The 57,671-nt window shown below is 42.6% G+C and carries 48 protein-coding genes, 1 tRNA gene, 3 pseudogenes and 1 CRISPR repeat array (1 of these 53 running past the window's edge); of the genes and pseudogenes, 35 read left to right on the top strand and 17 right to left on the bottom strand.

The genetic code is table 11. From position 1 onward, the window contains the following. Both C5470_RS11200 and C5470_RS11205 read left to right on the top strand, forming a co-directional pair. Positions 1 to 473 (top strand): transposase (locus C5470_RS11200; RefSeq protein ID WP_166288917.1); only part of this gene is annotated, 473 nt, incomplete at its 5' end. After that, the gene (locus C5470_RS11205) at positions 448 to 1,041 is read left to right on the top strand and encodes an ATPase, T2SS/T4P/T4SS family (RefSeq protein ID WP_207626961.1); all 594 of its coding nucleotides are present in this window, start codon (positions 448 to 450) and stop codon (positions 1,039 to 1,041) included. The genes C5470_RS11200 and C5470_RS11205, both read left to right, overlap by 26 nt. Before the next feature lie 1,723 nt (positions 1,042 to 2,764). Here the strand turns inward: C5470_RS11205 and C5470_RS11210 are convergent. After that, positions 2,765 to 4,078, bottom strand: a complete 1,314-nt coding sequence (locus C5470_RS11210) for an FAD-dependent oxidoreductase (protein ID WP_166288920.1) — start codon at positions 4,076 to 4,078, stop codon at positions 2,765 to 2,767. Positions 4,079 to 4,410: 332 nt separating this feature from the next. On the opposite strand from C5470_RS11210, the gene ldtD reads away from it, so the two are divergent. From ldtD to C5470_RS11225, 3 genes are all read left to right on the top strand, one after another. Continuing rightward, complete coding sequence (gene ldtD / locus C5470_RS11215; RefSeq protein WP_166288923.1) at positions 4,411 to 6,123, top strand: L,D-transpeptidase; 1,713 nt, start codon at positions 4,411 to 4,413, stop codon at positions 6,121 to 6,123. A 76-nt stretch (positions 6,124 to 6,199) separates the two neighbouring features. Next, positions 6,200 to 6,748, top strand: a complete 549-nt coding sequence (mepK, locus tag C5470_RS11220) for a peptidoglycan L,D-endopeptidase MepK (RefSeq protein ID WP_036848813.1) — start codon at positions 6,200 to 6,202, stop codon at positions 6,746 to 6,748. 45 nt (positions 6,749 to 6,793) lie between these two features. After that, positions 6,794 to 7,441 carry an MBL fold metallo-hydrolase gene (locus C5470_RS11225; RefSeq protein WP_166288925.1) on the top strand — a complete coding sequence of 216 codons (648 nt, stop codon included), beginning with the start codon at positions 6,794 to 6,796 and terminating at the stop codon, positions 7,439 to 7,441. A 77-nt stretch (positions 7,442 to 7,518) separates the two neighbouring features. Here the strand turns inward: C5470_RS11225 and C5470_RS11230 are convergent, their stop codons facing one another. The 5 genes from C5470_RS11230 to pncB all read right to left on the bottom strand — a co-directional run bounded on the left by C5470_RS11230 (position 7,519) and on the right by pncB (position 14,903). Beyond that, positions 7,519 to 8,709: an amino acid aminotransferase gene (locus tag C5470_RS11230; RefSeq protein WP_166288928.1), complete on the bottom strand. Its 1,191-nt coding sequence runs from the start codon at positions 8,707 to 8,709 to the stop codon at positions 7,519 to 7,521. 232 nt (positions 8,710 to 8,941) lie between these two features. Then, entirely contained in the window at positions 8,942 to 10,102 is a 1,161-nt protein-coding gene (ompC, locus tag C5470_RS11235; protein WP_036848822.1) for a porin OmpC, read from the bottom strand. A gap of 504 nt (positions 10,103 to 10,606) precedes the next feature. Further along, on the bottom strand, positions 10,607 to 11,752 hold the full coding sequence (locus C5470_RS11240; protein ID WP_166288931.1) for a porin: 1,146 nt from the start codon (positions 11,750 to 11,752) through the stop codon (positions 10,607 to 10,609). A gap of 335 nt (positions 11,753 to 12,087) precedes the next feature. Next, the gene (asnS, locus tag C5470_RS11245) at positions 12,088 to 13,488 is read right to left on the bottom strand and encodes an asparagine--tRNA ligase (RefSeq protein WP_036848827.1); all 1,401 of its coding nucleotides are present in this window, start codon (positions 13,486 to 13,488) and stop codon (positions 12,088 to 12,090) included. Between the two features lie 203 nt (positions 13,489 to 13,691). Next, the gene (pncB, locus tag C5470_RS11250) at positions 13,692 to 14,903 is read right to left on the bottom strand and encodes a nicotinate phosphoribosyltransferase (protein ID WP_036848831.1); all 1,212 of its coding nucleotides are present in this window, start codon (positions 14,901 to 14,903) and stop codon (positions 13,692 to 13,694) included. Between the two features lie 348 nt (positions 14,904 to 15,251). Here pncB and pepN point away from each other — a divergent pair, with 348 nt between their 5' ends. The 3 genes from pepN to C5470_RS11265 all read left to right on the top strand — a co-directional run bounded on the left by pepN (position 15,252) and on the right by C5470_RS11265 (position 19,791). After that, the gene (gene pepN / locus C5470_RS11255; protein WP_166288934.1) at positions 15,252 to 17,864 is read left to right on the top strand and encodes an aminopeptidase N; all 2,613 of its coding nucleotides are present in this window, start codon (positions 15,252 to 15,254) and stop codon (positions 17,862 to 17,864) included. Positions 17,865 to 18,032: 168 nt separating this feature from the next. Then, positions 18,033 to 19,043 (top strand): quinone-dependent dihydroorotate dehydrogenase, encoded by a 1,011-nt coding sequence (gene pyrD / locus C5470_RS11260; protein ID WP_166288937.1) that lies wholly within the window; start codon positions 18,033 to 18,035, stop codon positions 19,041 to 19,043. Between the two features lie 202 nt (positions 19,044 to 19,245). Further along, complete coding sequence (locus tag C5470_RS11265) at positions 19,246 to 19,791, top strand: cell division protein ZapC (RefSeq protein WP_036848840.1); 546 nt, start codon at positions 19,246 to 19,248, stop codon at positions 19,789 to 19,791. A 463-nt stretch (positions 19,792 to 20,254) separates the two neighbouring features. On the opposite strand, the gene C5470_RS11270 is transcribed toward C5470_RS11265, so the two are convergent. From C5470_RS11270 to C5470_RS11280, 3 genes are all read right to left on the bottom strand, one after another. After that, entirely contained in the window at positions 20,255 to 21,541 is a 1,287-nt protein-coding gene (locus C5470_RS11270) for a glycosyltransferase (protein ID WP_166288940.1), read from the bottom strand. A 226-nt stretch (positions 21,542 to 21,767) separates the two neighbouring features. Further along, positions 21,768 to 23,066 (bottom strand): glycosyltransferase, encoded by a 1,299-nt coding sequence (locus C5470_RS11275; protein WP_166288942.1) that lies wholly within the window; start codon positions 23,064 to 23,066, stop codon positions 21,768 to 21,770. A 223-nt stretch (positions 23,067 to 23,289) separates the two neighbouring features. Next, the gene (locus tag C5470_RS11280; RefSeq protein WP_166288945.1) at positions 23,290 to 24,408 is read right to left on the bottom strand and encodes a YcbX family protein; all 1,119 of its coding nucleotides are present in this window, start codon (positions 24,406 to 24,408) and stop codon (positions 23,290 to 23,292) included. A gap of 101 nt (positions 24,409 to 24,509) precedes the next feature. Between C5470_RS11280 and rlmKL the strand changes: the two genes are divergently transcribed. From rlmKL to rmf, 6 genes are all read left to right on the top strand, one after another. Further along, positions 24,510 to 26,627 (top strand): bifunctional 23S rRNA (guanine(2069)-N(7))-methyltransferase RlmK/23S rRNA (guanine(2445)-N(2))-methyltransferase RlmL, encoded by a 2,118-nt coding sequence (rlmKL, locus tag C5470_RS11285; RefSeq protein WP_166288948.1) that lies wholly within the window; start codon positions 24,510 to 24,512, stop codon positions 26,625 to 26,627. 5 nt (positions 26,628 to 26,632) lie between these two features. After that, on the top strand, positions 26,633 to 28,543 hold the full coding sequence (locus C5470_RS11290; protein WP_166288951.1) for an ABC transporter ATP-binding protein: 1,911 nt from the start codon (positions 26,633 to 26,635) through the stop codon (positions 28,541 to 28,543). 88 nt (positions 28,544 to 28,631) lie between these two features. Next, positions 28,632 to 29,879: a membrane integrity-associated transporter subunit PqiA gene (gene pqiA, locus C5470_RS11295; RefSeq protein WP_166288954.1), complete on the top strand. Its 1,248-nt coding sequence runs from the start codon at positions 28,632 to 28,634 to the stop codon at positions 29,877 to 29,879. Between the two features lie 20 nt (positions 29,880 to 29,899). Next, a complete protein-coding gene (gene pqiB / locus C5470_RS11300; RefSeq protein ID WP_166288956.1) occupies positions 29,900 to 31,549 on the top strand; it encodes an intermembrane transport protein PqiB in 1,650 nt (549 codons plus the stop codon). Beyond that, on the top strand, positions 31,546 to 32,109 hold the full coding sequence (pqiC, locus tag C5470_RS11305) for a membrane integrity-associated transporter subunit PqiC (RefSeq protein WP_207626962.1): 564 nt from the start codon (positions 31,546 to 31,548) through the stop codon (positions 32,107 to 32,109). The genes pqiB and pqiC overlap by 4 nt, the downstream gene beginning before the upstream one ends. A gap of 246 nt (positions 32,110 to 32,355) precedes the next feature. Beyond that, entirely contained in the window at positions 32,356 to 32,523 is a 168-nt protein-coding gene (gene rmf, locus C5470_RS11310; protein WP_071992996.1) for a ribosome modulation factor, read from the top strand. A gap of 473 nt (positions 32,524 to 32,996) precedes the next feature. Here rmf and C5470_RS11315 read toward each other — a convergent pair whose 3' ends face one another. The 3 genes from C5470_RS11315 to C5470_RS11325 all read right to left on the bottom strand — a co-directional run bounded on the left by C5470_RS11315 (position 32,997) and on the right by C5470_RS11325 (position 36,096). Continuing rightward, positions 32,997 to 33,338, bottom strand: a complete 342-nt coding sequence (locus C5470_RS11315) for a hypothetical protein (RefSeq protein WP_036848856.1) — start codon at positions 33,336 to 33,338, stop codon at positions 32,997 to 32,999. Between the two features lie 425 nt (positions 33,339 to 33,763). Then, the gene (gene fabA, locus C5470_RS11320) at positions 33,764 to 34,282 is read right to left on the bottom strand and encodes a bifunctional 3-hydroxydecanoyl-ACP dehydratase/trans-2-decenoyl-ACP isomerase (RefSeq protein ID WP_036848858.1); all 519 of its coding nucleotides are present in this window, start codon (positions 34,280 to 34,282) and stop codon (positions 33,764 to 33,766) included. Positions 34,283 to 34,365: 83 nt separating this feature from the next. Further along, positions 34,366 to 36,096 (bottom strand): AAA family ATPase, encoded by a 1,731-nt coding sequence (locus C5470_RS11325; protein ID WP_036848861.1) that lies wholly within the window; start codon positions 36,094 to 36,096, stop codon positions 34,366 to 34,368. 207 nt (positions 36,097 to 36,303) lie between these two features. Here C5470_RS11325 and matP point away from each other — a divergent pair, with 207 nt between their 5' ends. Next, positions 36,304 to 36,759 carry a macrodomain Ter protein MatP gene (matP, locus tag C5470_RS11330; RefSeq protein WP_166288959.1) on the top strand — a complete coding sequence of 152 codons (456 nt, stop codon included), beginning with the start codon at positions 36,304 to 36,306 and terminating at the stop codon, positions 36,757 to 36,759. Positions 36,760 to 36,941: 182 nt separating this feature from the next. Here the strand turns inward: matP and ompA are convergent, their stop codons facing one another. Both ompA and sulA read right to left on the bottom strand, forming a co-directional pair. Beyond that, positions 36,942 to 38,039: a porin OmpA gene (gene ompA / locus C5470_RS11335; protein ID WP_036848864.1), complete on the bottom strand. Its 1,098-nt coding sequence runs from the start codon at positions 38,037 to 38,039 to the stop codon at positions 36,942 to 36,944. 552 nt (positions 38,040 to 38,591) lie between these two features. Continuing rightward, positions 38,592 to 39,116, bottom strand: a complete 525-nt coding sequence (sulA, locus tag C5470_RS11340) for an SOS-induced cell division inhibitor SulA (RefSeq protein WP_036848867.1) — start codon at positions 39,114 to 39,116, stop codon at positions 38,592 to 38,594. 247 nt (positions 39,117 to 39,363) lie between these two features. Between sulA and C5470_RS11345 the strand changes: the two genes are divergently transcribed. After that, positions 39,364 to 39,966, top strand: a complete 603-nt coding sequence (locus C5470_RS11345; protein WP_046976577.1) for a TfoX/Sxy family DNA transformation protein — start codon at positions 39,364 to 39,366, stop codon at positions 39,964 to 39,966. A gap of 60 nt (positions 39,967 to 40,026) precedes the next feature. Here C5470_RS11345 and yccS read toward each other — a convergent pair whose 3' ends face one another. After that, positions 40,027 to 42,162 (bottom strand): YccS family putative transporter, encoded by a 2,136-nt coding sequence (gene yccS, locus C5470_RS11350; RefSeq protein ID WP_166288962.1) that lies wholly within the window; start codon positions 42,160 to 42,162, stop codon positions 40,027 to 40,029. Between the two features lie 119 nt (positions 42,163 to 42,281). On the opposite strand from yccS, the gene helD reads away from it, so the two are divergent. After that, a complete protein-coding gene (gene helD / locus C5470_RS11355) occupies positions 42,282 to 44,336 on the top strand; it encodes a DNA helicase IV (RefSeq protein WP_166288964.1) in 2,055 nt (684 codons plus the stop codon). A 63-nt stretch (positions 44,337 to 44,399) separates the two neighbouring features. Beyond that, positions 44,400 to 44,819 carry a CoA-binding protein gene (locus C5470_RS11360; RefSeq protein ID WP_166288967.1) on the top strand — a complete coding sequence of 140 codons (420 nt, stop codon included), beginning with the start codon at positions 44,400 to 44,402 and terminating at the stop codon, positions 44,817 to 44,819. 285 nt (positions 44,820 to 45,104) lie between these two features. Here C5470_RS11360 and hspQ read toward each other — a convergent pair whose 3' ends face one another. Beyond that, entirely contained in the window at positions 45,105 to 45,425 is a 321-nt protein-coding gene (gene hspQ, locus C5470_RS11365) for a heat shock protein HspQ (RefSeq protein ID WP_021326539.1), read from the bottom strand. Positions 45,426 to 45,650: 225 nt separating this feature from the next. Here hspQ and yccX point away from each other — a divergent pair, with 225 nt between their 5' ends. Continuing rightward, a complete protein-coding gene (yccX, locus tag C5470_RS11370) occupies positions 45,651 to 45,929 on the top strand; it encodes an acylphosphatase (protein WP_166288970.1) in 279 nt (92 codons plus the stop codon). A gap of 3 nt (positions 45,930 to 45,932) precedes the next feature. On the opposite strand, the gene tusE is transcribed toward yccX, so the two are convergent. Continuing rightward, positions 45,933 to 46,262, bottom strand: coding sequence for a sulfurtransferase TusE (tusE, locus tag C5470_RS11375; protein ID WP_166288973.1), 330 nt, complete (start codon positions 46,260 to 46,262; stop codon positions 45,933 to 45,935). Between the two features lie 181 nt (positions 46,263 to 46,443). Here tusE and C5470_RS11380 point away from each other — a divergent pair. The 16 genes and pseudogenes from C5470_RS11380 to cas3f all read left to right on the top strand — a co-directional run. Beyond that, positions 46,444 to 46,531: transfer RNA gene (locus C5470_RS11380), tRNA-Ser, on the top strand. A gap of 140 nt (positions 46,532 to 46,671) precedes the next feature. Further along, positions 46,672 to 47,589: pseudogene (locus tag C5470_RS11385) on the top strand (tyrosine-type recombinase/integrase); the annotation flags it as partial. 426 nt (positions 47,590 to 48,015) lie between these two features. After that, positions 48,016 to 48,651, top strand: a pseudogene (locus tag C5470_RS11390) (IS630 family transposase); the annotation flags it as partial. Positions 48,652 to 48,706: 55 nt separating this feature from the next. Beyond that, entirely contained in the window at positions 48,707 to 49,912 is a 1,206-nt protein-coding gene (locus tag C5470_RS11395; protein ID WP_166288975.1) for a hypothetical protein, read from the top strand. Between the two features lie 243 nt (positions 49,913 to 50,155). After that, on the top strand, positions 50,156 to 50,647 hold the full coding sequence (locus tag C5470_RS11400) for a zinc ribbon domain-containing protein (RefSeq protein WP_166288978.1): 492 nt from the start codon (positions 50,156 to 50,158) through the stop codon (positions 50,645 to 50,647). Between the two features lie 163 nt (positions 50,648 to 50,810). After that, positions 50,811 to 51,122, top strand: a complete 312-nt coding sequence (locus C5470_RS11405) for a type II toxin-antitoxin system RelE/ParE family toxin (RefSeq protein ID WP_166288981.1) — start codon at positions 50,811 to 50,813, stop codon at positions 51,120 to 51,122. Between the two features lie 2 nt (positions 51,123 to 51,124). Then, the gene (nadS, locus tag C5470_RS11410; RefSeq protein ID WP_036777552.1) at positions 51,125 to 51,415 is read left to right on the top strand and encodes a NadS family protein; all 291 of its coding nucleotides are present in this window, start codon (positions 51,125 to 51,127) and stop codon (positions 51,413 to 51,415) included. A gap of 112 nt (positions 51,416 to 51,527) precedes the next feature. Continuing rightward, complete coding sequence (locus C5470_RS22815; RefSeq protein ID WP_242687944.1) at positions 51,528 to 52,334, top strand: DNA circularization N-terminal domain-containing protein; 807 nt, start codon at positions 51,528 to 51,530, stop codon at positions 52,332 to 52,334. Then, entirely contained in the window at positions 52,334 to 52,927 is a 594-nt protein-coding gene (locus C5470_RS22820; RefSeq protein ID WP_242687946.1) for a hypothetical protein, read from the top strand. Before C5470_RS22815 ends, C5470_RS22820 begins: the two co-directional genes overlap by 1 nt. Further along, a complete protein-coding gene (locus C5470_RS11420; RefSeq protein ID WP_166288985.1) occupies positions 52,924 to 53,727 on the top strand; it encodes a phage baseplate assembly protein in 804 nt (267 codons plus the stop codon). Before C5470_RS22820 ends, C5470_RS11420 begins: the two co-directional genes overlap by 4 nt. Then, positions 53,727 to 54,314 carry a phage baseplate assembly protein domain-containing protein gene (locus tag C5470_RS11425; protein ID WP_166289154.1) on the top strand — a complete coding sequence of 196 codons (588 nt, stop codon included), beginning with the start codon at positions 53,727 to 53,729 and terminating at the stop codon, positions 54,312 to 54,314. Before C5470_RS11420 ends, C5470_RS11425 begins: the two co-directional genes overlap by 1 nt. Beyond that, positions 54,311 to 54,811 (top strand): phage GP46 family protein, encoded by a 501-nt coding sequence (locus C5470_RS11430; RefSeq protein ID WP_166288987.1) that lies wholly within the window; start codon positions 54,311 to 54,313, stop codon positions 54,809 to 54,811. The genes C5470_RS11425 and C5470_RS11430 overlap by 4 nt, the downstream gene beginning before the upstream one ends. Before the next feature lie 49 nt (positions 54,812 to 54,860). Then, positions 54,861 to 55,067 (top strand): annotated as a pseudogene (locus C5470_RS11435) (hypothetical protein); the annotation flags it as partial. Positions 55,068 to 55,114: 47 nt separating this feature from the next. Then, positions 55,115 to 55,558, top strand: coding sequence for an IS200/IS605 family transposase (gene tnpA / locus C5470_RS11440; RefSeq protein ID WP_166288993.1), 444 nt, complete (start codon positions 55,115 to 55,117; stop codon positions 55,556 to 55,558). Between the two features lie 373 nt (positions 55,559 to 55,931). Next, a CRISPR array of direct repeats spans positions 55,932 to 56,381; the repeat unit is 30 nt; unit sequence TGTGCACTGCCGTACAGGCAGCTTAGAAAA. A 154-nt stretch (positions 56,382 to 56,535) separates the two neighbouring features. Continuing rightward, positions 56,536 to 57,516: a type I-F CRISPR-associated endonuclease Cas1f gene (gene cas1f, locus C5470_RS11445; RefSeq protein WP_036848903.1), complete on the top strand. Its 981-nt coding sequence runs from the start codon at positions 56,536 to 56,538 to the stop codon at positions 57,514 to 57,516. Continuing rightward, positions 57,513 to 57,671, top strand: partial view of a type I-F CRISPR-associated helicase Cas3f gene (gene cas3f / locus C5470_RS11450; RefSeq protein WP_166288996.1) — the start only. Its footprint extends 3,129 nt past the window's final position; only the first 159 of its 3,288 coding nucleotides appear in the window; the start codon lies at positions 57,513 to 57,515; its stop codon lies beyond the right edge, outside the window. The genes cas1f and cas3f overlap by 4 nt, the downstream gene beginning before the upstream one ends.

The raw sequence follows: 57,671 nt of genomic DNA on the forward strand, positions 1-57,671 counted from the left end.
ACCCAAAATCGCGGTTTATTTATCATGCGGAGAAAGACCTTTATATCTGCCCGGCCAATGACAGGTTGCTGCCTGTCAGTACAGTAAAACCTTCCGAAAAGAGCCGTGGGCATCGAGTTTATACGGGAGCAAACTGTGCCGATTGCCCGAAAAAAGAAAAATGTACGCAGGCGAAAAAGGGCAGAAAAATTAAACGTTACCCGGAAGATAAAGCGCGGGATAAACGGCGTTCACGTATGACCAAACTGGAGTCAAAACGGATATTGAGTCAGAGAAAAGTCATGGTAGAACCGGTATTTTCCGCTTTACGTGGGATCCAGGGACTGGAACGCTTTCGGCGTAGAGGTTTATCGGCAGTCAGAGTGGAATTTACCTTGCATGCCATAGCGTATAACTTATCAAGGGCAGTTGCCCTGATATTATGGGCTATTTTTAGCCTGTCATGGGTTGCCAGTCCCAATAACAGGCAATAAATTTCTGTGGGGTTATTTTCAATGCCGACCTTTTGCGACACCCTCTTTACGGCGGGGAGCAGTCACCCTGCAATGCCCGTGTGACCGTATCGTGGCGATTGAAGATACGATGGAATTGCAGCTTAACAATGCTAACCGTGCACTGTTACGAACCAGTAAAGATGTGGATATGCGCCGCTTACTGCGAACGACGATGCGTTTGCGTCCGGACCGTATCATGGTAGGAGAGATTCGCGGTGGTGAAGCTTATACTTTGCTCAAAAGTTGGAATTCTGGGCACCCTGGTGGGGTAACGACGATGCATGCCAATTCATCTGAGGAGGGGTTGCAAAAACTGGCGCATTATATTTATGAAGATGAGGTCGCGCAGGGTTTTACTCCCGGGACGATCGGCTGGATGATCGCCAGAAGCGTGAATCTGGTGATCGTGATAGAAAAGATTGTGACGGAACCGGGGCGAATGGTGACGGAAATCTGCGAAGTTACTGGGTTTATGAATGATCGTTACAATATGAATGTCTTGTGCTTGCAGGGTAATGGTCATTGTGAATTCAGGCCACGTATTTGAGGTTGGTTTAATGTTACAAGTAGTCCTGGAGATTATTATGTGAAGCACTCACTTGATTGTTTAAAGCACAGTTTTAAATAAAAAGTTTTAATTTTTTAAAAAGAGATTTGTTTTACATTTGGGATATTTGTTTTACGCTTTAATGGTTTAATGGTTTAATGGTTTAATGGTTTAATGGTTTAATGGTTTAATGGTTTAATGGTTTAATGGTTTAATGGTTTAATGGTTTAATGGTTTAATGGTTTAATGGTTTAATGGTTTAATGGTTTTTGTCTTGTCTTTATTAAAATGGCTATTTTAGCGTAATAAATGGCATGTGCATTTAGTTAATGTCATTTTTAAAAGATTGGAGTTGTTAAAGTAAAGGTTTTAATTTTATAAAATAGACCCGCTATATATGATTTTAGATTTTAGCTTAACCCCATTCACCCATATCTATTTAAATGATGTTTAAATGGATTGGTGAACTCATTTAATAACACTTTATTGTATCAATAGTAATGAAAAGTCTGGCGAATTAATTAGCCTGAAAGATTATAATGATTAAATGGGTATTTAAACGTTAATAAATCACGAAAATAGCTTGGAAAAATAACGATATGAATTGATTTTATCTTTAAATTACATTTTAAATATTATTTAAATAAAACCATAAAAATGCCATTGGATGGGATAAAATATTGTAAAATAAGTTTAAGTCAGCATATTTAATGTATTTTATGAAAATTTTTATCTCCAATTGAAAACGTCATTAAAGTTAGTTCCTTTTGGAAAATAGATTTTCTTATTAATCTATTCATATTTTTATTTATCCTTTTTTACGGGGTATATAAAGCATTAATAAAGCCGATTGTTTTTCTCGTTTTTACTGATCGATTTATGATAATCAGGTTTTAAACTGTTATTAAAAGCCATTTTTTTAACCTCTCGGTTTAATCAGTATAATAAGCTTTTAACCGTTGCTTTACTGATTTTAACGCTTTCTTTTTATTAAATTTAATCATCAGCTATATTGATGTTTTATATTTAATCAACATTAATTATATTCATTTTTTATCTTTACTGACACTGTTTTACTGGCAATTTTGAGCAGTTTTTATAAGTTACTATCATTTATTTTTTCTTTAATTCATGTAAATATTGTTTTTTTAAGGTGGTTATGAGCTATTTTTTTAAATGCTTAAATGTCGATAGGTTGGAGGGAATATAATTAGAATAACAACAATTCACATTGGTTATTTGAAGACAAGATAATAGTGAAAATGGATTTACATTTAGTTTATATTTTTATTTAATTAATAGAAATGTGGTTGTTTCAAGGTAACTATAATCTTTTTTAGATAACTAAATATTAACTGTTTTGAGTAATTAATAATTATAAAGATCATTGCTTTCATTATAATTAGATAAAGTCATACGTGTATCTTAAGGCTCTTAATTTTATAAAAATATTTTAGTTGCCAATATAATATAGGGTTCAGATTCTATAAATTTGTAAAAAAACTACTTAATAATCTAAAAATAGATTATTTGTTATATTTTTCAGATAAAGATCTTCCGGTCGATACGATAGAAAGTAATCGCTTCTTCCTTATTAATTCTTTGTTTTTTTAAAAAGAAGATCTCACTTATTTACTACAAACAGATTCTATTCTTGATCTATTACAATAAATTTTTTGCTAATCATTTATTCAAGTTATTTGAAAGTAAAGTGAAAGCATCTTTATTGTGTACCATTAGACGAGTTTGTCGTACCTAATTTTGTTTTTCTCTGGTGTCGGGCATTGGTTGCTAATGGGAATAGCCGTCGTTTTACTGGCGGTAAAGCTTGGGCAACCCGAAGTATTGTTCGGAACAGTATTCGTTTGAATATAGAATCAATAACCGCATTTTGGGCGCTACGTAACGAAATCCCAACAGCTTCATTAGCATATATGCGCATTTGCTGTTCATAATCTGAAATCGCCCTGACTACGCTTTCATGTTCAGCTGCTACGCGAGTAAGAACCTGAGTGAGCAGAAGTGCATCTCGAAGTGCTGTATTCGCTCCCATCCCAACCATTGGCGTCATGTTATGAATAGCATCCCCAAGTAGTGTGACAGCGCTGGATTTCCAAGGCAGAAGATGAGGCATACTGTGTAAAGGTACTAGAGATATGTTTTCCATATCACTCTGTTTAATCAAGGTATGCAGGTTTGGATCCCATGAAGCAATACGGGACTGGATTAAAGTACAGAGCTTTTCAGCAGAAAAATCAGTAATGTCACTCGGATAGCTGTTTGTTGCCGCTACATAGGCCCACATGGCAAAATCATCAATTTCTGCTGAAATGGCCTTTATTTGGGTATTAACCGGAGCACGCCACCTGGAGACAAATAGTCCATCTGGGCTTTTAGGCACGATATTGTTGGGTGACCCATCCAGCAGGTATGGGGGCAATGAGGTCGCAAGTGTCGGGGTAATACGTGCACGACCAATGATGAGAATGACGCCAATATTAATTCTTTCGATAGCAGGAAGGTACTGCTTGCGGACTTTCGAATTGCTACCGTCCGCACCGATAAGAATATCAACGTCTTCATGGCTTCCATCAGTAAAGAAAATCCTGACGTCACCGTTTTTAATCTGTTCATAACGAGCGAATGTTTTGTTCCACTGAATTGTATCTGCAAGCCCCTCGTTGAGTACTTCTATGAGTTCAGCTCTGCTGATCGACAATCGATTTTCGGAAATGAGTTGTCCATCTTTCTGATGAGTATCGCCTTGGGCCGTGAGGAGAAGACGCAGATGTTCATCATAAAATCTTGATTCTCCACCAACAGATTTTGAAATCTTTTTAAAGGTCCTCCAATTGGTCTCCGGAAGGCATTCCTGCATTGCCCATTGGCCGAATGTATTGACATAAATTCCATAACCGGGAAGTACCGATGCTTTAGCAGAACCGCGTTCATAGACCGTTACTTTTATTTTATTTTTGCGCAAGCCATGTGCCAGGCATGCGCCACCAATTCCTGCACCAATTATTCCAACGTTCATTTATTTTTTCTCCGCAAGTAGTACGATGTGATTCTGACAGAATCGTGGTGACTGATGGCTAGGATTATTTGAGTGCTGCTATCAGTCATGCTACTGATATAATTTTAATATAGTAAACCGTGCCGTTCGGTATCAATAAAATTTAGGTTTTTTTCACATGACAAATATGCCTAAGATCCAAACAGGTTGGTTTTCTTGCAGTTGCTGATGATATTCCCTTTGTAGACAAATAAATTACAATGTAATTAATTTATTTTTTCCTTTGATTAAATGCTGGATCTGCCATAGTTAGAATTAATTTATGAGAATGTTCTGATGGTGGGTAGGTTGATATGGTAAAAAAAGCGATAAAGCCGCTGTGCATTTCGGTTATTTGCAGTACATTAATGGTGGCTGGTTATGCTTTAGCCAATCAACAGAGTGGGCTGATGGAAAGTGATATTCAGAATCTGCCAAAAATGCAGACTGAAAAGGTATCTGAGACAGTAATACTTAAACAAGGACAAATTCAAACTCCTGCGGTTGCAAAAGAAGAGGGCCGCAGAGTGCTTCAAAGCTGGTTACCGGAGCAAGTTAAGCCCATTTTCTTTGATCGATTGGTCAATCTGTATTCATCTAACCAGATGCAACCTTTATGGCAGGACAAAACCGCTGTTCAGCGTTTTGAACAACAACTTTTAGAACTGGCATTAGCTGGATTTCAGCCGCAATTTGGTCAATGGCTGATTGAACTTAATGATCCTCAATTGAGCGATATGGGACGTGATCTCATTTTATCTGATGCTATGCTAGGTTATTTGCAATTTGTCTCCGATGTCAGTTATCAGGGCGAAAACTGGCTCTATCGCACGACACCATACAAAATTGTTTTACCTTCATCTGCGATCATAGACCGGTGGCAGCAAGCGATTACAGATCACAATGTGGCCGCTTATGTTGCGGCATGGATGCCGCAGCATCCTCAATATGAAAATATGCATAAGGAGATGATGAAACTATTGGCTGATAGTCAACCGTGGCCACAGGTTTCTGACAAAAGTGCATTAAAGCCAGGGCAGAGTTGCCCGGATATCACGGCCTTAAGAGAAATACTTATCCGTACCGGCATGCTGAATGATGTGACAACTAAATCAGGTAATATCTATGACCCTGAATTGGTTGCTGCGGTAAAAAATTTCCAGCAATGGCAGGGGTTGGCACCCGATGGCGTGATTGGTAAACGCACCAGAGATTGGCTGAATACGTCACCTCAAACCAGAGCTGGATTAATGGCGCTTAATATTCAGCGTTTGCGGATTGTCCCAGGGCATGTTTCCACCGGCATTATGGTCAATATTCCTGATTATTCGTTGCATTATTATCTTAATGATCAGGAGGTGTTGAACTCGAAGGTGATCGTTGGTCGTCCGAGCCGTAAAACGCCAATGATGAGTAATGTGCTGAATAATGTTGTGATTAATCCCCCCTGGAGTGTGCCAACTAGTCTGGCGAGAAAAGATATTGCGCCGCGGGCGGTTAATGATCCCGGATATTTCCAGCGTCGGGGGTATGTTATTTTTTCAAACTGGCGTGCTGATGCCAGTGTGATTGATCCTTACACTATTGATTGGAATGTGATTACGCCGGCGAATTTTCCTTATCGGGTATGGCAGGCTCCAGGGCCGGCTAATTCATTGGGCCGCTATAAATTCAATATGCCAAATTCTGATGCCATCTATTTGCACGATACGCCGAACCATAGTCTGTTTAACAAAGATATCAGGGCGATCAGTTCTGGTTGTGTCAGGGTTAACAAAGCGTCAGAATTGGCAAGTATGTTATTGGGAGATGCTGGTTGGTCACAAAGCAAGGTGGATAATACGCTGAAACAGGGCAATACGGTTTATGTTAATATCCCACAGCGTGTTCCTGTTTATTTGTATTATTTGACTGCCTGGGTAGATGAGCAGGGTGTACCTCAGTATCGCACTGATATTTATGACTATGATAATAGTGCGAGACAAGGTTCCCAGTTTTTGTCAAAGTTGTTGTCTTTACAAAGCTAGATGCAACTAATTTTCATTATTAGCTGTCATAGTGACCAGCGACTTATTTTTTCATAATCTGGGTAGATGTTTCTTCATGGATATAATCGATCATAATCGCCGCAAGTGGCTTGGTGTGGGGGCTGCCGCTTTGGGTTTGAGTTTATTGCCGGGGCACGTTTTTGCGACTCTGGCCACTCCCCGCCCACGAATTTTACGTTTTGACAACTTACATACGGGCGAAACTATCAAAGCCGAATTCTTCGATGGTCATCGTTATAACAAAGATGAACTGGCTCGTCTGAATCATCTGTTTCGGGATTATCGTCAAAATAAAGTTAAAACGATCGATCCTCAATTATTTGATCAGATCTATTTGCTGCAAATGATGATGAGCATTAATAAGCCTGTACAACTCATTTCTGGTTACCGCTCACTGGTGACCAACAATCAGTTGCGCAAGAAAAGTAAAGGCGTGGCTAAACAGAGTTACCATATTCGCGGGCGAGCGATGGATTTCCATATTGAAGGTATTGATCTTAGATATATCTGTAAAGCCGCTCTGAAAATGAAAGCGGGCGGTGTGGGGTACTATCCACACAGTAATTTCGTTCATATTGATACAGGTCCCGTCAGGACGTGGTAATCTGGTGAGTAACTATTTTGTTTTGACTATGGAGTAAATGAAATAATGAAATACCAAATTATTCCTGTGACTGCTTTTATGCAAAATTGTACCCTTATTTGGAATGAAGAGAGTAAGGAAGCGGCAATTGTTGATCCAGGCGGTGAAGCGGCAAAGCTAATTGCTGAGATTGAGGGCCGTGGCCTGAAATTGACCCAGATTTTATTGACTCATGGTCATTTTGACCATGTTGGTGCAACAGCAGAAGTCGCTGAACATTTTAATGTGCCGGTTTACGGGCCGCAGCAGGAAGATGCTTTTTGGATCGAAGGCTTGCAGGCTCAGAGCCGGATGTTTGGCATTGAGGAATGCGCATCATTTGAACCTGACCGCTGGCTGAATGAAGGTGACGAGTTGCATGTTGGCGGGGTCGATTTGTCTGTATTGCACTGTCCGGGCCATACACCAGGGCATGTGGTATTTGTGAATCATGCAGATAAACTGATTTATATGGGGGATGTACTGTTTAAAGGGGGAGTTGGGCGTAGCGACTTTCCGCGTGGTAATCACCAGCAGTTAATTAATTCAATTAAAGATAAACTTCTGCCACTTGGTGATGATTATAAATTTATTCCAGGGCACGGGCCAATGTCTACGCTGGGCGATGAACGGCAGACTAATCCATTTTTACAGGATGAAGTACCAAGTTGGTGATGCTGAATATCGTTTTTATGTCAGACGATAAAAGCCGCTGAAATGGAGCGGCTTTTCAAAGTAAGGTGAATGTTAACTCAGAGTACCGCAACAATGGCTTCACACAGTGGGGCCATATTTTCCAGTGTCAGGCCAGCGACGTTAATACGACCGGAACTGACAGCGTATATACCAAATTCTGTACGCAAGCGCTCAACTTGTTCTTTTGTCAGGCCACTGAATGAAAACATACCATTCTGGTTGATAATGAAGCTGAAATCTTGTTTTGCACCTTTTTCTTGTAAGGTGTTCACAAACAGCTGACGCATACGCTGAATACGTTCGCGCATGGTGGTCAGCTCTTGTTCCCAGGCGGCTTTTAGTTCTTCATTTGATAAAATAGTGGCGACAACAGATGCACCATGAGAAGGTGGGTTGGAATAGTTAGCACGGATAATGGCTTTAGCCTGGCTGAATGCTTTTTCTGCTGTATTGCTGTCACCGGCAACGATAGTACAGGCACCCACACGTTCATTGTACAAGCCAAAGTTTTTGGAATAAGAGCTGGCAACGATCAGTTCATTATGATTTTTTGCAAAAATACGCAGGCCTTCCGCGTCTTCGTTCAGGCCTTTGGCAAATCCTTGGTAAGCGAAATCAAAAATGGGCAGCCAGCCTTTTTCCGCAGACATTTCTGCCAGTTTAGCCCACTGAGCTGGGGTTGGATCGATACCTGTCGGGTTGTGGCAACAGCCATGGAACAGAACAACATCACCTGCCTGAACGTCAGACAGGCTTGCCAGCATGTCTTCGAAATTCAGGGCGTGTTTTTCAGCGTCATAGTATTTATATTCGCGAACTTCCAAGCCAGCGGCAGAAAAAACGTTTTTATGATTTGGCCAGGTTGGATTACTAATCCAGACTTGTTTAGCGTTAGTTTGTTTGGCAATAAAATCCGCAGCAATACGTAAAGCACCTGTACCACCTGGGCTTTGCGCTGTACGGGCGCGTTTGTCTGTTACCACTGGGTGATCTTTACCAAACAGCAATTCTTGCGTCACAATGCCGAATTCAACTAGGCCGCTAATCGGCAGGTAATTCTTTGTTGCTTCGTTTTCCAGCAGATATTGTTCCGCTTTTTTGACACTGGTCAGAACGGGGGTTTTTCCTGTTTCATCTTTATAGACACCGATGCCAAGGTTGATTTTATTTGTACGAGGATCAGAACGGAAAGTATCGGCTAAGCCAAGAATAGGGTCGGCAGGTGCTGCTGTGATTTTCTCAAACATGTTTGTGATTCCAAAGCTCAGGGTTAAGCCTAAAAGGGTAGTCAGGTTAACGCCGCAGAAACAGTTTGCCAACTATTTGTAGTAAAAAGAATATAATCTTGTGAAGCAGTTTGCGGAGTGGGAAAAAGTTTAGCTAACAGCAAGAAAAGATAGAATAAAAAAGCAGCGCCTGAGCGCTGCTTTTGTTTAAATATGATTAACATATTCAGTTAAGCATATTTATTAATGGTAATTAGAACTGGTAAACCATACCTACGCCAACAACGTTGTCAGTGCTGATACCAAATGCTTTGGTGAATTCGTTGTCATCCAGCAGGTTGATTTTGTAATCAATAAAGGTAGTCATGTTTTTGTTGAAGCTGTAGAAAGTACCAACAGAGATATATTTAACTAGATCGTGGCTGCCAGATTCTTTCTCTTCCCCTTTAATGTCACCGAGCAGGCTTTTACCTTTAGACTGTACGTATGCCAGAGATGGACGCAGGCCGAAATCGAACTGATACTGAGCCGTTAATTCGATGTTTTGGGTTTTGTTGGCGATATTTTGCCAGTTTACACCATCAACTTTTCCACCGAAGCGAGTCATGTTACGGGTTTCACCGTACATTGCTGCCAGGTAGATGTTGTTGGCATCGTATTTAGCACCGATGTTCCAAGCTTCAGCGCGGTCACCTAAGGCAGTAGAACCTGTAGGTTTATCCCCTGAATCGTTAAAAGCTGCTTTCTGTGCAGAAGTACGAGCAGAATTAGAGTATGCGCCACCGACACTGATACCATAACCTGCATCATAGGTTGTAGCGAAACCGTAACCATCACCGTTGTCTTTACGGTCTTTTCGGCCATTAGAGGTGTTATTACTGTTCTCACCCTGATATTGCAGGGCGAAGTTCAGACCATCAACCAGGCCGAAGAAATCGCTATTACGGTAAGTTAACAGACCAGTAGAACGGCCAGTCATGAAGTTGTCAGTTTGAGCCATGGAGTCACCACCAAATACTGGCAACACGTCGGTCCAAGAGTTGACATCATAAACAACACCGTAGTTACGACCATAGTTCAGTGAACCGTAGTCGGAAAGTTTCAGGCCAGCGAAAGCCAGACGAGTTTTGGTTTCTTCGTCAACGGCTTCTGCTCGGTTACCTTTGATATTGTATTCCCAACGACCAAAACCGGTCAGTTGGTCATTGACTTGAGTTTCACCTTTGAAACCCAGACGGGCGAAAGTGTCATCACCGTCTTCGCCGCTGTTGTTGTTAGCGAATTGGTGACGTACTTCAACTTTACCGTATAGGTCCAGTTTGTTACCGTCTTTATTATAAATTTCAGCTGCATTTGCTGCGCCAGCAGCCAACAGAGCTGGGATTACCACTGCAAGAATATTGTACTTCGTCATTATTATTACCCTCATTGGTGTTATATTCGGACACCTGCCACTGCCAAAAATAATTCTTTAAAAATCTATGGAACTATTTGTGAGAGTTTAGTGTCGTCTGTTTCTCTGTCAAGTGTTTCATTGGTTGTTATTTTTATCCACTCACAAAATGCTATAAAAAAGAAAATTTAGTAAGAATTTGCAACAAAGTGTTTCAAAGTGTAAATGAGAGATTAATTTTTGAACTCTGGTCAGCCCAGTTGGTCAGGAAAGTGGAAATGAATCGCCGTCAGTGAAGAAGAAAATTATCTGTTGAGCTTAGTAAAAAAGTAAAAAGAGTAAAATACGGTGTTCATTTTGTCATCAGATTTTTTATAGGTAACTTGTTGATGTTCTTGTCTGTATGCCATGTACTATTTTTCAACAGATGACGGATTATTCTTCTTCTTGAAAAAAGAATAGCGCCTACTTTAAGTGAGCGCTATCACATATTTATTAAGTTTTTTGTATTTATTTCAGTTGAGGTTAGAACTGATATACCAGACCTACACCAACCGCGTTATTGGTGTTAACGTCGAAATATCGGGTAAATATGTTGTCCTTTACCAAATTGATTTTGTAATCAACATAGGCAGACAAATTTTTATTGAAGTTATAATAAGAACCAATGGAGATATATTTTACCCAGTCCTGTTTGGTGAAAAAGGTTGTCCCTTTGGATTGAACATATGCCAGAGATGGGCGCAGGCCAGAATCGAACTGATATTGAGCAGTTAATTCGAGATTTCGGGTTTTTGCCGAGACAACATCCTGGTAACCGAAGGACGTCATATTGTGGGTTTCACCGTACATCGCTGCCAGATATACGTTGTTTGCATCGTATTTAGCACCAATATTCCATGCTTCAGCTCTTTCACCGCGAGCGACAGAGGTAACGAGTCTTTCATGAATAATAGGACGGTCAGCGTTGGAGTAGGCACCCCCCACGCTGATACCGTACCCAATATCATAAGTAGCAGAGATGCCGAAACCATCACCATTACTGCCACCATTAGGTTTAATGATGTCGCCTCGCTGACGAAGTGAATTACGACCATTTTTGTTGTCGTCGTCGTTCTTACCTTGGTATTGCAGGGCAAAGTTCAGGCCATCAACCAGGCCGAAGAAATCAGTGTTACGGTAAGTCAGGACTCCCGTGGCACGACCTGTCATGTAGGTGTCAGCCTGAGACATGGAATCAGCACCGAATACTGGTAATACGTCGGTCCAGGCGTTAATGTCATAGAGAACACCGTAGTTACGGCCGTAGTCCAAAGAACCGTACTGAGAAAATTTCAGGCCAGCGAAACCCAGGCGGGTTTTATTGCCTTTAGCGCCGTCTGATTCAGCGTTGTTAGCCTGAATATCGTACTCCCAGCGCCCATAACCCGTCAGTTGGCTATTGATTTGGGTTTCACCTCTGAAACCCAGACGAACGTAGCTTGCATCACCATCTTCACTATAGATAGGGTCTGTATCTGATTGTTGGGTAATCTTTGCGAATTGATGACGTGCATCAACCTTGCCATACAGATCGAGTTTGTTACTGTCTTTGTTATAAATTTCAGCGGCGTTTGTTGCCCCAGCGGCTAATAATGCTGGGATGACCACTGCAAAAATACTACCTTTCATTAATTGTTACCTTACATTGCTTCATTAATTACCATCATTGGTGTTATCCGGACTTTTGTTACTTACAGAAATAATTCCTTTAAGAAAATCTTTGAAACTATTTATGAGAACATCGTGTTGTCCGTGTTGGCGCACAGTTTTTCATTAGGTAGTGAGTTTGATCCACCATTAAATTGATACAAAGTGGCGAATTTTGTAAAAAAGTGAAAATAATATGTGTAAAAATGTAAATACAAGCAGATTTTTGATCCTCAATTGGATTGAGGAAATAAAAAAGCCAGCTTTCGCTGGCTTTATATACATAATGATTTTTTAATATTTACTTTATGGAATTATCAGAAATTGGCGCTTCTTGGAGTGCGAGGGAATGGGATAACATCACGCACATTTGCGACACCGGTCACATAAGCGACCAAACGCTCAAAGCCTAATCCGAATCCGGAGTGAGGAACAGTGCCATAGCGACGCAGATCACGGTACCACCAGTAATCTTCTTTATTAAGCCCCATCTCTTCCAGACGCTTATCCAGCCTATCCAGACGCTCTTCACGTTGTGAACCGCCGATAATTTCACCGATGCCCGGAGCGAGAACATCCATTGCCGCAACGGTTTTACCGTCGTCGTTCATTCGCATATAGAAGGCTTTAATATCTTTTGGATAGTTTTTCACTACCACTGGCGCCTGAAAGTGTTTTTCTGCCAGATAACGCTCATGTTCTGATGAGAGGTCAACACCCCAGAATACCGGGTTTTCAAATTCCTGGCCGCAATTTTGCAGGATTTCAACGGCATCGGTGTAATCAATTTGAGCAAAATCAGAATGGATAAATTTCTCCAGACGGGTGATAACATCTTTATCTACACGTTCAGCAAAGAATTGCAGATCATCAGCGCGCTCTTCCAATGCGGCTTTGAAAACATATTTCAGCATATTTTCAGCCAGTGAGGCGGCATCGTCGAGGTTAGCGAAGGCAATTTCCGGCTCAAGCATCCAGAATTCTGCCAGATGGCGGCTGGTGTTAGAGTTTTCAGCACGGAAAGTCGGGCCGAATGTGTAAACTTTGCTTAATGCACAGGCATAGGCTTCGCCATTTAACTGGCCGGATACGGTCAGGAAAGCTTCACGGCCGAAGAAATCCTGGTTGAAATCCACTTCACCTTTATCGGTTAAAGGCAGATTTTGCAGATCCAGTGTGGAGACACGGAACATTTCACCGGCACCTTCTGTATCAGCCGCAGTGATAAGCGGGGTTGAAACCCAGAAGTAGCCGTTTTCATGGAAGAAACGGTGCAGCGCTTGCGCAAGGGTATGACGCATACGGGCAACCGCGCCAATCAGGTTGGTGCGTGGCCGCAGATGAGCCACTTCGCGCAGGTATTCAATGCTGTGGCGTTTGGCGGCCATCGGATAGGTGTCAGGATCTTCAACCAGACCGATCACCACCACTTTCGTCGCTTGCAGTTCAAAACTCTGTCCCTGGCCTGGTGAAGCAACAACTGTTCCTGTGACTTCGACAGAACAGCCGGTGGTTAAAGACAGAATTTCATTCTGATAATTGGGCAAATTATTATTAACGACGGCCTGTAATGGATTAAAGCAGGAACCGTCATAGACGGCGAGGAAAGAGATACCAGCTTTAGAATCTCTCCTTGTACGGATCCAGCCGCGAACGGTGATTTCACTATCAACCGCAACCCGGCCTTGCAGTACGTCGACTACAGGCGCTACGCTCATAAATTTCTCTCTTTTGTTATCAATTTAAGTTAGTGAAAATGAATACCCCTATGCAAGGGGCTGCTTGTTCTATGTTACTTGCCATATTCCAGGAAACAAGAGGAAATCACTAATTTGAATGGTGAATAAGAGGGAAACCGGTTTTTTCAGATATGCCACTGCTTTATTTACCAGCGGCACAGTTGTGTTTTATAAAAATGGTGTCAACAAGCTTGTTTGACGGATATATCAAAAGCGGCGCGTAGCTTGTTAACAAACTCATTATCTTCACAAATGGTTTTGCCGGGGCTGTCTGACAGTTTTGCTACCGGTTTGCCATTACATTCGACAAGTTTGATAACGATGTTCAGTGGCTTAACGCCTGGAATGTTGCAGGTCAGCCGTGTGCCGATGCCGAAAATCAGGTTTATTCTGTTGTGGAAATGGCGATAAAGCGCTAACGCTTTCTGGAAATCCAGGCTGTCAGAAAACACCAAAGTTTTCGTCATGGGATCGATGCCCAGTTTTTGATAATGGGCGATCGCTTTTTCACCCCATTCAACTGGATCGCCAGAATCATGGCGTAAACCTTGGTATCTGTTGGCAAACTGGGCATCAAAGTCCCGCAGAAAAGCATCCATTGTGATGCAGTCAGTCAGAGCGATACCTAATTGGTTGGGATATTCATTTAACCAACTTTGTAATGCTTCCCGCTGACTGCTTGCCAGTTCCGGGCTGATTTGCTGGTGAGCCTGAAACCACTCATGCGCCTGTGTACCAACAGGGGAGATCCCAAGCTGTTGTGCAAGTTGATAGTTGCTGGTGCCAATCAGGTAAGGAAAATTCTGTTGCAGTTCGCTGACAATGGCATGTTGAACACCGTGTGAGAAACGGCGGCGTGTGCCGAAATCCATCAGTTTGAAACCGGAGAGATCAATTCCTTCATCTTCTGCATCTTGATAGAACAGTTTAATTAATTTGCGAAGCTGCTTGACGGCATTTTCAGCTGCGTTATCCGGCGAGTGGTGATGGTGAACCAACTCACTGAGCAGCGCCAATAATGGCACTTCCCACATAATCACTTCATGCCATAATCCTGAAATACGGATAGCTAACTGACCACTACCGGTTACAGAAATATTGACTTGCTGTGGATTAAAACGAAAGGTTTTGAACCAATCCAGATAATCAGCCTTGAAAAAAGGCAGGCTGGAAAGATAATTAAACTCAGCATCAGTTAATGCCAGATCAGCCATCATATTAACCTGATGGCGTAATTTTTTGGCATATTCACCCAGCAGTTCATCACCGCGGCAGCGAAACTCTGCAACGACAGGCATGTGGCTGTAGTGGTGGTACACTGCTTGTTGCATATGAAGTTTATAAGCGTCAGTATCAAGCAGTGATTTAATAATCGGGGTAGCGTCTAGGGTCATAGCGCGTTATGCATCCTCACGGAGCCTATTCGTGTCAGCTAAATCGATAAAGTTGGAAGAGTATACCGGGATTATTTTGTTATTGAAGTCACATAACATCATATCGTTCACCAGATGATCGAAACTAAAAAGGTCTTTGGTTGAATGTTATCATGTTATTTGATCATTAAGTGATAACAAGCACCAAAGAGCAAACATATTCTTTACATAACATCATACTCGTTCTTAATGCATGTTTAATGCCAGAAGGTGCGTTATTTCACTCTTGAACTTTAACCTCTTTCTGTGGCAGCGTAAGATTTGGTATTGAATTAATTCCATAAGTATGAAACGACAAAAAGGTTTCTTATGACACAACAGCGACAAGCTAAATACCGCCGGGATTATCGCGCTCCGGGCTATACGATTTCTGATATTGAACTTGATTTTAATCTTGATGCTGATAGCACAGAAGTCACCGCAATTAGCCAGATAAAACGTCTGAGTCATGAAATAACGCCATTGGTGCTGAATGGTGAAGACTTGACGCTGAAAAGCCTTCATGTAGATGGTCAACCGTGGGAGCATTACCGTGAACAGGGTGATACTCTGGTCATTGAGCAGTTGCCGGCTCAGTTCACTTTGAAAATTGTTAATGATATCCACCCAGCGAAAAATACCGCTCTTGAAGGCTTGTATGTTTCTGGCGATGCACTTTGTACCCAGTGTGAAGCAGAAGGTTTCCGCCACATTACCTACTATCTTGATCGTCCTGATGTACTGGCTCGTTTTACCACCCGCATGACAGCCGATAAAGCCAAATATCCGTATCTGCTGTCAAATGGTAACCGGGTTGAACAAGGTGAAACCGATGATGGGCGTCATTGGGTGAAATGGCAGGATCCATTCCCAAAACCAAGTTATTTGTTCGCTCTGGTTGCGGGTGATTTTGATGTTTTGCGCGACTCTTTTACCACCCGTAGTGGCCGTAAAGTTGCACTGGAGCTGTTTGTCGACCGTGGCAATCTCGACCGGGCTGATTGGGCAATGGCTTCCCTGAAAAATGCGATGAAGTGGGATGAAACCCGTTTTGGCCTTGAGTATGACCTTGATATCTATATGATTGTCGCGGTGGATTTCTTCAATATGGGCGCAATGGAGAATAAAGGTCTGAACGTCTTTAACTCCAAATATGTGCTGGCAAAATCTGAAACGGCGACGGATAAAGATTACCTTGGTATAGAAGCCGTGATCGGCCATGAATATTTCCATAATTGGACCGGTAACCGTATCACTTGCCGCGATTGGTTTCAGCTTAGTCTGAAAGAGGGATTGACGGTATTCCGCGATCAGGAGTTTAGCTCTGATCTTGGTTCTCGTTCTGTTAATCGTATCAATAACGTGCGTGTTATGCGTGCGGCACAGTTTGCTGAAGATGCCAGCCCAATGGCGCATTCAATTCGTCCTGATAAAGTGATTGAGATGAATAACTTCTATACAGTAACTGTGTATGAGAAGGGCGCGGAAGTTATCCGCATGATTCACACCCTGCTGGGCGAAGAGCAATTCCAGGCAGGGATGCAGCTTTATGTTCATCGTCATGATGGCAGTGCTGCAACATGTGATGATTTTGTTCAGGCAATGGAAGATGCATCAAATGTCGATCTGTCTCTTTTCCGTCGTTGGTATAGCCAGTCTGGTACACCGGTGCTGGCCGTTCGTGATGAATATAATGCGGAAAAGCGGCAGTATAAGTTGCATGTCAGCCAGATGACACCTTCTACCGCCGATCAAAAAGAGAAACAACCTCTGCATATTCCACTGGATATTGAGCTCTATGACAGCAAAGGCCATGTGATCCCATTGCGTTATGATGGTCAGCCGGTTCACCATGTGCTGAATGTAACCAATGCAGAGCAGACGTTTATATTTGATGATGTGCCGTCATTGCCGGTACCTTCTTTACTACGGGAATTCTCGGCGCCTGTGAAACTGGATTACCCATTCAGCGATCAGCAATTGGCATTTTTGATCAAGCATGCCCGTAATGCGTTTTCCCGCTGGGATGCGGCTCAGTCGCTGATGGCAAACCATATCAAACTGAATGTTATCCGTTACCAGCAGAAGCAGCCAATCGAACTGCCAATGCATGTGGTCGATGCTTTCCGTGCGGTGTTGTTGGATAGTGACATTGATCCGGCTCTGGCTGCTCATATTCTGGCTTTGCCGTCAGAAGGTGAGATGGCAGAATTATTTACAATTATCGATCCAAAGGCGATTCATGAAGTTTTGCATACAATCACCCGTACTTTGGCACAGGAAATGGCGGATGAGTTTGCTGTGGTTTATCACTCTATCAATATAGGTGCATACCGCGTCGATCATCAGGATATCGCCAAACGTTCTCTGCGTAATATCTGTTTGTATTATCTGGCCTTTGGCTCTCAAGAGCAGGCCGATAAACTGATATCGAATCAATATCATCAGTCTGACAATATGACTGATGCATTGGCGGCGTTATCTGGCGCGGTGATAGCGGAGCTGCCTTGCTGTGATCAACTGATGACAGAATTTGATGAGCGGTGGCATCAGGATGGCTTGGTTATGGATAAATGGTTTAGCTTACAGGCAAGTAGCCCGGCGGCAGATGTTCTCGCTAATGTGCGTAATCTATTGAGTCATCGTTCATTTAGCATGAGTAACCCAAACAGAGTGCGTGCTCTGGTTGGGGCATTTGTTAACAACCCGGTTGCATTCCATGCTGAAGATGGCAGTGGTTATCAGTTCCTGTTGGAAATTTTGACCGATCTTAACCGCCGTAACCCACAGGTTGCTTCCCGTTTGATTGAACCGTTGATTCGCCTGAAGCGTTATGACGAAAAACGCCAAAGCATGATGTGTAACGCGCTGGAGCAATTGAAAGGATTGGAAAACCTGTCTGGTGATCTGTTTGAGAAAATCACTAAGGCGTTAGAAAGCTGATAGCTGTTTATCGGGCTAATGGTTATTTAGCCCGATATTTTTTTGACCTATTTTCTTAGATAATAAATTTATTCTTGCAATCGTTTACTTTCGGATCAGATCTTATTAAGATGCCCGGCGCTTAATTTACGGCAGTCACTCCCTGTTATCTTGATCTCAGGAGATCGCATGTATTACTCTCTCATCAGGAAGGCGTTGTTCCAGCTTGATCCGGAACGGGCGCACGAGTTAACCTTCCGCCAGCTCAAGCGTATTACCGGTAGTCCTTTCGAATTTCTTATCCGTCAGTCAGTTGCTACAAAACCCGTTACTTGTATGGGATTATCATTTAGAAATCCTCTTGGCTTGGCCGCTGGTCTTGATAAAGATGGCGATTGCATTGATGCATTTAGTGCAATGGGATTTGGGTTTATTGAAATTGGCACTGTAACCCCACGAGCTCAGGCAGGAAATGATAAACCCAGATTATTCCGTATTGTTGAAGCTGAAGGGCTAATTAACCGTATGGGCTTCAATAATCTTGGTGTTGATAACCTGGTGGAAAATGTCAAAAAGGCAAAATATGGCGGAGTTATTGGGATCAATATTGGTAAAAATAAAGATACGCCTGTAGAGCATGGGAAAGATGATTATTTAATCTGCATGGATAAGGTTTATCCTCATGCCAGCTATATTGCGATTAATATCTCTTCACCAAACACGCCAGGCTTAAGAACACTGCAATATGGCGAAGCGCTGGATGATTTATTATCTGCGATTAAAGATAAACAGGGTGAACTTCAGCAAAAATATCAAAAATATGTTCCTGTTGCGGTAAAAATCGCACCAGATCTTTCTGAGGAAGAGTTGATCCAAATTGCAGATAGTTTAATTCGTCATAATATCGATGGTGTTATTGCAACGAATACAACATTAGACAGGAAATTAGTTGAGGGCCTTAACTATTGCCAACAAGCGGGTGGATTAAGTGGCCGACCGGTTCAGTTACGTAGTACAGACGTTATTCGCCGGCTCTCTCAAGAATTAAGAGGTGAAATTCCTATTATCGGTGTTGGAGGAATAGATTCACTGACTGCGGCCAGAGAAAAAATAGCCGCAGGGGCCGCTTTAATACAGATTTTCTCCGGATTTATCTATCATGGTCCAAAATTAGTCAAAGATATCGTCAATCATATCTAAATCTTCTTGTTAATTTATCATTGGGGGTTTATTTTTGCCCCCAACTCGTCTATATTCGCTCTGATCGTCTAAATTTTTGTCAGTCCCTCATATATCTAATATATGGCAGGGCTTATTTCACTGAATAGCGGACAAGTTATTTACAATCTGTTTAGTGCATCTATTTAGCGATGTCAGTTTTTTTGCATAATAAGGATAACCCATGAAACTTAAACCTGATGACCAATGGCGCTGGTATTTTGATACTGACCATGACCGCGTAATGCTCGATCTGTCTAAGGGTATGGTTTTCCGTTCCTGTTTTCCTGCGAAGATGCTGACGCCTTATGCAATGGGAGAGACTTCATTTTCTGTCGAAGATGCAGCGCTTTATTATTGTTTTGAAGAACAGACACGTCGGATTAATATTTCAGATGAGTTCAGAGCTGAATTAATTCTTAATGCGTTAGTTGCTTTTCGCTTTATAAAGCCGCAAATGCCAAGAAGCTGGTATTTTTCCCGGTTTGCCATGATAGAAAAACCTGTGCAAGGTGAATTAATTCAGGTACAGCTTCAGGATTGCGGAACAGAGGCTATATTTCTGGTGGCGGAAGCTGGAGATAGTGCGAGTCTTTGTTTGCTGGCTCAACCTAAATTAACGTTATCTGATCGCGTAATGAGCTTTTGCGATCCAATCAAAATTATGAATGATCGATTGATGCCATTTGTGGAACCTGTTCGTATGCCAATTTATGGCACTGCGGTTTGATTTGGGTTTAAGATCTATTTGCTCTGTGATTCCCGGAAGTAAAACCACTTTTTGTAATTCAATTACAAACCAGAATATATTACCGTAGAAACCTACCCATGATATGTAATAGTTACAGATCGCCCATTTCAATATTTTCCCTTGTTTCAGTACAATGATAATAGAGTGGAGTAGGGGATATGGCCGGCTTGGGAAATATTGTCGCGCAAGGAAACTCTGCAACTACTCGTCCTTTATCTGTCAGTTCCGCGACAAATTAACGGATATCAAGTTGTTCCGCTGTTTCCAGCAGATCAGATTCCATCAACTCCAGTTTGATAAATCGCTTCAAACAAGGAGCCTGTACTTTTTTATTTGACATATTGAACACTCCATAAAAAAGTAAACACGCCTGCCGGAGTGGTAGGCGTGTGATGCGGTCAGAGTTGGAGGATTGGAAAGGAGAGACAAAGCATTAATGGCTTTATTGCTCAAGAATTAATTGTTCTACGTGCTTAGAAATCTCTGCCAGTGCATCGTGGCTTGCATAATCTTTTTGGACGATTTGTGCACGTTGTTTAAATAAGTTTGTGCTAAGAATGTTTTCCACTGTTTGTTTAAGCTGAGATTCAGTCGGTTGTGCTGTATCCAGATTAATACCACATCCAGCCCATACGACGCGAAACGCTGTTTCCTGCTTGCCTTCTCCTGTATCGGCAATGAGCACCGGTGTACCGTGGTTGAGGGCGTAATTAATGGTTCCGTAACCCCCGTTAGATATTAGCAATGAAGCTTTTGCTAGCCAGTGCTCAAATGAGATAAATTCTTCGATACGTGCGTTTTCAGGTATGTTCTCTTGCCGTATTTCTACCGATCTGCCCCCGGTGGTTGCCAATACACGTACTGGTAATGTAGCCAGTGCACGCAATGTGGGGAAAATTAACTGGTTTAGATCGGTATTAGACATGGTACCTTGAGTGACTATAACCAATGGCCGTGGATCATCTTCTTCCCATAATCGAGGTGGTACTGTTGTCGGTGCGGGGTTGGGGAGTGGGCCAATAAAATGGACTGTATCAGGCAATCCTTCTCGTGGGTATTCAAATGCCAGGGTTGAAAGTTGCAAAAAGCGATCAGAACCCAAAATGACTTCATCGTTGAAAAATCGGGTTAACGTAGCGCACCCTGACTGAGCTAATGCGTCATTGAAGCTATCCTGTACTTCGGTTATTAGTTGTCGGGTTTCCTCATCCACGAGTTGTTCATGTGTCAATTCTGATGGTAATAATGCGGGTGGGATACGTGGCCCCCAGAAAATTGAATCTTTTGAAGAGTAAGCCAGAGGCGTTATGCCAATTATGATCACTGGAAGGCGATGAGCTTTTTCTTTTTGCAGCAGTGGCAATATGCCATAGAAGCAGTTCTCGGCTATAAGTAATTCTGCTTGCTGTTCATGGATGATTTGTTGTAGTTGGCGGTCGAGGAATGGGATTGGACTACAGAAGAAATCTTTAAACGCGAGTGCCATTTGCAGATTTCCTGGAGGAAGGTGCGCTCGGTCAGGAAAACGTTGCTTTAAGTGGCGGTAATCAAAGTCTATATGATCATCAAAAGGGATAAATTTTGCGTTTAAATCTTCTACCTGTTGGCGAAATAACGCGCCAGTGAATACAGCTACCTGATGTCCTTGTGTTATCAGTGATTGAGCTACCTTTAACATCGGATAGACATGCCCGGGTGTTGCAACCGCTGCAATGACAATACGTGCCATACTTGCTCCTTCATACTGTGTTGATTTAATTACGCTAACTAACTCCTGACTCAGGGTGTGATCATTTTATGACTACTGTCATAAATTGATTTTAGTAACAATAATTAGTTATGACAATAATCACTGTTGTTTATTTTTTCATAAGGTTATGAAACATGCCGATCTCCTCCCCCTTTTAGTCTGTGTTAGCACCAAAATGGAGAGGGAAGATGAAGGTATCTAAGGCTTAGTTAATGCGGCTTTGTTCAAGAATTAATTGGTCTACGTGACGGGATATTGCTGCTAATGCATCATGTTTTGCGTAATCTTTTTGGACAATTTGCGCACGTTGTTTAAACAAGTCTGTACTCAGCATATTCTCCACTGTTTGCTTAAGTTGAGATTCAGTGGGGTGCGCTGTATCCAGATTAGTACCGCATCCAGCCCATACAACACGAAAAGCAGCTTCTTGTTTGCCTTCTCCTGCATCGGCAATGAGCAACGGCGTACCGTGGCTGAGGGCGTAGTTAATTGTTCCGTAACCCCCGTTGGATATTAGCAGTGAGGCTTTCGGCAGCCAGTGCTCAAATGAGATAAATTCTTCGATGCGGGCGTTTTCAGGTATGTTTTCACGCAATGTTTCTACCGATCTGCCCCCGGTGGTTGCCAATACACGTACAGGTAATTTAGCCAGCGCATGCAAGGTGGGGAAAATCAACTGATTTAGATCTGTATTGGAAATGGTGCCCTGAGTGACTATAACCAATGGACGTGGATCATCTTCTTCCCATAATTGAGGTGATTCTATTGTCTGTGCAGGGTTGGGGAGAGGACCAATAAAGTGGACTGTATCAGGTAATCCTTCGCGCGCGTATTCAAAAGCCGGGGTTGAAAGTTGCAAAAAGCGATCAGAGCCGAAAATGATTTCATCGTTGAAAGATCGAGTTAACGCGGGGCAGCCGGACTGAACTAATGCGGCATTGAAGCTATCCTGCACTTCGGTTATCAGTTGTCGGTTTTCTTCATCCACTAATTGTTCATGTGTCAATTCTGGAGGTAATACTGCGGGTGGGATACGTGGTCCCCAGAAAATTGAATCTTTCGAAGAGTAAGCCAAAGGCGTTATGCCAATGGTGATGACTGGAATACGATGGGCTTTTTCTTCTTGCAGCAGTGGCAATATGCCATAAAAGCAGTTCTCGGCTATAAGCAGATCCGCCTGTTGTTCACGGATAATCTGGCGTAATTGACGGTCGAGAAGTGGGATTGGAGCGGAGAAGAAATTCTTAAATGCCAGCGCCATTTGTACATTTCCCGGCGGAAGCTGTGCCCGGTCGGGGAAATGTTGTTCTAAATGACGGTAGTCAAAGTCTATCTGTTCATCAAAAGGGACCAATTGTGCGCTTAAAACTTCTACCTGTTGGCGAAATAATGCACCAGTGAGTACGGTTACCTGATGTCCTTGTGCTATCAGTGATTGAGCGATCTTTAACATCGGATAGACATGTCCGGGTGTTGCGACCGCTGCAATGACAATACGTGCCATGGCTTGCTCCTTCATGCTGTTTTGATTGAGTTGCGTTAGCTCCTGTTAGAGTGTAATCATTTTATGACAGTAGTTATAAATTCATTATGGTAATAATTAATTCAATATAGTAATAATCATCATGCTCGATTTTTTCATGGAATTATGTATGTCGTTCAGGACGTTTTATAGAGCCAGCTCGCGTGTCGGCTTATGACACGGCGGTCTGATTTGGGATTAAGATCTATTTTCCGCCACTGCTTTCAAGAATGAGATCATTCTTTGGAATACAACAGCAAGCCAGGATGTAGCCATCATTTTTAATTGCTGTGGCTTTTAGTGGGGAAACATCTCCTTCTATTAAAGAAATTTTACAGCATCCACACAGGCCCGCCCGGCATGAATAGGGGACTCTTATTCCTTGTTGTTCCAGTTGCTCTAAAATGATTTGTTGATTGTTACCTGTAAAAGTTTGTCCGTTATATTCAATAGTGACAGATTGTTCATTTGTCTTTGGCGCATCAATGTCTTCAGATTTTTCTCCGCTGCCATATTTACGGGGATCTTTTTTAGCTAATATTGTGACACTATCCCCAATCCGAATAATACCGCTGGAACGGGCAATTAAATTCTGACCAAAATCGACATCACCATTTTCTGCTGTACGGAATGATTGTAATGTCACTAATGGTTCTCCGTTTGGATTTTTAATTCCTTTGTCAATGCTGACGGTTGTCAGAATACAGCGGCTGCATGGTTTGGGTAAATCAAAGATAACATCCCCAATTTGGATTGATTGCCAACTGTCTTCGGCAAATGCTTCTACACCCGTAATAACGATATTTGGGCGAAATTGTTCTAATCTAATACTGGCTGGGCAACGTTGTTGTAATAAATGAAATGAATCTTCATTAATAAGTAAAAATGGATAACCATCCGCAAATGATAATGGAATATCAGGATGTTTTTTTACCCTTCGGGTTAATTCATGGCTTAACCAACGCAGTTGTACCGGAATGTCAAAAAAACCGCTTAACCACTGATTAACTGTTTCTGGCGCAATTAGAGCGGTGAAATGATTACCCCATACTTCAGTGGGTTGCTGTTCAGGCAGGAAATCACTGTAAAGTACAGAAGCGTTCTCTCCGTTAGGCGCACGCAGATAAATGCCATTATTTAACATAGCAGGAGTGAACAACAGCATTTGAGGATACTTACGTGCGGTAATAAAAGTCCCGTCTGTCATGGTGATCATAAAATTGCGGTCAAATATAAGGCCGCTTTCACTGACTAATGCATGGGAAAGTTGCAAACCACGCATAGACTTTACCGGGTGAGTGTACAGGCGAGACAGAGTTATCATCCATTAATCTCCATGAAACATTTTTTACACGCGCAACTTTATGACATGTCACCCGGATTAGCTATAATGCGTAACAATTTTCTTTTTTGGTGATATGCAATATGAATTCTCTGTTTGCCAGCACGGCGCGCGGATTAGAAGAACTTTTAAAGAACGAATTGGAAATGCTGGGTGCGCAATCGTGCAAAATTGTGCAGGGCGGAGTTCATTTTCAAGGTGATGACAGAGTGATGTATAAAAGTCTGATGTGGAGCAGGCTAGCGTCACGTATTTTATTACCGCTAAACGAATTTAATGTTTACAGCGACTTAGATCTTTATCTTGGGGTTCAGTCTATTGATTGGAGCCAGGTTTTCTCTGTAGACAGCACTTTCTCTGTGCATTTCAGTGGCACAAATGAAGAGATACGGAATACCCAATATGGCGCGCTCAGAGTTAAAGACGCCATTGTTGATAGCTTTATCCGTAAGCTGGATCAGCGCCCAAATGTGGCAAAGCAGCAGCCGGATATCCGCATTAATGTTTTCCTGAGTAAAGAAAAAGCCAGTGTTGCGCTGGATTTGAGTGGTGAAGGTTTGCATATCCGCGGTTACCGCGATCTTGCTGGTCAGGCCCCACTGAAAGAAAATCTGGCAGCCGCGATTATTCTGCGTTCAGGTTGGCAGGTTGGTACTCCGATGGTCGATCCCATGTGTGGTTCAGGCACATTATTGATTGAAGCGGCAATGATGGCGACTGATCGGGCGCCGGGGTTGCATCGTGATCATTGGGGTTTTACCGCTTGGTTGAAACATGATGAAGAAATTTGGCGTGAAGTCACTGCGGAAGCACAGATCCGTTTCCGTAAAGGTCTTCAGGAGACAAATGCCCGTTTTGTTGGTTCTGATATTGATCGCAGAGTGCTGGATATGGCGCGGTCAAATGCCCGCAGAGCAGGTGTTGCACAGTTGATAACTTTCCAGCAAGGTGATACAAGCCGCTTGGAAAACCCGTTACCGGAAGGACCGGTGGGAACAGTGTTAAGTAATCCACCCTATGGTGAGCGCCTGGAAAGTGAGCCAGCATTGGTTGCATTGCACAGTTTATTTGGCCGGGTGATGAAAAGCCGCTTTCCTGGTTGGCGCCTCTCTCTATTCAGTGCGTCGCCTGAATTGTTGAGCTGCCTGCAATTGCGGGCTGAACGTGAATTTAAAGCCAAAAATGGCCCACTGGATTGCGTACAGAAAAACTATCAGCTATCAGATAAACCTCACTCATTAGAGATGGATATGGCGGAAGATTATGCCAACCGTCTTCGCAAAAATGAAAAGAAATTCACTAAATGGGCGAAACAGCAAGGCATTGATTGTTATCGTCTGTATGATGCCGATTTACCGGAATATAACGTTGCTGTCGACCGTTACGCGGATAAAGTGGTGATCCAGGAGTATGCTCCCCCGAAAAGTGTTGATGCCAATAAAGCACGTCAACGTTTATTCGATGTTATCAGTGCAACAATGCAGGTTCTTGGGCTTTCATCAAATCAGTTAGTGCTTAAAACCCGTCAGCGCCAGAAGGGCAAAAGCCAGTACGAGAAAATAGCAGAGAAACAAGAATTCTTTCTGGTAAATGAATATGGCGCAAAATTTTGGGTCAATCTGGCTGATTATCTGGACACGGGCCTGTTCCTTGATCATCGCATTGCCCGGAAAATGCTGGGTGAAATGAGTGAAGGAAAAGATTTTCTGAATCTGTTTGCCTATACCGGATCAGCGACGGTACATACAGGGCTGGGAGGTGCTCGTTCAACGACGACAGTAGATATGTCCCGTACTTATCTTGAGTGGGCTGAACGGAACTTACAGGCTAATGGGTTGACCGGACGCCAACATCGTTTGATTCAGGCTGACTGTCTTGCTTGGTTGGCACAGACCCGTGAACAATTTGATTTGATTTTTATCGATCCGCCAACTTTCTCCAATTCTAAACGGATGGAAGACACATTTGATGTACAACGCGACCATATCATGTTGATGAAACAGCTTAAGCACCTGTTGCGTCGTGGTGGAACTCTGATGTTCTCCAATAATAAACGCGGTTTTAAAATGGATTTTTCTGAGCTGGAAAAAATTGGCCTGATGGCGGAAGAGATCACCAGTAAAACCCAGTCGCAGGATTTTGCCCGTAACCGTCAGATTCATAACTGCTGGCTATTACGTCATGCTGGTGAGGAAGAATAATTACTATGTCATTAATCAATTTATCCGGTGCATGGTTGTCATTCAGTGATGCGCCGTTACTTGATAATGCAGAATTGCATATAGAAGAGAATGAAAGGGTTTGTCTGGTTGGCCGTAACGGCGCCGGAAAATCTACTTTGCTGCGGGTATTAGCAAAAGAACAGCCGTTGGATGATGGTCAGGTTATTTATGAACAGGATCTGATCGTTTCCCGGTTGCAACAGGACCCTCCCCGTGATGTAGAAGGGACTGTTTTTGATTTTGTTGCCGAAGGTGTTCAGGAACAGGCGGAATATATTAAATCTTTCCATCAGGTTGCCCGTTTGGTGGAGTACGATCCAAGCGAGAAGAATCTCAACCGTTTGGCGGAATTACAGGAAGTGCTGGATATCCGTGGATTATGGTCACTGGACAGCCGTATTAATGATGTATTGAAACAGCTCTCTTTACCTGGTGAAGAGAAACTCTCTGCTCTTTCTGGTGGTTGGTTGCGTAAGGCTGCATTGGGAAGGGCACTGGTCAGTTCACCAAAAGTCTTGTTTCTTGATGAGCCAACCAACCACCTGGATATTGATACCATTGAATGGCTGGAAAATTTCCTGAAAGATTTTCAAGGCAGTATTGTTTTTATCTCCCATGACCGTTCGTTTATTCGCAATATGGCAACCCGTATTGTCGATTTGGATCGCGGTAAATTGGTTTCATGGCCGGGTAATTACGACAAGTTTCTTGAAGGCAAAGAAGAAGCGTTGCGTGTGGAAGAAATGCAGAACGCCGAATTTGATCGCAGATTAGCGCAGGAAGAAGTGTGGATTCGCCAGGGGATTAAAGCACGCCGTACCCGCAATGAAGGGCGTGTCAGGGCGTTGAAAGCGTTACGTGTTGAGCGCTCCCAACGTCGTGAGGTGATGGGAACAGCCAAAGTACAGATGGAAGAAGCAAGTCGTTCCGGTAAGATTGTATTTGAACTGGAAAATGTGAATTATCAGATTGGTGACAGGAAACTGGTCAGTAATTTCAGTGCTCAGATTCAGCGTGGGGATAAAATTGCACTGGTGGGGCCAAATGGCTGTGGTAAAACAACTTTACTGAAATTAATGCAAGGCGATTTACAACCGGATAGCGGCCGTGTTCATTGTGGTACTAAGCTGGAGATTGCTTATTTTGATCAGCATCGTGCAGCGCTTGATCCTGAAAAAACGGTGATGGACAACCTGGCTGAAGGTAAGCAGGAAGTGATGGTTAATGGCCGTTCTCGCCATGTTCTGGGGTATTTGCAGGATTTTCTGTTTCACCCTAAACGGGCGATGACGCCGGTTAAAGCGCTTTCCGGTGGTGAGAGGAACCGCTTGTTACTGGCGCGTCTGTTTCTGAAACCCAGTAATCTGCTGGTACTTGATGAACCAACCAACGATTTGGATGTGGAAACACTGGAATTGCTGGAAGAGCTGGTAGACAGTTATAAAGGTACGGTATTGCTGGTCAGCCATGATCGTCAGTTTGTTGATAACTCAGTCACTGAATGCTGGATTTTTGAAGGCAATGGTGTGATCAAAAACTATGTTGGTGGTTATTACGATGCTCAACAACAGCGTGAGCAGACTGTATCACTGCGCCAGCAAAGTGAGAAAAAACTTCAAGCTGAAGTTAAAGCGGAGAAGGTTAAAGAGTCGTCAAAACGTCTTGGTAACAAAATGAGTTACCATTTGTTGCGTGAATTAGATCAATTACCGTCATTGCTGGAGAAACTGGAAGAAGAGATTAATCAATTACAATCTCAAGTGAGTGATACTGAGTTTTTTAATCAACCACATGCAGTGACCGGCAAAATATTGACAAAACTGTCTGAAAGAGAGCAAGCATTAGAAGTTGCTTTTGATCGCTGGCAGGAATTGGAAACATTGAAAAACGGCTAATAATCATCATACTTAGCAGAATCATGCTGTAGGATCACTCTGAGTATGGTTCTGTGGATATCCCCGATTTCCTTACAGGAGAAAGACCTTGTGTTCCAATAGCCATCATCATGACATGGTACTGTGCCCTCAATGTGATTTGCTGGTGGCATTACCAGAATGGGTTCAGGGAACGAAGGCAGTTTGTCCCCGTTGTAAAACAACGTTAGTCACATGGTGGAAGGAACCTAAACATCAACCAACGGGTTATGCAATCAGTGCATTATTTATGCTGTTGATTGCTTGCTTATTTCCGTTTGTTCGTATGAATGTGGCGGGAATTGACAGTGAAATTACCTTATCTCAAATCCCACAGGTACTGTTCAATGAAGATTACGCCAGTATAGGAACATTTTTTCTGCTCTGTGTTCAATTGGTGCCTGCGTTCTGTATGGTAGCGGTTATCCTGTTGTGCCAGGGTGTTGTTATTTCTCAGAAGATAAGAGTTTGGCTGGCCCGGGTGCTATTTCAGATGAAGAACTGGTGCATGGTTGAAATCTTTCTGGCGGGGGTATTAGTCAGCTTCGTCAAATTAATGGCTTATGGTGATATTGGGTTAGGTTTAAGTTTTCTGCCATATTGTCTGTTTTGTCTTCTCCAGGTGAGAGCATTTCAGTGTCTGGATCGCCACTGGCTATGGAACCAGATTGTGCCCGCGCCTAAAGTAGATATACCGTTACAGGCTGGGAAATCGGGTTTGGTGCAGGGCGTCCGGTTATGTCAGTGTTGTACGGCTATTTTACCGTCGGACCAGTTGGTATGCTCACGCTGTCATACCCGGGGACATGCCCGTCGCCGTAACAGTCTGCAATGGACAATGGCGCTGCTGGTTACGGCTTTAATGCTTTATATTCCTGCTAATGTCATGCCAATGATGGTGACAGAATCGCTCGGCAGTCAGAGTGATTCCACGATTATGGCTGGGGTGATATTACTGTGGAGTGTAGGTTCATACCCGGTAGCTTTAATCATTTTTATCGCCAGTATTATGGTGCCATCACTGAAAATGCTGGCAATTGGCTGGTTGTGTTGGGATGCAAAAGGCCACGGTAAACGGGATTCCGCACAGATGCATTTTATTTATGAAATTGTGGAATTTGTTGGCCGTTGGTCAATGATTGATGTATTTGTTATTGCAATATTGTCATCACTGGTGCGTATGGGGAAATTGATGAGTGTCTATCCTGCTATGGGGGCGGTTATTTTTGCTTTAGTTGTTATCTTGACTATGTTTGCGGCAATTACATTTGATCCTCGTTTAATTTGGGATAGAGCCAACGTTAAACATTCGTTATAAGGCAATGAAGGAGTGTCAAAGTGACGGATAAAGTTGAAGACCAGAATCAGGCCAGAATCGATAAAATTAAAAGTTGGTCGCCAGTCTGGATTGTGCCGATTGTGACGGTGCTGATTGGTGCCTGGATATTATTTTACCATTTCAGCCATCAAGGGCCGGAAGTGACGTTGATTACTTCTAATGCAGAAGGAATTGAAGCGGGTAAAACTAAAATTAAGAGCCGCAGTGTGGATGTCGGCGTGGTTGAGAGGGTCATGCTGAGTGATAATCTTAGCCAGGTTATTGTCAAGGCCCGGCTGCATGATGGTATGGAAAGCCTATTACACAGTGATAGTGCCTTTTGGGTGGTGAAACCGCAGATCGGCCGTGATGGCATCTCTGGTCTTGGTACTCTTTTGTCCGGGGCTTTTATCGAACTTCAACCGGGAACACTTGGTGATGAAAAAGATGAATTTAATTTGTTGGATTCACCTCCATTGGCTTCACCTGACGCAAAAGGTATCCGTGTAATACTGACCAGTGATAAAGCGGGTCAGCTCAATCCGGGCGATCCAGTGCTGTTTCGGGGCTATCGGGTTGGCTCTGTTGAAATCAGCGAGTTTGAACCAAAATCCCATCTGATGCGATACCAGTTGTTTATTAATGCACCTTATGACGGTTTACTGACAACCAATGTCCGTTTTTGGAAAGAAAGTGGTATCACGGTTGATCTGTCTTCTCAGGGGGTACGCGTTGACATGGCTTCGCTATCAACTCTGTTTGGTGGGGGTGTCAGCTTTGATGTACCTAAAGGTTGGGAACTGGGTGGGCCGGTTAAAGAAAAAGCCACTTACAAACTTTTCGATAATAAAAAAAGCATTCAGGATTCTTTATATACCGAACATAAAGATTATCTGTTGCTCTTCTCTGATTCAGTCCGTGGGTTGCAGCCGGGCGCGCCAGTGGAATTTCGTGGGATTCGTCTGGGGACGGTGGCAAAGGTACCGTTCTATTCGGAAGGGATGATACAGCGTATGGATAACGATTTTCGTATTCCGGTACTTATCTCTATTGAGCCAGGGCGCTTTGAGAAAGAGTTGGGAGAAGGGTTTGATGTTGAGAAAGAGCTGAATAGCATAACTAAACGTGGTCTGCGGGCTTCTCTCAAATCGGGTAACTTGCTGACCGGAGCGCTGTTTATTGATTTGGATTTCTATCCAAATGAAAAAGGGTGGCCCGGACCGCATGAGATTGCAGGTTATCCGTTATTGCCGACAATCAGCGGTGGTCTTGCTCAGATTCAGCATAAAATTATTTCAGCGCTGGACAAAATTAATAATATGCCCATTGAACCGATGTTTAATCAGGCTATCCGTACTCTGGAAGAGAGTCAGAAGGCTATCAGAAAAGCGCAACGGACCCTTGATGAATTGAATAAAGTGCTGGCAAATCCTGAAACGAAAGATCTGCCGAAAGATATACAGAAGACATTGCAGGAGTTTAACCGCAGTATGCAAGGTTTCCAGCCTGGTTCACCGGCTTATAACAAGATGCTGGATAATATGCAGAGACTGGATCAAGTATTGAGTGAATTACAACCTGTCTTGAGGACATTGAATAATAAGAGCAATGCCTTAGTTTTTGAAGCTAAGCCAATTGAAGATCCAGAACCGAAGAAGGCTAAAAAATGATGAGAAGGTTGGCGTTAACTTTGATAATTTTTATTTCCGCTTGTAGTAGTCAGCCGGAAAAAACCTATTATCAATTGCCGATAGTAGAAATAACATCACAAAATAGCGCTGTTGTGCAGCATGATCGCCAGTTATGGGTACAACGGGTTATGTTATCCGATTATCTGTCATCCCCAGGTGTGGTGTATCAAAGTAGTGATGTCAGTTATGTCAGTGCGGCGAATCATCTGTGGGCAAGTCCATTGGAACAGCAGTTACAGCAAGTTCTGGTAGCTGAATTAACCATGGCGTTGCCTCGGTGTTTGGTTTCTGCCCAACCGCTGATTAATAAACCTGATACTTTGGATGTGACAGTGACCCGCTTTCATGGTCGCTATGATGGCAAGGTGATTCTGCAAGGTTACTGGACGTTAGTCCGTCAGGGGAGTGTGATTAAACAGCCTTTTAATCTGGAACTGGAACAGGAAGAAGATGGTTATGATGATTTAGTCCGCACATTGGCAAAAGGATGGAGCCAATTGGCGCAAGCTATTGCCAGTCAACTGATTTCCCAATCGTAACCTCTGCCATTCTCCGGGCGTAAAGTTTTTTATTCCCGGAGAAAATAAATATTCTTCGCAACGTAAAAATTCCTCTTTATTATTAGCCTGTTATCGATTTCTCTGTACTAAATATAACAAATATTACATTAATATGAATTTCTTGACTTGATTTTCAAAACTTATGGGGGTATTTCTAAATTGTGGTTGGATAAATGACGACCACTGTTTTCTTTCTACTGATATAGCTTATGAGGTAAATAAGGCATGAAGAGACAGAAACGAGATCGTTTAGCACGTGCGTTGTCGAAAGGGTATCAGGCTGGTATTTTAGGACGTCCAAGGGAGCATTGCCCCTATTGTTCATTAGATGCCCGTTCTCATTGGTTAGGAGGGTGGCGTCAGGCTATGGAAGACAGGGCAACGATGGCTTAGTCTGGCAAACTAAGGCCACGCATTAAAGTAATAATTAAGTGAGCAAAATCTCTACTTTTTATCAATGTATATTAACCTAAATTTGATCTGACAGTGACTGATTAATACAGATATCTGTCAGATTAAGCCTTGTTGATATTTTTTCTGTTTAGATTTCCCTTTGCGGTGATTAAAGTAAAAATGACCATATCGCATAAAAATAAATTTATTCCGGCACTAATGGCTTACCAATATTTATTTTAACGCATTGTGTGATAAAGGTCTTGGTGCACAGTGTGCAATAAATCGGTAAGTATTAGTAATGTCAGGATTCCAATTTTTTCATGTTGTTGTGCACCTTTGAGATTTTATTTGCGAATTCAATAAAATGTGAATCAATGGCCGCCAGGTGACACATCCTATTTAACCTGTTCAACATGGCTCATGCTGCGGCCATTAAATAATCTACTTACTAATACGCGGGATGGCGTAATTCAATAATTGCAGTAAGCTGCATTTGATAAACATTTATGATGTAATTCAACCCAAAAGAGAGGGCTATATTCCTCAATCCCATTGATTGAGATGGTTACAATTTCATGACTTGTATAGGCTGTTTGAAGCAATGATAATAGCGTCGCTCCGCCATTAATAGTACATACCCACCTAAATCCTTGGGCGTGAGTAGGGGTCATTATTTTTCCATAGCAATCTCCATTCGTGTTAGGTGCTTTTAGCATTTCGACGGTACCGTCAACCCTATCTAGTTTTTTTGCTATGGTAGTTGGTGTAAGAGTCAATGCTACGATGATGAGCATTATTTTTCTGATGTTCATATAAATCACCCTTGGTTGTGTTTGTTAATAATAATTATAAATTTTATGAATATTTTTCACCTGCTATCAGTATGCTTTTGTGAGCTTATTGATATATCAGGTCACTTTGAGCATAGCACAATTTGCCAATTGCATACTAATCAGTCAAAGAGAATAAGTGCCCATGATGCAGATTGAGCAGGTATGGTTTTACGTAGAAATATGTGCAGGCAGGTCTAAAATTCAGAACTTAATTTGATTTTTACGTTCTATTGCTATTGCTGGGTATCAAACCCCAGATTTTGAGGTGTCGCCGGAATGGCCTTTGCAGGAAGAATATGTTATTCCAGATATATACACTGTGTTACTTGATGTTTCGCTTTTAGTAAAAAGGTGAAAAGCAATTAGCCAGTCACCTTTCTTTTTGATATTTCACTGGTTATTTGTCAGAAAGTGCTGGTATCTTTAAACAAGCCCACTTTCAGATCTGTTGCAGTATAGATAATTTTGCCATCTACCAGGACTTCACCATCAGCCAGACCCATAATCAATTTACGGTTAATAACACGTTTGAAATTAATACGGTAAGTGATTTTTTTAGCTGTTGGCAATACCTGACCAGTAAATTTAACTTCGCCAACACCGAGCGCGCGCCCTTTGCCTTCGCCACCTAACCAGCCAAGGAAGAATCCCACTAATTGCCACATCGCATCAAGGCCAAGACAGCCCGGCATTACCGGATCGTTAGTAAAATGGCAGTCAAAAAACCACAAATCAGGATTAATGTCCAATTCAGCTTCTACATAGCCTTTACCGTGGGTACCACCGTTTTCTGTCATCTCAATGATGCGGTCCATCATCAGCATATTGCCTGATGGTAATGGTGGCCCATTTTCTCCGAACAATTCACCTCGCCCAGATGCCATAAGATCTTCTTTTGTGTAGGATTTGCGTTTATCAACCATATTCTAAAATAGCCTTATATTTAATGTAGGGTAAATAATAGTGTACACTTGTACGCTGAACAACTCCGATCAGACATTCTGAATTAACCTAACCAGCGAAGAAACCATGGAAATTTAGGTCGTTCCTGATTATTCATCTGGGTTATACGTTCCTGTATCATAGCTAACAAGTGTGCTTCTTGTTCATCATAATAAGGGACACCTGTCAATAAAGGTAGTGCTTCAGAAACATGTTTTACTGACCATAAATGAAATTTTTGTTCTTTTACCGCGTCTACAACAGCTTGATTAAGACATAAATGACGGATATTTGCTGTTGGCAGGATAACGCCTTGCTGGCCGGTTAGCCCTCTGCGATGGCATACTTCAAAAAAGCTTTCTATTTTTTCGTTAATACCACCAATGGGTTGAACATAGCCAAATTGATCCACCGCACCTGTGACAGCCAGCTGTTGATCGATGGGTTGCTGGGAAAGAGCGCTTATCAGTGCGCATAATTCGGCAAGTGAAGCGCTGTCACCATCAACTTCACCATAGGATTGTTCAAATACAATAGATGCAGAGAAAGGTTGCGGTTGATCTAGCTTTAGCTCGGAAATCAGAAAGGCTTGCATAATCATCATGCCCTTAGCATGGATATTGCCACCTAACTCGACTTTGCGTTCGACATCAATAAATTCCCCATCTCCCACATGAGCCACACAAGTGATACGGGATGGCTCGCCTACTGGGTCAGGATGACCGGGATACTCCAGCACAGATAATCCGTTAATCTGACCAATAACCATACCTTGGGTATGGATAAGAATCTGACCTTGATGAATCTCATCTAAGCCACGTTCGGGCAGATAGTTGTGGCGCCAGCGACGATTCTCTTCTGCTTGTATAATTGATAGAGCGGTAATCTGATTTTCTTGCTGATAGAGTGCCGCAGCGGTCAGTTGCCGGTGTAGCCAGAGAATATCCAAAGGCAAGCTGTATTGATCTTCTACATAGCGGGTTGCTTGTTGGATAAATTCAGGCCAGGCATTATCGCTCAATGGCGGCAATTGCCACTGCTGAATAAGCCCATTGATATAACTACACCACAGACTTAAATTTTGCTCATTATGCAGTGGCATATCCAGCTCAAATTCACCATATAGCGCGTTTTTTACTAATTCAGGCTCGGTAACCTGAAACTCTTCAAGGCTCAGACGATCCCCAACCAGAATCAGACGCAGATTTAATGGCATGAAGGGAATCGGTAATGGCAAAGGTTTATTATTATCCTGAGATAACCATTCAAAGCGTTGCTGAATAATCATCTGTTTCAGGCGAACCCACATTAACGGCTGAGATAACAGGGTACGTAATGGCAGGATGAGTACGCCGCCATTTACCTGATGGACCAGGCCGGGTTGCAGGTGAATTTCTCCGTGGTGAGAATGGACGCAACCAAATAATTGCTCTGCTTCTATCCATTCACGATAGGCTACTCGCAACTCAGGTGTGAAATGGCCTTCTGTTGAGGGGTGCCAGCTGATTTTTTGTTGCTCTATCTGATAGTCACCACCAATTTGAGGAGCTTCTTTGGGGAGTAATGGATGGATGGATTCAGCCAATGTTGACAAATAAGTATCACATTCTTCGGCTTTCAACAGCATAAAAGGCTGGCGGGAATCCATCCGGCAGAAAAGCTGCAAACCACTATGTAGCCGTGATTGAACGGCTTCCATACTGGCAGGCGTCTGTTGGGAAGCAGAATGAAAAAGCGCTTCATAGGGTGCGCAATTCGGCAGTAATGCCTGCCAGTCTAGTTTGTTATTGGTCAAAGTGATCGCTATATATGTGAAGTAGGAAAGCGTCGATTATACAAGATTAAGATATAAACCAACATGCTTGAATGTTTGCTATTTCGGACGCTTTATGTAAGGCATTATTTTGAGCAAAAAATAGGTATTAATCAGTTTGGTTATAAGCAATTTGTTAAAATAGTTGCTATGCTTATTTTTAAGTTACGCTGTCACCGGGAAAATAAGATGAAATATCAACAACTGGAAAATCTGGAATGTGGCTGGAAATGGGCTTATCTGATTAGAAAACATCAGGAAGGTGAGCCAATTACTAAATATATAGAAAACAGCGCAGCTCATGCAGCGGTTGATAAGCTGATCAAACTTGAGAGTGAGCCGGTAAGGGTACTTAAATGGATTGAGCAGCATATGAATCCTGATTTATTCAACCGAATGAAGCAAACTATCCGAGCCCGGCGTAAACGGCATTTTAATGCAGAACATCAGCATACCCGCAAGAAATCTATCGATTTAGATTTTCTTGTATGGCATCGTTTATCTGTACTTTCTCAGAGACGGGGTAATACGCTGTCCGAAACTATCATACAATTAATTGAAGATGCTGAACGTAAAGAAAAATACGCCACCCAAATGTCCAGTTTGAAGCATGACTTGGAAGCTATTCTGGGTAAGAACGAGTAGCCTCAGTTGTTGTGGGTTGGTATTGCAACGAGATTCTTAATAAAACTGTGGAATTTTCCCGCCTAAATTCTCATGGAGAGCGAAACGAACTTTTAGGATTAGGGGGAGACAGCTAAAAGAAAACCCCATCTGAAAATGGGGCTTTCTGCGCTTTTAATGACTAATGTAATCAATAAAGGCGATTAATGAGCAGCTTTTTGCGCTTGAGTAACAACTTCTTTAATCCCCTGGATTTCGATCTCTACACGACGATCTGGAGCCAGACAGTTGATTAAATTCGGTTTTTTGATTTTGTCGCAAGTAGAACCGGTTACTGGATTTGCTTTACCACGGCCTTCTGCGCTGATGCTACCGGTAGGAACGCCTTTAGCTACCAGATAGTCAACTACGCTTTGAGCGCGTTTTTGAGACAATGGCTGGTTGTGTTCGTTTTTACCGATACGGTCAGTGTAACCCAGAACCAGCACTTTACCCTGAGTTGGGTCAATGTTTGCCAATTCAGTATACAGTTTATCCAGAGTATGCTTGCCTTCTGCTTTCAGCTCAGCGCTGGCGAATGCGAACAGAACATCAGAACGCAGAGTAAAACGTTTGTTCTCAACAACTGGCGCTGGCGTTGGAGCGATAACTGGAGCTGGAGCAACAACTGGAGCGGCTGCTTCATCTTGGCCGAAGCGATAAGAAACACCTACGCTCAGCAAGCCGTTATCAGGACGCGCACCGACTGAACCTGCATCACCGATATTGTTAACCCATTGGTAGTCCAGACGAGTCGCCCAGTCTTTGGTCACCGCATACTCGACACCAATAGCTGCCAGTGGCGAAACGCCTGTATCATGATTTCTCAGATGAGTATTGGTGGCACCGTAATTCGCTTTGGAATCTGCACGCCAAACCATACCACCCAGACGAGTATAGACGTCCAGATCATCCATAATTGGATAACTCAATTTAGTCGCCAGTTGGAAACCATGAGCTTTGAAGGCGCCATTGTTTACGTTACCTTTGTAAGGCATACGGCCTAACCAGTCATAACCTATTTCAAAACCAAGATATGGGTTAGCTTGGTAGCCTAAGAAAGCACCAGCACCCAGTTGGCTTTTGTGAGTAGGGCCATTACCGATTTCATTGGTATAACCGTTACCGTAGAAGTTTACGTCATGGTATTGGGACCAACCCAATTTACCACCGGTATACCACGTGTTGTCTTTTGGAGCTGCTTGCGTTGCAGTTGTGAAAGCGGCCACTGCCACTGCTACCGCGATAGCTGTCTTTTTCATTTTAACGCCTCGTTATTATCATCACCCAATAGGCAATTGGCTTCGGGAGCCTTTTTACTTACTGCCTATCCCATTAGGTTATTTCCTTTGCCATTCTTTAGTAATAACAGTGAACACTGAGCAGGGCTCAAATTCTTCATGTACCGTTACTGCATGTACGTTTTAAATTTTGTACGCTATCGGTGTTCACTATTTGTCCATAAGAATAGCCTGCACTAAATTATATCTACTGAGATAGGCTATTAGCCATATTGATTAAAAAACTCAGTTAGGAATACTGCACTTCTATCAAATCAATGGACCAAACAGTACATAAGGAACCAAGGGCAGTAACCTTTAATGGTGTAAAGTCTACAACGAAGTTAAAAAGTTACAAGTGGCCCTTGATTAATAGAGCAAAAAATTTAAAAGAGAATGTATGATTTTAAAAAAAACTTTACTATTCTTTACAACTAATCCTATCTTAATTAATTGATTTTAGTTGTGATTAGTGATTCTAAGCCTGAATTGGCTATTTTGTGTCATGAATATTGAAATAATTCCTAATTTTGGTCAATGATAGTAAATAGAATGAATTTTTAGTAAATTTGATTGCGATTCGGTGCCATTGGCTCCTTTATTTACATCTTGTGGGCGCATAATAAAGGCCAATGCATTACCTTTTTGTGCCGCAGACTGTAATCTTACTGTATCTCTTGCTAATAACGTTGGCAACCAGCCAAGCACCACGCTGTAATTACCACTTGCTAACGCTCTTTCCATTGCGTCTACTGTTGTAATGGAGTTGATGCGATTTAATTGCACAATTTTATCTAAGGGTAATCCAGAGCGAATTAGCCATTGGCGGCTCAGTTTTTGATGTGGACTAACCCATAGCAACCAGCGGGCTTCATTTCCTGACTGGCGTAACAAAGGTAGCAATATATGATTAATGACAGCTTGGTTATCACTATAAATCAATTCACTCACGATACCACCACGTCCGGCTGAATTATCTTGCGCAGGTGAAGAGAGTGATAGTCGCTTTTCTGTTAGCTGATGTTTAGGAAGGTAAACCCAGGATGATTGAATGCCCATAATGAACCCCGCCACAAGTAACTGTATTAATATACAGTATCTTCATGTCAGGCTAAGATCAAGTCTATTTTTTCAAAGAGCTTCGCAAATATTTACGATAAATGGCTTGAAACTCATTTAACCATTGGCAGGGAAAATTGAATTGCGTATGTTTTCAATTGCTTGTTCCTGTTATTTATTTCTCTAATAGTTGGGACAAATCTATGGATAAAAGATTTATTTGCACAAAACTCATGGAGTGATCAGTATGTTGTTGTCTGAGGTGCGTTTTACTCAACTCAAAAATGGTTTTTCTTCATTTGGAAGATTGACAAGGAAGCCACAGTTCGGCGGTTACAGCCTGCTGGCTGACGGGATTATGTTTGCTATTATTGCTGATGGAGAATTATATTTACGGGGAAATGGCCATGCTGAAGTGTTATTTAAAGCCAGAGGGATGAAAAACTATATTTACTCGAAAAAGGGAGTGCCGGTAACTTTGCGTTATTACCAGGTTGTTGAATCACTTTGGCAAGATCAAGAATTATTATCTCAATATGCGTATTTGGCTTATCACTACTCGTTAATTGAAATGACGGGTAAAAAGAAGATGCCAACACGCTTGAAAGATTTGCCTAATCTTGGAATGTCTCTTGAGCGTCAGTTATGGAAGGTAGGAATATGTAAAGTTGAAGATTTACGGCTGTTAGGTGCGAAAGCCAGTTATTTAAAACTGCATCAATATAAAAGAAAATCTAATGTTAGTTTATTACTTGCTTTGGCTGGTGCAATTGAAGGATGCCATTCAGCCGTTTTACCGGTACAGATTCGTAATGACTTATTACGCTGGCATAAGGAACTGGCCTGTTAGATCTTTATCGTGAATAACTAAATAAAAGGGGCAGTCAACTGCCCCAGTATATCAATCTGGCTATAATTGATTAATTTGCTTAATAAGAATGACAATTTCAGGCAACAATCCTATTAATAAGCCTGTTTGTTGCAATACCAATTGTTCTTTACTGTCTCTTTCTGCTGGGGTTTGCTCAATTCTTTTCGCTATGTTAACAAATATTTGCTCAATTCTATCATCATCTATTAATGCTGGTTTTAATGCTGTATCGACATAACAAATAGCATCGTGAAGAATATCCAGAATAACGTTGTTATCCAATTTATCACGGTGTGCTCCCAACGCAGAGATATAACTCAGCATAGTGTGATTCAGGCACAGTAGCCGGAAGGCTTCTTCTTGGGAAGTCTGGTAACTTTTCGGTTCGGCAGACATGTTTGAAATAACTGATGCCAGTTCCGCGTCACTATTGTGAGCATCACGGCGGGCAATTCGGTAGTTCAAGCCATTGTCTTTTCCCTGACGATATTGAACCAAAATGGCATCAAGGTAGCGGCAATTGGTGTCCATCGTCCGGCTTATCACTTGTGGCAGTTGGTGAAATTTCCAGTCTGGCCAAATGAAATTTACGGCTAACCAGGCGATCCCACAGCCAATTAATGTGTCAACAATCCTTGGTAATGCAACTTCAAAGCCTTCGCCCAGCAAATTGAAGCATAGTAATACCAGTAGTGTGATAAACAGGGTTGCGTGTGCATACTGAATATTACGGAAAGCGAAGAACAGTACACCAGAGATAACAATCAGTACCAATTGCCCTTCAATAGATGGCACAAAATAGAGGATTGGCAAGCCGATAAATATTCCGGCAATAGTGCCTATTATTCTCAGTGTTAAACGGCGGCGGGTAGCACTGTAGTTGGGTTGGCAAACGAACAGGCTGGTGAGTAAAATCCAGTACCCGCGTTGTAGATCCAACAATTGGATCATGGCGTAGCCACTGCATAGCAGAACAGACATACGGATCGCATGGCGGAATAAAGCTGATTGTGGCGTCAGATGACGGCTGATCCTTAGACGGATATCGCGCCAGCCAGTTAAACGTTCATCAGATAGTTGGGTCTCATCTTTTCTTTCTTTGGAAAGATTGTATTGTCCAGAACTGATACCTGATAGTTGCGCATCAATCGCCCGCAGGTTTTTCAGCAGGTTATATAATGCAGTAATGTCGAAATTATGTTTCTGTTGTTCATTGAGTTGTTGCAGGGAACTTTCCAAATAGTTAAATGCACGTTCAACGCGCGGATCGTGCTGATATTGCTTGTGCCAAAGTATAGACTGAGCAACTTGTTCACAAGCACGGGCTTGCATGGCGAGAAGACGTTGAAACCGGAACAGAACATCGCTATAGCGGAAAATATTCCGCAGGCTTTGGTATTGCACATGAGATGAACTTGCCTGTTCATGAATATCTTGTGCAATAAAGTAATAATGCAGAGTTTGGCGCGTTCCATGTTGGCTGCGATCGCCTTTCAGACGGGTTAGCAAGGAGGCTTTGGCTTGATTTAATGTGTTCACTAAATCACCGTTTGCCATTGCTACATTAACGACAGATTGCTGATATTCTTCTATATCAGGATCAAACAGGTTAGCTTTGGCATCAAGATAAGCTGAAAGTTGTTGATAACAACGTGCCAGATTGTCCTGTAACGGCCGGATAGGGAACAGTAAATGGCCGGTGAGGGTTAGCAGGTTATACCAAATTGCCCCTATCAACAGTAATAGCGGTTGCTGATACCATAGTGGGAAAATAGACGTGCCCAGCATGGTATAAATCGCAATCAGCAACGCGCCAAACGCAATAGTTGCATAGCGTTGCCCAAGGGCGCCCAGTAAGATAAAGCTACAGGTGGATAATGCCAGCCCGATGGTGAAAAGCCAGGGATAAGGGAACAGTAGCTCAATAGAGGCTGACGCGACAAAGAAAGAAATCAGCGTGATCACCAGATTGCGTAAACGGCCAATCAGACGATCATCGAGATCAGCCAGTGCTGCGGCAACAACGCCCAAGGTTAATGGTATGGTTATTTTAGGTTCTTTATCCAGAAACCAAGGTACTAATGTTGTACCAGTCAAGGCGATCAGGATACGGATATAATAGAGAAGATGACTGTTATAAAGAAAACGGCGCGGACCGGGGAAAACAGTTAGCACAAAATACCTCTGAGGTAATGATAACGGTCATAAATAACCATTATGATAAAAGGTTTATTAGTGATAAAAAACCCTTATAAGACATAGTTCAACTATTTTTCAGGTATGGCGCTACGATAATGGAACTCAAAGCAACACAAATTGGCCAACGCCTTGCTCAACATCCTTATAACCGGGTGCGCCTGCTGAATGCGGGTATCGAAGTCAGTGGTGAGAAGCATCAATACCTTATCCCATTTAACCAGCTAATTAATATTCAGTGCAAACGGGGCATTGTTTGGGGTGAGTTGGAGTTTAAACTGCCCGGTGGACAAGCTGTTCGCCTTCATGGCACTGAATGGCAGCAAACTCAGCGTTTTTACCATTATCTGCTTGATGAATGGCAGAAATGGAGTCAGGAAATGAGTGATGTCAGTGCTGATGTACTGGCGGCTCAGGTTAATGAAATCAATAAAATTGAGCAGCAGGATCACTGGTTTAAAAAAGCGGATTTGTTCCAGTTACAACAGCGGATTCAGGCAGCATTTCAGGCTTTACCACTGCCATTACAGCGTCTGGTGCAATTTGATAATTGCCGGGACGGGTATCAAATTTGTTTGAGTTGGCTTGAGAATGGCGAAAAGTCTGTTGAGAAGATAAATCTGCAATGGACAGAACGTATGTTGGAACAACACTGTGACTTTTTTCGGCGGGTAGAAACATCTCCTTTAAACCTTTCTCAGAGCCTGGCCGTTGTTAATGGTGAAAATTCAGTACTGGTTCTTGCTGGTGCGGGTAGTGGAAAAACATCCGTACTGGTGGCGAGAGCGGGTTGGCTGTTGCTTCGTCAACAGGCGATTTCTGAACAGATATTACTGCTCGCGTTTGGTAATCAGGCTGCTGATGAGATGAATGAACGGATTCAGATTCGCCTTGGTGTGAAAGATATCAAAGCGAAAACGTTTCATGCGCTGGCGTTGTATATTATTCAACAAGGAAGTAATAGAGCACCTAAAATCAGCACATTAGAAACTGACGGACAAAAAAGAAGGGATTTTCTGATTAAACACTGGCAGCAACAATGCAGTGAGAAAAAAGCACAAGCTAAGGGTTGGCGGGAATGGCTGACTGAGGGGCTGAAATGGCAAGTGCCGGAAGGTGAGTTTTGGCGTGATGAACAGCTTATTAACCGTTTGTCAGGCAGGCTTGAGCGCTGGCTGGGTTTAATGCGTATGCACGGTGGTAGTCAGAAGGCTATGACAGAGTTGGCTCAGGAAGAGTATCTGGATCAGTTTCAAAAGTGTATTCGCTTGATGGGGCCTTTATTAAAAGCGTGGAAATCTGAATTGAAAACAGAAGGTGCTATTGATTACTCAGGGTTGATTCACCAGGCAGTGAATATTCTGGAGAAAGGGCGGTTTATCAGCCCGTGGAAGCATATTCTGGTCGATGAATTTCAGGATATTTCACCATTAAGGGCTAAATTGCTTGCTGCATTGCGGGCGCAAAACAGCCAAAGTTGCTTGTTTGCCGTAGGGGACGACTGGCAGGCAATTTATCGTTTCAGTGGTGCTGAGTTAATGTTGACCACCGCATTTGCTGATTATTTTGGCAAAGGTGCTGAATGTGTACTGGATACCGCTTATCGGTTTAATGATCGGATTAGTGAAGTTGCTAACGCATTTGTGCAACAAAACCCAAATCAACTGAGAAAACCACTAAACAGTTTGATTAAAGGTAACAAAAAGTCCGTTGTCATCTTGCCAGAAGATCAACTTGAACCTTTGTTGAATAAAATGAGTGGCTATGTCACCGAAGAGGAAACGATTTTATTGCTGGCACGTTATCACCACTTAAAACCTGAATTACTAAGAAAAGCAGCGACTCGCTGGCCTAAGCTTAAAATAGAGTTCATGACGATTCATGCTTCGAAGGGGCAACAAGCGGATTATGTGATTATTCTTGGATTGCATCAGGGAAAGGATGGCTTTCCTGCACCGGCAAGGGAATCTGTGATGGAGCTGGTTTTGCTGCCACAACCGGAAGACTTTGCTGATGCGGAAGAGCGTCGTCTTTTGTATGTTGCATTAACCCGGGCGAAGAAGCAGGTCTGGTTGATGCAGGACAAGAAGAATCCATCTGTGTTTGTGCATCAACTAGAGCGGTTAAATGTACCTGTTCAGCGTAAGCCTTAAAAAAGTATCGCTTTGGCTGAATAAACAAAGTGAAAATACAGGATTTTGTTAAGGAGTAATAGAATGAGTGACCAGAAAATTGCGGACATACTGAGACGAGTGAAAACTATCGCGTTGGTAGGTGCCAGTGAGAAAATTGATCGTCCAAGTTATAAGGTTATGGCTTATTTATTGGAACAAGGTTATCAGGTTATTCCTGTCAATTTGAAACTTGCCGGGCAAACATTGCTTGGGCAACGTGTTTATGGGCAATTGGCCGATATTCCTCAGCCTGTTGATATGGTAGATGTATTCCGCAACGCTGAAGCGGCATATGGAATCGCTCAAGAAGCTATAGATATCAAAGCAAAAGTGTTCTGGCTGCAACTTGGTGTTATTAACGAACAAGCAAAAAAGTTGGCGGAGGAAGCAGGTCTAGAAGTTATTATGGATCACTGTCCGAAAATTGAAATCCCAAGATTAGGTGCACTGCCGTACAAGTAGTATCGACTTATTACAGACATCTATTAGCGAAATGCTATTAGTTGGATTCTACTCTAATTCGTTACTATGAAGAGATATCGGAGAAGTATTATATAGTGGCAACATTTGTTGCTAAAGTTGGTAGAGATCATGATTATGATAGGAACATATCTGAACCGACTTCAATGTGCTTGTTGATATAACTTGTTAGACGTCTTTAAAGTCATAGGCAGAAAGAACCACGAATGCCTAAACTGTAGAGGCAATTTAAAAACACAATAATTGCCCTCTTGGGGCATATAAAGATTAATTACGCAGTCGTGGCGCCAGTAATTGATTGCGGATAGATTCTGCTAACTCATCCAGGGAAGGTTGTTCTGGATGGTCATCAGATGCTTCATAGGATAATTGCGCTTCGGCTAAATAAGTATGTACTGGCTGGCCGTCGTCGTCTTCCATTACAACATGGTACCAAGGAGCAGAACGTAGGGCAGCATTGGATGCAATGTCATCTTCCTGGGGTTGTTCCAGAGAGTATTCCACATCAATATCTACGATAACGCCCAAATAACCCAGAAGTTTGTGACGTACTTGTTGGCCGAGACCGAATTTGCTGGCAATAATCATAGCCACCTCCAAAAAAACCTTGCATTGATACGAATATGAGGGCAGTAAGGTGAATTACAAGGGCATACCCGGTAGTTGAAGTCATTTTTTTGCTTTTAATAATTGGAGAGCGACTTCACCTAAGTTCAGGTTAGCTGTAGTAAATATAAAATACAACCGAGAATGGTGTGCTTAACTATATATGTGAGCGATACCGCAAGGTGACTAGGTAGATAGGGGGTCATTATGATGAAATATGGGTTAACCATTTATGTTTATGGCAGAGTCCAAGGAGTTGGATTTCGTTATCAAACTTTTCGTTGGGCGAAATCCAATAAGCTGACAGGTTACGTTTGTAATTTGCGTGATGGTAGTGTCAAAATTGTCGCTTATGGTGAAAGTGAGCAACTGGATAACTTAACCCATTGGTTAGAACAGGGTGGGCCACCGGGGGCACGGGTCGATAGTTTTTCGTCCCAGTCCTGCGTTGTGGAGGATGTGGCAGACTTTAGCGTCCGCCACTGAGCCTCAGATACATTTTACCGGTTTTGGTAGCCCGGCAATTTTAGTTGCCTGCTTTGCTGGCCCTTTGGGAAACAGGCAGTAAAGATAGCGGCTGTTGCCTTTTGCTTCTCCATACTTTTGTGCAATTGCTTTTACCAGCATACGGATAGCCGGGGATGTATTAAACTCTTCATAAAATCCCCGGACAAAACGAATGACTTCCCAATGTTGCTCACTCAAATCAATATTTTCCTGTTCGGCGAGTAATGAAGCCATTGCTTCCTGCCAATCACTGCTGTTTTTCAGATAACCTTGTGCATCGGTTTCGATCTCACGACCTTCGAATACCAACATAATCATTTAACCATCAAAAAAAGATGGTAGTAATTTAGCAAAAATCACTTTTATACCCAAGGACGTATGTCTATATGAGGAGAAAATAAGCCAATAACAGTATAAAAGAGTAAATTTGCGGCAATTGAACAAGAGGGGGCTTTACATCTGTCTTAGTGCTGTTTATAGTGCACGCCATTGCGGAGGGGTGGCCGAGCGGCTTAAGGCAGCGGTCTTGAAAACCGCCGATGGGAAACCATCCGAGAGTTCGAATCTCTCCTCCTCCGCCAATTTCACTTCTATTAGCATCTCTTATGGTCTACTTTTTCCTATAAAATCAACGAAAACTCCCAAGTTAAGCTCTACTACTGTCTACTTACATCTATTGCAATATACCCCCATAGCCGTGAGGGGCGAGGATGCTAGAAATATGAAACTAACAGCCCGGTAAGTTGAAACAGTAAAACCTCAAGAAAAAGACTTTAAGCTGTCCGATGGTGGGGGATTGTACCTATTGGTAAAGGTTAGCGGCTCCAAATATTGGAGATTGAAGTACCGTATTGCAGGAAAAGAAAAGCTACTCTCTATTGGTACTTTTCCGCTTATCTCTTTAGCAGAAGCCAGAAAGAAGCGTGATGAAGCTAAGAAGCTGGTGGCTGAGGGTGTTGATCCTAATCAAGATAAAAAACAGAAGAAGCTTGCATCTCAGGGAGAAATCAATAGCACTTTTGAAAGTATTGCTCGTGAATGGTTTGAGCAACGCAAAGATAGATGGTCAGTAGGTTATCGTACTGACATGATGAGTGCTTTTGAGAATGATGTTTTTCCTTATATTGGTCACCGTCCGATAACAGAGATCAAGCCATTAGAACTAATGGAAGTACTATCAAGAATGGAGAAACGCGGAGCGACGGAGAAATTAAAGAAAGTCCGTCAGCGCTGTGGTGAAGTATGGCGATACGCTATTATTACTGGCAGAGCTGAATATAATCCAGCCCCCGATCTTGCTAGTGCCTTTGTTCCTCATAAAAGAGAACATTATCCCCATCTCAATATCAATGAATTGCCTGAATTTCTGAAATCCATTGATAAGAACATGGGAAGTCAGGTTGTTAGACATGCGTTGAGAAATTTAATTATTACAGGGTTGCGCCCTGGTGAGTTAAGAAATTTGGAATGGAACGAAGTTGATTTAGAAAAGAAAGTTATCCAGATTTCCGCCGAAAGAATGAAAATGCGCAGACCACACTGCGTTCCTTTGTCAGATCAGGCTGCTACGCTATTCCAGCAACTAACGCCGATCAGTGGTGATTATCAATATGTCTTTCCTAGTCGAACTGATTATAAAAATCTATAGTCACCCCCGTTTTTGCAACACAAATTTTGATGTATGGTGGGCTTGCGTAAATCTATTCGGCGTCTGGTGAGCAGTCATGCCCGCGCCACGATGAGTTCCGTGCCTGCCGAACCTTAAAAACCTCTCGGCTTCAGAGCGCCATTTTTATATCAGGTTCATCAGCAGGCCGATATGCCGTTCATGTCATCAATTATCTGTCGTCGCAAAACCAGATGGTAACGGCTTAACTTACTGAGCTAACGCCGTTTTTCGTTGGCTCTTTTATTTAATGAACACCGTCTGATGTGCCGTAACGGCCTAGGCTATTCGGGCCAGTTTGTTCGCCAGCGCGCACGCCACAATGTTCGAGTGATGGCGGGCAAGCTGCCTGTTCACCCATTCTGCCAGACGCCCTGGATAAAGACAGTTGCTCATTAACCGATCGGCGTGCCCCACAAGTTCAACGCGGAACAGCAGCGGGCCTTTATAGAAACCTACGGGAAACTGAAACAGGAAGCCGGAGACCATGAGCCCATCCCGTTCATTGATGGCGTTCATCCCACGCAGGGGACGAAACTCGCTGATGGCTGGATACGCAAAGGCCAGAAAACCGCAGTGAAAACCACGGGAAGCCGTACCCGTCTGAATCTGATGGGGGCCCTGAATCTGGCCAATATCAGCAAAACCGTGGTACGCGAATATGATCGTATCGACAGTTATCACATCGCAGAATTTTTCATTGCCCTGCGTGAAACCTATCCGGTCAGTCAGAAGGTTCATATTATCCTTGACGGAGCCGGTTATCACCGGAGTGAGTTGGTGAAAGACTGGGCTTATGTGATGAATATTGAGCTTCATGACTTACCGCCATATAGCCCGAATCTGAACCCGATAGAAAGGCTGTGGAAAGTGATGAATGAACAAGTCAGAAATAATCGTTACTTCGCCTCGGCGGCCTTGTTCAGGCAGGCGATACATCACTTTTTTACGGAAATATTACCGGAACTTGCCGGGAACCTGTCGTGCCGTATTAATGACAACTTCCAGGTTCTGAATCCTGCATCTTCAAGTTAAGTGGGTATATACAAATAAAGATGGTACCGCAGATGCATATAAAACCATTCAAGAATTGGCTAAAGTGTTTCCTGAATATTCTTCTGATAAACAGAAGACAATAGCTAAACTTCTTGGGCTTGATGATAACACTCTTGCGTTATTACGCGATGCTGTGGGGTTAAAAGAACGATTAAAACAATCTGATAGGTTTGGTTTTACTGTTGATCCTGATCTTAATAATCGGCTTAATGAGCTTAATAGTTCATTAAGGGAATTAAATGCATCTTGGGAGGGTTTCAAACAGAGAGGAGAAAATAATCTTAATAACTTTTTAACTTTCGATGGCTCAGTTAAAGATGGGCTAGAAGGTGTAACAGATATCCTCACTAATGGGCTAGACAGTATTTCTTTAGCTCATGCGCTTGGTGCTACGCGTGGCAAAGAAGCCGATCAGCTTAGGTGGGGCTATAATACGCCAGAGTTTTATCAAAGTTTAAGCTGGAGCGATAAGGTTGCCCTTGATTTTGGTGTAATGTCTGATGGTTTTCGCGAGAAATATAATGAATGGCAAAAAACGCATCCTCAAAATGAAGCCATTCCCCAACTGCAGAAAATCCCAGAGCCACCAAAAGTAGAGCCTCCTAAATATCCCGATCCTTACGCCAAGCCGGTAAAGGATTCGTTTGGTTTGAGAAATAAAAATCCGGGAAATGTACGCGAAGCACCTAACGGAATAGGGTATGTAACAGGAAAAAGTGGAACATTTGTTAAGTTTGGTAATGATCACGACGGCCTCTCAGCATTAGCTCGTCAGTTAATGCTGAACGGTGATAGAGGGAAAAATACCGTTAATAGCACAATCAGCACCTATGCACCGCCAGGCGGCGTAGATAGAAACAATACTCAGGCATACATCAATTTCGTGTCAAAAGAGACGGGCTTTCTTCCCAATCAACAGTTAGATATGCATGACCCCAAAGTGCTAGGTAATCTGATGGAAGCGATGATCAAACAAGAAAATCATGGTCAACAACCCTTTAATCAAAAACAAATCGCGGATGCAATAAACGCCGCTATCTTTGACCCGCGCTGGCAAGGTAAACGTGACATAAACTATTTACAGCTACAACGCCTGCAATATCAACCCGCTCCGCCTGAGTCTGATAAAAGATCCGCTTCCATCTTTGCAAATCAAGCAAATAACAGTGAGCTTGCTCAAGGCGTGATGCCATTCAGACAGCGATTGGTGAAAACAAATTTCAAGTTGAAATTACACTAGTGAACAGCAAGACCGGGGAACGTCAGCAATTTAATTCAAAAGCGGGCGGTAGGGTAACAACCTCTATGCAGTGTCCGTAGTCATATCTTGGTGCTTTTAATGACGTTTTACAGTTTAACCTTGAATTTATGATGAACTTGATTAATGTTTGCTCAGTTCAATTAAATAAAGAGGTTGGTAATGAAAAGGTTTGGTTATTTTCTGTTGATCCTTGGTTTGATATGGCTTCTCGTGGCTTTTAATATGGACACAACTGTACCATCGGACTATGGAAGTGGCAGGGTTAGCAATATTGGTATGATTGCATCGCAGCATAATCATGTCTTTTTCGGCGCGTTTGTCACATTCTGCGGGTTTATGATGCTTTTGTTCGGGAGATCATCAAGTGATGCAATATGTTCTTATTGCGCTGAATTCGTCAATAAAGATGCTATCAAGTGTAAACATTGTGGTAGTGATATTCGAACCACTAATTCGGCCAAAGCGCTTGCGCGTACGTTGGTATTAAATTCAGAATATTTGAAGAAAGCTGAAAACTATCGTCATTACGATTTTGTTGATAAAGATTCTAATATTCTGAAACAACGGGTGGTTGTTCTTTGTGCTTGTCGTATGTTGATGAAGTGGAGTGCAGAGGAGGTGATGGAGATGCCGCGGAGCGCAATAAATAACTTTCCAAAATGGTGCTACACCTTATCTACTAACAACCATATATATAACAATGAGTTAAAGTAAACCGCGTGTAGTGGAATTATGAAACCTTATTTAGATAATTTTGGCTGTAGATGGCAAATTTAAAATATACCCACATGATATATAATGCCGTATATGCGCCATTGACTTATGTCGACAAAGCGTATATTATCACCTAAAATGTACACCAATGACGCACTGAGACATGATATTTATTGAGACCCATATTTTCACTGAAGATTGTAAAGAGTTGTTAAGTGACGATGAATATCGCGAGTTTCAGCAATGTCTCGCAGACAACCCTATTGCTGGTGATGTTATCCAACACACTGGTGGCTTACGTAAAGTCAGGTGGGCATCTAGGGGTAAAGGCAAGCGTGGCGGTGTGCGCATTATCTATTACTATAAAGTAGATGTCTCACATATCAGGCTATTGTTGATTTACAAAAAAGGTATCAAGGACGACTTGAGTGAATCAGAAAATAAAGTCCTGAGAGCGCTAAATGAGGGGTGGTAACAATGGATAGTAAATTATTTTCCAGGCTAACTGAAAGCATGACGCAGATGAACGAAATTATTAATGGCGAACGTGCTGCCTCTCGTGAAACTCACGTTGAAGCAGTAAAAGTAAAGAATATTCGTCAGGCAACCGGTTTAAGTCAGACCGGTTTTGCTAAGTTAATTTCTGTTAATGTTGGAACCCTGCGGAACTGGGAGCAGGGAAGGCGTGAACCAACCGGGCCAGCAAAAGCTTTGTTGAAAGCAATAGAGAAAGACCCGGTTCATGTTTTAAAGGCGTTATCTATGTAAGTAAAACGCATAAAAATTCCTAAGCCTCGTTTCTGCGAGGCTTTTCTTTTACTTAAAACCTTCTTATGCCGCTTAATTGCGGTTTTTTATTGCCTAAAAATCAGGTGGTGATATGCCATTTATCAAAAACGCCATTTCCTCCTTTTTGGGTAAAGATCAAGAGTGGAAATGGTCAGAACATTTACACCCGGCATCATTTCGGGGTGTACCCTTTGCCGTGGTTTCAGGTGAAAGCGTTTTCGGCAGACGCCAGGCTGTGCATGAATATCCTTATCGTGATACGGCATGGATTGAAGACCTTGGGCGCAGCAGTCGAAAAATTACCCTTCGTGGTTTCATTATTCAAGACAGTAAAGTTTATTCCGCGCCGGATGTGATCACTCAACGTAATAATTTGGTGGCAGCATGCGAAGAAGGGGTAAGCGGTACTCTGATTCACCCCACGCTTGGCGAGTTAACTGTCAGCGTCACAGAGTCGGGCTTACGAGTAAATGAAAGTGCGGATAATGGCCGGGTGTTTGAGTTCACTTTGACTGTGATTGAGTCTGGCCTGAAAGTCTTTGCCATTACTAACAGTACTGCGGCAGACAGTAAAGTGAATGCCAATTGGCTCAGAACGGCCACAACGACAGCAGCAAAATTCATTTCAATGGTAAAAGGTGAGATCCGCACAGTCACCCAGGCCGTTAAAACCATCAGGCAGACCATTAATTTTTGGACAAACATGGTGCAGTCGTCAATTGATGAGGTGACAAATCTCAGTGATATGTTGAATTCCACGTTCGGTAGCAAACGTTACGGCCGTTACAGCCGAGGCAAGATCGGCGTTCTGTCTCCGGGGCAACCGGCGTTGTACTGCGAAACAATGACAGTGAAAACTATAAAAATGTGGTTAATGAAAAAATGGCCGGGGCTGTGATGGGGCGAGAGGCAATATCAAAAGCCCTTTCGCAACTCAACAATGCTAATTCGATTGAAGGGCTGGCTGGTGGAGTGCAGTTAGTTATCAATGTGATCATTAGCGCAACGGGCAGTACAGCAGAGAAAGTCCGGGTATTTGAAAATCTTGCCAGCTTTAAAAATACGCAATATCAGCAGAGCAGTGTAGACCGGAACGCAGCAGAAGCTACGACATTATTACTCGTTGTTCTGTCTGCTGGAGCGATGGCAAAAACAGCAAGTGAACTTATTCCGGCCAATCGTGATGAGGCGGCAACCATTCAGCGACGTGTTTGTGAGTCTCTTGATAACGCGATCATTAAAGCGGGTGATTTGGCGGCTGATGATGTTTTCCAATCATTAGTTCAGTTACGTTATGAGTTTGTCGAAAGTTTCTCACTGAAAGATACAAAAGGGCGATTAACCCAGTTTAACTTACCCTCTGTATTGCCTGTACTGAATATTGCTAATCGCATTTATCAAGATGCCGAGCGCAGTGATGAGCTTGTACAAGCGGTATCTCCCATTCACCCGGCATTTATGCCCGTTAAGTTTAAGGCGCTGAAACAGTGAAAAATGATGAGTTGTCATTAGTGATCGAGTGGCCGAACAACGTTATCAGTCAGGCTACTCCGCTACAGATTGCTCAGAAACTGGCCCAATGGTACGACATTCAAGTGACCTCTGATGTTGATGATATGCCAACTGTCCCTCAGTTCACACTGAACTGGGGTGAATCCTCGCAAGAAGTCATTGATCGCGTTACCCGGTTTGCTGCTCTTCTTTACTACGACTTGCCCGATGGGAACTTAATCATGACGCGAGTAGGCACAGAACTGGCAGAGAGTGGGGTGGAGCAAGGGAAGAAAGTCGAAACATCAGATTACAATAGTTCAATGAATGAACGGTTTTCTGAGTATACCGGCCTGTCTTTTGCTATTAGCGGACTCAATGAGACAAGTCATGATAGCGGTTATGATGTCGTCACGTTAGCAACAGCGAGTGATCCCGAAGCGAAAAAGATGCGTTATCGGAACTATGTCACCATCATAGAAAGCACACTCATATCAGCAAAGCGATCGCAAGAGTCAATAGACTGGGAAATGAACCGCCGCTACGGACGCTCAAAAGTACTGAAAGTCACAATTGATAGCTGGCGAGATAGCAGCGGTAAGTTGTGGCAACCCAACACATTAATTCCTATTCGCATGCCAATTTTTGGTCTGGAAAATGAGCAATGGCTGTTATCAGAAGTGACATATACATGTAACGGCGATAACGGTACACAAGCGCAATTAGTCTTAATGCCGCCAGCGGCTTTTGCCGTACAACCATACGAATTTTACGCAATTTTGAGAGAGACTATCAGATGATGAATGATGCAATCAGAAAGTTATCTCGACGGGTTGAGATGATGCTGGGGCTTGGAAAAATCAAGACTTCACATGATAGCGGAAACATTCAAGTTGTTCAGTATCAGACGCCGATTGAAGTCCGGGATAATACGGCAAGGATGGCTGAGTTTGGTTTCTCTTCTGCACTTCCAGCCGGGACAGATGTTGTTATCGGCTATCTCGGCGGGGATCGTTCAAGCGCAGTAGTGATTGCAAGCAACAATAAGAAATATCGGCATAGGAATTTAAATCCCGGCGAAGTGGTGCTTTATAACCAGTGGGGCTTACACATCTTACTGACTGAGTCAGGGATCACAATTGAAGCTAAAGGCCAGCCGGTTACTGTGAATAATGCAACTCAGGTAACTATTAATGCAAGTGAGAGTGTGCTCTGCAATACGCCAATTTTAAAAGTCACAGGCGATATTATTGACAACTGCAACAGTAATGCTTCAACAATGAAACAGTTACGTGAATCGTATAATCGGCATACGCATAAAGTATCCGGCGTGGAATCAGGCAGTTCAACAGTAACGAGTCAGCAAACCGGGGAGCCAGTGAAATGAGTGATATTACTTCGTACTGGGATGTGAATAAAATTCATGCTGACTGGTTATCTGGGAACGGGGATTTGGTCACAGGCAACGACTTGCAAACCGCAATAATAATCAGCTTATTCACAGACAGACAAGCCCGGCCTGACGATGAGATTGACGGGGTTGATAGAAAGGGTTGGTGGGGTGATATCGGCTCGGATTACCAAATTGGTTCTCGATTGTGGTTGATACGCAGACAAAAACTGACTACCGCAGTAGCACTGAAAACCGAAGATTATGCGCGAGAAGCTCTTCAATGGATGCTAGATGATGGTGATGCTTTGGACGGTGAAGGTTGGCCGTTTACCTGGCGAATTAATGCGCCTGAAACTACCATCTTTTACGCTGTGGCCGGTGGGAGTTATTGCGGAGATCCATTGCGCTCTTGGGGTAATAAACGGCTTGAATGTCAATTTAACCGCCTTTGCCCGTCACACACAATTCTGCAATTCGGTTACAGCAACTAATAACCCTTTATTTATTATTTTCAAATCACCTTATGAGTGAGGTTTTGTTATGCAAAAAATCGGTGATATTACAAATACCGCAGATAAAAACGGTGAATTTACAGACGGTAATGTGGCCGCAGGTATTGCACCGACAAAATTAATGGGCGACTGGTTTAATACCGTTCAGCGTGAATTAATTAATGCAGTTCAAGGAGCGGGGATTAAGTTAGACAGTAAAAATGACAGTCAGCTTTTTGCTGCTATCAAAAAATTAATCTCTTGGGGTCTAATTCCCCGCCGCTTGCGGCGTAAGCTAACATAATGAGCGAATACCTTCACAAAAGTCATAATGTCACCATCTTGATGTATCACCTAGTGTTACCAGGTAAGTACCGCAAGGTGGTTTTTGACTTACAGGTTGATGAAGAACTAAAAGATATTTGCCTTGAAATTGAGCAAAGGTATCAGTTGAAATTTTTGGAAATAGGTACAGACAAAGACCATGTGCATTTCTTGATCCAATCGGTGCCAACATATAGTGTGACAAAGATTGTAACGCTGATAAAAAGCCTGACAGCAAGAGAAATATTCAAACGTTGTCCTCAAGTGAAAAAGAAACTATGGGGCGGAGAATTTTGGACAGATGGATATTTTGCCCGCACAGTTGGTAAACATGGAAACGAACAGATGATTGGCAAATATGTTAAAAATCAAGGCAAAGAATATAACAAATTACACTCGGACTATCAGTTCACACTGTTTTAAGATACCCCGCTGCTTGCGGCGGGGTTCTTCATTAAAAAATTTAGAAAAAAGATAAACGGAAATAAATGTGTATATAGCCGACATCTTATTGTTGTATAAGTTATTTTTTCCTCGTTCCAATGATTAAAAAGCTTGCATAGAAATCCACTTTCAATGTCTACCAAGTTTTACCTGGGTTTACATTTTTATTGCTAAGAAGGATGGTGTCTCCTTGGTTCCTTGGTTCCTTGGCTCCTTGGCTTTGACCCTTTTTTATCGGTAAATTATAATTCATTGATTTTAAATAGTGTTTTATCTCTTCTGTAAAAAAGGGTTTTTTGACTTTTTATAACTATACTTTTTAATAGTCAATAGGTTAAAGTTAATCTGTAACAGTGCACTGCCGTACAGGCAGCTTAGAAACCAAAGCATCACCATCATCTAGCATCCATTGAGTGCACTGCCGTACAGGCAGCTTAGAAATGCGGCTATGCTTCAAAAGTATTATTTGTCACGTGCACTGCCGTACAGGCAGCTTAGAAATCTTTGTCACACTATATGTTGGCACCGATTGGGTGCACTGCCGTACAGGCAGCTTAGAAATTTACCAGCAGAAAAATTATTACCGGGCACTTGTGCACTGCCGTACAGGCAGCTTAGAAAATACTGAATAATCCAAATATGAATAATCCTCTGTGCACTGCCGTACAGGCAGCTTAGAAAAAGTTCGTGAGCCAACAGCACCACTTGCAGTTGTGCACTGCCGTACAGGCAGCTTAGAAAAATGACATCAAGCACATCAACATTTGACATGTGTGCACTGCCGTACAGGCAGCTTAGAAAACTCGGTATTATTCCTGATTCATGAAAGACACTATGTAATGTTTTGGTAAGGAATTGTAAATTTTTTTAATTTACATTCCCGATATTTTACTTGTGTAAAATTTATGCATAATATTTTCTATAAGTAAAATTAATTATTTGGGCGATTCTTGACTATGGATAACAACTTTTCTCCGAGTGATCTCAAAACGATTTTGCATTCCAAGCGATCGAATATTTATTACCTGCAATATTGTCGAGTATTAGTGAATGGTGGTCGTGTTGAATATGTCACTGATGAGGGAAAACAATCACTGTATTGGAATATTCCAATTGCCAATACCACCGTTATTATGTTGGGAACGGGGACTTCTATTACTCAAGCTGCAATGCGTGAATTCGCCAGAGCGGGTGTTTTAGTTGGTTTTTGTGGTGGTGGAGGAACGCCGCTGTTCGCAGCTAATGATGTTGAGGTTGATGTGTCCTGGCTTACGCCACAAAGTGAATATCGTCCTACTGAGTATTTGCAAGATTGGGTGAGTTTCTGGTTTGATGATGCGAAACGATTAGCAGCAGCGATTGCTTTTCAGAAAGTTCGCATTGCACAAATCCGTGAACATTGGCTGAGTAGTCGAATGCTTCGGGACAGCTCTTTTATGCTTAATCGTGAACGTTTATTGTCATTACTCACCCGTTATGAGCAGAACCTTGAAAATTGCCGCAATAATCAGGATTTAATGGTGCAAGAAGCTGTGATGACTAAGGCATTATACAAGCTGGCAGCGGAGGCAGTGAGTTATGGCGATTTTATCCGGGCAAAACGAGGTGGTGGTGTAGATTTAGCAAACCGTTTTCTCGATCATGGTAATTATCTGGCTTACGGATTAGCGGCTGTTGCAACTTGGGTGATTGGTTTACCGCATGGTTTGGCTGTGTTGCATGGAAAAACCCGTCGTGGGGGGTTGGTTTTCGATGTTGCTGATCTGATTAAAGATGCGTTGGTATTGCCACAAGCATTTATCGCTGCAATGGCTGGAGAAGATGAACAGGAGTTTCGTCAACGTTGCATTAGTGGATTTCAAAAATCTGATGCATTGGACACCATGATTGATGCACTGCAAACAACTGCTCAACAACTGAGTCAGGTGGCACAATGAATATTCTTTTAGTATCCCAATGCAATAAACGAGCGTTAACTGAAACCCGTCGAATATTGGATCAATTTGCTGAACGAAAAGGTGATCGAACCTGGCAGACGGCCATTACATTGGAAGGTTTAAACACCTTGCGTAAGTTATTGCGTAAAACAGCA

This window comes from Photorhabdus stackebrandtii, assembly GCF_011189495.1.
GTDB lineage: Bacteria > Pseudomonadota > Gammaproteobacteria > Enterobacterales > Enterobacteriaceae > Photorhabdus > Photorhabdus khanii.

Bases quoted from the DNA above. Each gene is read 5' to 3' on its own strand.
- rmf (WP_071992996.1), top strand. From the start codon at position 32,356: ATGAAGAGACAGAAACGAGATCGTTTAGCACGTGCGTTGTCGAAAGGG.
- yccX (WP_166288970.1), top strand. From the start codon at position 45,651: ATGATGAAATATGGGTTAACCATTTATGTTTATGGCAGAGTCCAAGGA.
- C5470_RS11280 (WP_166288945.1), bottom strand. From the start codon at position 24,408: ATGATAACTCTGTCTCGCCTGTACACTCACCCGGTAAAGTCTATGCGT.
- C5470_RS11315 (WP_036848856.1), bottom strand. From the start codon at position 33,338: ATGAACATCAGAAAAATAATGCTCATCATCGTAGCATTGACTCTTACA.
- tusE (WP_166288973.1), bottom strand. From the start codon at position 46,262: ATGTTGGTATTCGAAGGTCGTGAGATCGAAACCGATGCACAAGGTTAT.
- C5470_RS11210 (WP_166288920.1), bottom strand. From the start codon at position 4,078: ATGAACGTTGGAATAATTGGTGCAGGAATTGGTGGCGCATGCCTGGCA.
- hspQ (WP_021326539.1), bottom strand. From the start codon at position 45,425: ATGATTATTGCCAGCAAATTCGGTCTCGGCCAACAAGTACGTCACAAA.
- C5470_RS11425 (WP_166289154.1), top strand. From the start codon at position 53,727: ATGAATGATGCAATCAGAAAGTTATCTCGACGGGTTGAGATGATGCTG.
- C5470_RS11360 (WP_166288967.1), top strand. From the start codon at position 44,400: ATGAGTGACCAGAAAATTGCGGACATACTGAGACGAGTGAAAACTATC.
- C5470_RS11430 (WP_166288987.1), top strand. From the start codon at position 54,311: ATGAGTGATATTACTTCGTACTGGGATGTGAATAAAATTCATGCTGAC.
- tnpA (WP_166288993.1), top strand. From the start codon at position 55,115: ATGAGCGAATACCTTCACAAAAGTCATAATGTCACCATCTTGATGTAT.
- C5470_RS11225 (WP_166288925.1), top strand. From the start codon at position 6,794: ATGAAATACCAAATTATTCCTGTGACTGCTTTTATGCAAAATTGTACC.
- C5470_RS11345 (WP_046976577.1), top strand. From the start codon at position 39,364: ATGTTGTTGTCTGAGGTGCGTTTTACTCAACTCAAAAATGGTTTTTCT.
- C5470_RS11405 (WP_166288981.1), top strand. From the start codon at position 50,811: ATGATATTTATTGAGACCCATATTTTCACTGAAGATTGTAAAGAGTTG.
- C5470_RS11270 (WP_166288940.1), bottom strand. From the start codon at position 21,541: ATGGCACGTATTGTCATTGCAGCGGTTGCAACACCCGGGCATGTCTAT.
- helD (WP_166288964.1), top strand. From the start codon at position 42,282: ATGGAACTCAAAGCAACACAAATTGGCCAACGCCTTGCTCAACATCCT.
- C5470_RS22820 (WP_242687946.1), top strand. From the start codon at position 52,334: ATGGGGCGAGAGGCAATATCAAAAGCCCTTTCGCAACTCAACAATGCT.
- ompC (WP_036848822.1), bottom strand. From the start codon at position 10,102: ATGACGAAGTACAATATTCTTGCAGTGGTAATCCCAGCTCTGTTGGCT.
- pyrD (WP_166288937.1), top strand. From the start codon at position 18,033: ATGTATTACTCTCTCATCAGGAAGGCGTTGTTCCAGCTTGATCCGGAA.
- C5470_RS11290 (WP_166288951.1), top strand. From the start codon at position 26,633: ATGTCATTAATCAATTTATCCGGTGCATGGTTGTCATTCAGTGATGCG.
- C5470_RS11240 (WP_166288931.1), bottom strand. From the start codon at position 11,752: ATGAAAGGTAGTATTTTTGCAGTGGTCATCCCAGCATTATTAGCCGCT.
- C5470_RS11400 (WP_166288978.1), top strand. From the start codon at position 50,156: ATGGACACAACTGTACCATCGGACTATGGAAGTGGCAGGGTTAGCAAT.
- fabA (WP_036848858.1), bottom strand. From the start codon at position 34,282: ATGGTTGATAAACGCAAATCCTACACAAAAGAAGATCTTATGGCATCT.
- C5470_RS11230 (WP_166288928.1), bottom strand. From the start codon at position 8,709: ATGTTTGAGAAAATCACAGCAGCACCTGCCGACCCTATTCTTGGCTTA.
- rlmKL (WP_166288948.1), top strand. From the start codon at position 24,510: ATGAATTCTCTGTTTGCCAGCACGGCGCGCGGATTAGAAGAACTTTTA.
- ldtD (WP_166288923.1), top strand. From the start codon at position 4,411: ATGGTAAAAAAAGCGATAAAGCCGCTGTGCATTTCGGTTATTTGCAGT.
- pqiC (WP_207626962.1), top strand. From the start codon at position 31,546: ATGATGAGAAGGTTGGCGTTAACTTTGATAATTTTTATTTCCGCTTGT.
- nadS (WP_036777552.1), top strand. From the start codon at position 51,125: ATGGATAGTAAATTATTTTCCAGGCTAACTGAAAGCATGACGCAGATG.
- matP (WP_166288959.1), top strand. From the start codon at position 36,304: ATGAAATATCAACAACTGGAAAATCTGGAATGTGGCTGGAAATGGGCT.
- mepK (WP_036848813.1), top strand. From the start codon at position 6,200: ATGGATATAATCGATCATAATCGCCGCAAGTGGCTTGGTGTGGGGGCT.
- asnS (WP_036848827.1), bottom strand. From the start codon at position 13,488: ATGAGCGTAGCGCCTGTAGTCGACGTACTGCAAGGCCGGGTTGCGGTT.
- pncB (WP_036848831.1), bottom strand. From the start codon at position 14,903: ATGACCCTAGACGCTACCCCGATTATTAAATCACTGCTTGATACTGAC.
- pepN (WP_166288934.1), top strand. From the start codon at position 15,252: ATGACACAACAGCGACAAGCTAAATACCGCCGGGATTATCGCGCTCCG.
- sulA (WP_036848867.1), bottom strand. From the start codon at position 39,116: ATGGGCATTCAATCATCCTGGGTTTACCTTCCTAAACATCAGCTAACA.
- cas1f (WP_036848903.1), top strand. From the start codon at position 56,536: ATGGATAACAACTTTTCTCCGAGTGATCTCAAAACGATTTTGCATTCC.
- C5470_RS22815 (WP_242687944.1), top strand. From the start codon at position 51,528: ATGCCATTTATCAAAAACGCCATTTCCTCCTTTTTGGGTAAAGATCAA.
- ompA (WP_036848864.1), bottom strand. From the start codon at position 38,039: ATGAAAAAGACAGCTATCGCGGTAGCAGTGGCAGTGGCCGCTTTCACA.
- C5470_RS11275 (WP_166288942.1), bottom strand. From the start codon at position 23,066: ATGGCACGTATTGTCATTGCAGCGGTCGCAACACCCGGACATGTCTAT.
- C5470_RS11265 (WP_036848840.1), top strand. From the start codon at position 19,246: ATGAAACTTAAACCTGATGACCAATGGCGCTGGTATTTTGATACTGAC.